Genomic DNA, 57,671 nt, shown 5'->3' with positions numbered 1-57,671 from the left:
TGCTGATAAGGGCTTAAAGGAGCTATTACCAATTGAATTAGCTTATGGACGTATATTAGCAGAGGATTTAGTAGCTGACCATGATGTACCGTCGTTTAATCGTTCGCCGTATGACGGATTTGCTATTCGAGCAGAAGATACTAATTTAGCAAGTTATGAAACGCCAATTGTATTTGAAGTAGTGGGTGAAATTGGTGCAGGATCGCTATTCCATGAGAAAGTAGGTCCATTTCAAGCAGTTCGAATTATGACAGGAGCACAAATTCCGAATGGGTGTGATGCGGTTGTTATGTTAGAGCTGACTCGTCAATATGAGAAGAATGGCAACAATTATATGGAAGTGAAGCGATCATTCAAAACGGGCGACAATATTTCTTTTCAAGGTGAAGATGCTCGTAAAGGAACAGTTCTTGCAAAGAAGGGATCGTACATTAATCCAGGTATTTCAGCTCTTCTTGCTACATTCGGTTATAGTGAAGTACCAGTTGCGAGAAAGCCTGTAATTGGACTGTTAGCGACTGGGAGTGAATTACTGGATGTCAATGATTCATTACAGCCAGGGAAAATCCGAAACAGTAATACGTACATGATATTGTCTCAAATTCGAAGAGCGGGCGGAAGAGTAAAATATTTTGGGAAGTTTAGTGATGATTTTAATACGTGTTTTACAGCTGTGAAAGAAGCGCTTGGCCAAGTAGATATGTTAATTACAACGGGCGGTGTATCAGTAGGAGATTATGATTATTTACCAGCTATTTACGAAAAGTTAGGTGCATCTGTTCTTTTTAATAAAGTTGCAATGCGACCAGGAAGTGTTACGACTGTAGCACAATTAAATGGCAAGTTATTATTTGGTTTATCAGGGAATCCATCAGCTTGTTACGTAGGGTTTGAATTATTCGTAAGACCGTGTATTCGGACGTATATGTTTAGTGAAAAAGTACATTTAAAAAGAGAAAAAGCGTTATTAGGAGAAGATTTTCTAAAACCGAATCCATTTACAAGATTTGTACGAGCAAAATTGCAATATGATGAGGGGAAATTAATCGCTTATCCATCAGGGTTTGATAAATCTAGCTCAGTTTCTTCATTGGCAGAATCCAACGCGTTTATCGTATTGCCGGGCGGGACAAGAGGATATAAAAAAGATATGTTTGTCGATGTTCTTTTATTAGAAGATAACGAAGGTAGTGAATGGCCTTGGACATTTCATAAAGTGAGAGGTGGTTTTAATGGGACAAGTGCTATTTGAGATTGTAGATAAACCGATTTTAGTTGAAGAAGTAACGAATAAAGTCGCAAGAAGGGAAGCAGGTGCGATTACAACATTTATTGGTACGGTGAGAGAATTAACAAAAGGAAAACGAACGCTACATTTAGAGTATGAAGCATATAAACCGATGGCAGTAAAACAACTTATGAGAATTGGTGAAGAAATTAGTGAAAGATGGCTGGATGCAAAAGTAGCAATTACGCACCGTGTAGGGCGACTAGAAATAATGGATATTGCGGTAGTCATTGCAGTTTCATCACCGCATCGTAAAGTAGCTTATGAAGCGAATGAGTACGCGATTGAACGTATAAAACGAATCGTTCCAATTTGGAAAAAAGAATTTTGGGAAGATGGAACGATGTGGGTTGGAGATCAACTTGAAAACACACCTTATCCAGAAGGAAAACCAAAGAAGGAAGAATGAGAAAATGATTACAATTTTACTGTTTGCAAATTTGCGTGAGGAAGTTGGATCGGATCGATTAGTAATTTCAGAAAAGCAAGAAATGACAGTGCAGCAATTAAAAGAATGGCTCAAAGCCAGCTATTGTTTACAATCGCTGGATAAAGTGATGGTGGCTGTTAATGAAGAGTTTGTAATGAATGAAGAGATGATAAAAGCCGGAGATATAGTCGCATTAATCCCACCCGTTAGCGGGGGATAATAAGCTTTTTCACCAGATGAAGTGCCAAGAAAATGTTGTATATAAATTAGAATAAGAGAAGGGATGAGTTCTATGCTTACTCAAGAACAAATAATGAATGCATTAAAACATGTAGAGGATCCAGAGTTACACAAAAGTGTTGTAGAATTAAATATGGTTAGAAATATACAAATGAACGGAACAGAGGTTAAACTTGAAGTAGTACTAACAATCCAAGGTTGTCCGTTAAAAGCAAAAATTCAACAAGATATTGAAGAATCGCTTCACGCAATTGGTGCCTCTAAAGTGGAGGTAACATTTGGTTCTATGACACAAGAAGAACGTGCAGCTTTAACAGAGAAGTTAAAGCGAAATACTAGAACAGAAACTGGTATGCCGAGCATGCTTCGCCCGGATTCAGGAGTACGTTTTATTACTGTAACGAGCGGAAAAGGCGGAGTTGGAAAATCAACGGTGACAATTAATCTTGCAACTGCACTAGCTCGTATGGGCAAAAAAGTGGGGATATTAGATGCAGATATATATGGTTTTAGTATTCCAGCTATGATGGAAACGAATAAGAAACCAACGATGATTGATCAAACGGCAATTCCAGTCATTAGTCACGGTGTTAAAATCATGTCGATGGGATTCTTTACAGAAGGAAATAACCCAGTGATGTGGCGCGGACCGATGCTAAATAAATGGATTCAAAATTTCCTTGCGAATACGCACTGGGGAGAATTAGATTATTTATTACTTGATTTACCACCAGGTACAGGAGATGTTGCGATTGATGTTGCAGCGATGATTCCGCAAGCGAAAGAAATAATTGTTACAACTCCGCACAATATAGCTTCATTCGTTGCTTCAAGAGTTGGTGTAATGGCAAAACATACGAAGCATGAGATTTTAGGTATTGTGGAAAATATGGCTTATTATGAAGAACAAGATGGATCGAAAAATTATCTCTTCGGAAAAGGCGGCGGTGAAATGCTTGCAGAACAATTGCAAACAGAAGTAATTGCCAAAATACCTTTTGCGAAACGTGAAGAAAATAATGGTTCATCTGTATATGATGAAGATTCTCTTGTTGGAGAAGTGTTTACATCGTTAGCTGAGGATATTATTTATAGAGGATAGAGGGGGAAGTTTAGTATGGCATGTAACATTGATCATTCTATTGAAGATGTGATGAATAAGCTTGAAAGTCAAAAGAATTTTTTACCTGAAGGGATCTTTAAAGAGTTAAAGAGTTTTTTGCAAGGTATTCATTCACAGAAATTATTAAATGATGTTTTTCACCTCCTAAAAAAGTATGATTTAGTCAGTGAGGAAGAACGAGAGACGAGAAACGCACAATTGTTGTACATTTTGAATTAAGTACTCTTTGGCTTTAGAATTTTTTCAGAAGGGGTGAATGTGATGGATATGAAAAAGATGATTGAAACGATAGAAGTAACTAGAGTGACTGACGAGGAATTATCGATTTCGAATTTACATCCAAAGCTTGTGAAGTTGTATAGTCAAAAAGATAGTGCAGAGTATACGAAGCTATTAAAATATATTTTATCATTATCCGTACAGCTGAAGCTGAATCTTGTATTGAAATATTTTGGTGTACGTCCCATTGTTGCTGCAGACGAGCGGGTGCAATTTCAAGAGATATTTAAATGCTTAGCTAAGAAAGATGAGAATGGGGAATGGTTTCTAAATTTTGTTTCTTTATATGTAGGGCTAATTGTAGTTCTTCGTTTTGATGAGAAAGTGATTGAGAGCAATTTTTTTGATGATATGGTAGTGGATGAATGTAATGAAATATAAGATTCTACTCATAACATTTTTCTATATTAAATGCTTTAACTGCGATTTTAGTTGGTTATGTAAATATGAAGGTAACTAATTAAGAAAAAGGAATGAAACTAGTTGGATAAAAAGAGTTCTTCAGTTGTTTCCGTCGTTTTTTCGTGTTACTATTAATCGAATTTTTCATAAGGAGAGAAAGCGATGAAATGGATTTATTTTCTTATTATTAACGTTATAGCTTTTAGCCTTATGGGGCTTGATAAACGAAAAGCAAAGAAGAAACAGTGGAGAACGCCAGAAAGTACGTTGTTTTTATCGGCGGCAGCTGGAGGAGCAGTTGGAGCTTGGATCGGCATGTATATGTTTCATCATAAAACTCATAAAAAGAAATTTGTTTTCGGCATACCGTTACTTGTTGTAATAACGGTATGTTTATTATTCGTTGTATGAGAAATGTCGAAAGAAATGCAGATTGATTATTGGTAAAGTGAGCATGTGAGACCGTATAATGGAGAAAAAATGAGAAGAGGAGAAAAAGGAAGATGGGGAGTCAATCAGCAGAGCAAAAAAAAGGGATACTATACGCGGCTGGTGCTTACACGATGTGGGGAATCCTACCGATTTATTGGAAATGGGTTGAGGAAGTTCCAGCAGATGAAATATTAGCACACCGCATCGTTTGGGCATTTGTTTTTATGTTACTCGTATTAGGTGTTACGAAGAGGTTTCGTCAGTTTATTGGGGAATTTGTGAATCTTTTTAAACGACCTAAATTATTAATGTCATTAACAATAGCTTCAGTCTTGATTAGCGGAAACTGGTTTGTTTACATATGGGCCGTTAATCATAATCATGTTATTGAAGCGAGTCTTGGCTATTATATTAATCCGCTTATTAGTATTTTACTTGGTACAGTCGTTTTAAAGGAAAAGTTAAACTTCTGGCAATATGTTGCAGTTGGTTTAGCTGGAGTGGGGGTTATCATTTTAACAGTGCGTTTCGGATCTATTCCGTGGGTTTCTCTTTCACTTGCCTTTTCATTTGGATTATACGGATTAACGAAAAAACTGTTAAACTATGATGCTACAATTGGACTTACGATGGAAACGATGTTAGTGACACCGCTTGCAATCATTTACCTTGTTATGACAGGCGCCCATGGTTTCGGCTCATTTGGATCTATTTCAATGTTATCGACATTACTATTAATAGGAGCAGGTATTGTTACAGCTCTACCACTTTTTTATTTTGCAAAAGGAGCCCAACTTATTCCGCTTTATATGGTAGGTTTTTTACAATATATTGCACCAACAATTAGCTTAATTTTAGGTGTATTCGTATTTGGTGAACATTTCACATCTACTCATATGATTGCATTTTTCTGTATATGGGTTGCATTATTTGTATTCTCGGTAGCGAAGACTAAGTTTTTAGTGCAGAAACAACCGAAATTTATAAAAAATAAATCAGCAAATGTATCATAATGCGTAGTATTTTCTACGCATTTTTCTTTATACTTATATTATATAGAATTTCCATTATAGTCAGTAAGGAGCTGAGAACATGGAAACAATTTTACATAATGATCCGCTTATGGCAGCTGTAATTTCATGGTTTTTAGCACAATTAACGAAAGTAGTCTTCAAATTAGTTAAAACAGGTGAATTTGATTTTGCAAAGTTTTTTGCTTCAGGTGGGATGCCAAGTTCTCATGCTTCAACAGTTACAGCGCTTGCTACAGGAGTTGGAGTAGTGGAAGGTGTGGAAAGCTCGATGTTTGCGGTTGCTACAATTTTTGCCATTATTGTTATGTATGATGCTTCAGGAGTAAGGCTTGCAGTAAGTAAACAAGCAAAAATATTGAATGATTTTTTTCACGGTAGAGAAACAGAATATAAGAAGTTAAATGAACTTGTTGGGCATACACCGTATGAAGTAGTAGTCGGTGCTTTATTAGGGATTATTGTCGGAGTAGGGTATTGTTTATGAGCAGAACATTTTATATGTTCTGCTTTTCTTTGTTTTTATACATATTCAGCTACCTTTTTGAATATCGTTATACGGATTTCGAAAGGGTGGGTGAGCAACTTGTTATTATATGAAAAAGTGCATGAAGAAATAGCGAGAAGAACAACTGCACTTCAAACAATGCAACGGCAAGATGGTACGTGGCGGTTTTGTTTTGAAGGAGCGCCACTAACAGATTGTCATATGATTTTTTTATTAAAATTATTAGGTAAAGATAAAGAGATAGAACCGTTTGTAAAAAGATTAGCATCACTCCAAACAAATGAAGGAACATGGAAATTGTATGAAGATGAAGTGGGTGGTAATTTATCTGCTACAATTCAATCTTATGCTGCCTTACTTGCATCGGAAAAATATACAAAAGAAGATGTGAATATGAAGCGAGCGGAAATGTTTATAAATGAGCGCGGTGGGGTAGCGCGTGCTCATTTTATGACGAAGTTTTTATTAGCGATTCATGGAGAATATGAATATCCTTCTCTCTTTCATTTGCCAACACCAATTATGTTTCTGCAGAATGATTCCCCTCTCAGTATTTTTGAACTGAGTAGCTCAGCACGTATTCATTTAATTCCGATAATGTTGTGTTTAAATAAAAGATTTCGAGTAGGGAAAAAGTTATTGCCAAATTTAAATCACATTGCAGGCGGGGGGGGAGAATGGTTTCGGGAGGATCGGTCTCCAGTTTTTCAAACGTTAGTAAGTGACGTGAAGAAAATTATAACGTATCCACTTTCTTTGCATCATAAAGGATATGAGGAAGTAGAACGTTTTATGAAAGAGCGTATTGATGAAAATGGAACATTATATAGCTACGCAACTGCCTCGTTTTATATGATTTATGCTTTACTTGCATTAGGACATTCTATTCAATCACCAATTATTCAAAAAGCTATAACGGGAATCACATCTTATATATGGAAGATGGAGAGAGGGAGCCATTTGCAAAACTCTCCATCAACTGTATGGGATACAGCTTTACTCAGTTATGCTTTGCAAGAAGCTCAAGTTCCGAAAGCAAGTAAAGTGATTCACAATGCATCAGCATATTTACTAAGAAAACAGCAAACGAAGAAAGTAGATTGGAGTGTACATGCACCGGATCTCTTCCCGGGTGGTTGGGGCTTTTCGGATGTGAATACGACGATTCCAGATGTTGATGATACAACTGCTGCGTTAAGAGCATTGGCGCGAAGTAGAGGGAACGAAAATGTAGACACTGCTTGGAAGCGAGCGGTTAATTGGGTTAAAGGATTGCAAAATAATGATGGTGGTTGGGGGGCTTTTGAAAAAGGGGTAACGAGCCATATATTAGCAAATTTACCAATCGAAAATGCAAGTGATATGATTACAGATCCTTCTACACCAGATATTACAGGAAGAGTATTAGAATTTTTCGGAACGTATACGCAAAATGAATTGCCCGAGAAACAAAAACAAAGTGCGATAAATTGGTTAATGAATGTACAAGAGGAAAATGGATCGTGGTATGGGAAATGGGGAATTTGTTATATATATGGTACGTGGGCAGTGTTGACTGGTTTACGGTCACTAGGAATACCATCTAGCGATCCATCAGTGAAACGAGCAGCTTTATGGCTTGAACATATACAGCATGAAGATGGTGGCTGGGGAGAATCTTGCCAAAGTAGTGTGGAAAAAAGATTTGTTACTTTGCCATTTAGTACACCATCCCAAACAGCATGGGCGTTAGATGCCCTCATTTCTTACTATGATAAAGAAACGCCAGTCATTCGAAAAGGTATTTCATATTTGCTCTCCAACTCTTATATAAATGAAAAATATCCTACTGGAACAGGTTTACCAGGTGGGTTTTATATTCGTTATCATAGTTATGCTCATATATATCCATTGCTTACTTTGGCTCATTATGCAAAAAAATATAGAAAATAAACCGAGAGATGTCTCTCGGTTTATTTTGTTGGGTAGTAGGTCCCTTTTGAAAAGAATAAGGTTGTGATGTACCTTATTTTTCGGTTGATTGGCGCTTTTGACGTGCATCAGCGGCATTTGCACGTGCGTTTGCTTCTAAGTCATTGTGGTCAGCGAGTTCGCGAGAGAACTCAACATCAATGCCATCAGTTGCTTTGCTTTGTTTGAAATTCTTTTTGTTCATTCGACACAATCTCCTTGCGTTTATGCGACGTTGCAAAGTTAGTTTGACACAAATAGACTTTTTTATACAAAGAGGAATTGGAAAGCAAGGAGCCGAAATATACAGTATAAGTAATAGAAATGGGGGATAGGAATGGAGTTTTTAAATGGGAAAACAGCTGTTGTAACAGGAGCTGCACAGGGAATTGGAAAAGAGATTGCAAGGGTTTATGCAAAACTAGGGGCGAAAGTATTAATTAGCGATGTAAATGAAGAAAATCTACAAAAAACGACACGTGAGTTATCAGATGAAGGATATGAAGTGTGCTCATATCGATGTGATGTGAGTAATCAAAATGAAGCAAAGTCGTTAATTGAATATGCGGTTCAAAAATTTGGTACATTACATATTTTGGTGAATAATGCTGGAATTACAAGAGACGCAATGTTACATAAAATGGAGAAGTCTGCTTGGGAACAAGTATTACAAGTGAACTTAACTGGAGTTTTTTATTGTATGCAACCCGCGCTTCTTTACATGAGACAACAAGGGTATGGACGCATTATTAATATATCTTCAATTAGTAGAGAAGGAAACATAGGTCAAGCAAATTATGCGGCTACAAAGGCAGGAGTTGTAGGATTAACGAAAACAGCAGCGAAAGAAGTTGGAAGTTTCGGTATTACTTGTAATGCGATTTGTCCGGGGTTTATGGATACAGATATGACCAAAACGATACCAGATAAAGTGAAAGAAAAGATGGTTGGCGCTATTCCAGTTGGTAGAATTGGAACGCCAGAAGATATTGCGAACGCAGCAGCCTTTTTAGCATCAGAATACGCATCTTATATTACAGGTGAAGTATTAAATGTGAGCGGAGGACTGCAAGTTTAAAGGAATACATAATGAACAGAACCTGACCAGGTAGGTCAGGTTCTTTCTCATTAATTTAAGTTAAGCCAAACGCTCTTTACTTCTGTATAGTTATTTAATGCGTAAGATCCCATTTCACGGCCAAGACCAGATTGTTTAAATCCTCCAAATGGAGATGCTGCATCAAAGACGTTATAACAGTTTACCCATACTGTACCTGCACGTACTTTACTTGCAACATAGTGTGCTGTTTTAACATTTTCTGTCCACACACCAGCCGCTAAGCCGAATTGTGATTTATTTGCACGTTCAATTACTTCATCAATATCGTTAAATGGTATTGCAGAAATAACTGGACCGAAAATTTCTTCTTTTGCGATCGTCATTTCATCATTTACGTCAGCGAATACTGTAGGAGAAACGAAGTAGCCTTGATTGAATGGATTACTTCCTCCGCAAAGGACTTCAGCGCCTTCTTCAATCCCTTTTTCAATGTAGCCCATTACACGTTTTTGTTGTTCTTCGGAAACGAGAGGGCCAATTGTTGTTTCAGGGTTAAGACCGACACCTTGATTTAGTTTTTTAGAATAGAGGACGAGATCAGCCATGACATTATCATACATTTTCTTCGGAACAAATAAGCGTGATCCAGCAGAGCATACTTGTCCTTGGTTAAACATAACACCAGAAAGTGCACCAGGAATCGCGCGAGATAAATCAGCATCTGGCAATATGATATTTGGTGATTTACCGCCTAATTCAAGTGTAACGCGTTTTAATGTTTCGGATGCTTGTCGCATAATTTGTTTACCGACAGGAGTAGAACCGGTAAATGCAATTTTATCAACGAGTGGATGATTAACGAGAGCTTGTCCAGCTGATTCACCGAATCCAGGTACGATATTAATAACACCTTTCGGGAATCCAGCTTCTTCAATTAATTCAGCTAAGTATAGAGCAGATAGTGGAGTTTGTTCTGCAGGTTTTAAAACGATTGTACATCCTGTAGCAAGCGCTGCTCCCATTTTCCACATTGCCATAAGAAGCGGGAAGTTCCAAGGGATAATTTGACCAACGACACCAACAGCTTCATGGCGTGTATAGTTAAAGTAATCACCGGAAACAGGAATTGTTTGACCAACGATTTTCGTAGCCCATCCAGCGTAATAGCGCATATGCTCAATTGCAAGTGGTATGTCTGCTGCCATTGTTTCACGGATTGGCTTTCCGTTATCTAATGTTTCGAGCTGTGCAAGCTCTTCTTTATGTTCTTCCATTAAATCAGCTAACTTGTACATGAGACGGCTTCGCTCAGCGGTGCTCATACGAGACCAAGGACCTTCGTCAAAAGCCATACGAGCTGCGACTACAGCTTTATGAATATCTTCGCGACCAGCTTCAGAAACGACGGCAAGTGTTTCACCAGTTGCTGGGTTAGGTGTTTTAAATGTTTTACCGGAAGCGCTTTCAATGAAAGATCCATTCACATATAACTTTTTTGTACCTTGAAGAAATTTCTCTACCTTTTCATGAAGATTTACAGCTAGTTGACTCATTGTATAACCCCCTTGAAAATATAATGTAAACGCAGTACGAGACGGCGCTTATTCCGAAATCAAGGATGTGGAAACTAGATGGAAAGCCTCTAATTAAAATCATAATTAAGAAATACTGAAAATTCAAATTTCATTTGTGTTACAATTGTAAAAAATATGTAATGTAAGAGAATCTTCTATATGATTATAAAAAATCCTGCTTGTTTTTGCTTTCTAGTAGGAAAAACTAGAAGAACAATGGTACAATAATACATCGTGAGAGGAGGGGTAAAAATGAAAGATTATCATGATGATCCACGCTTTCGAATAGCCCATAGAGAAGCGTTAATTGGTCTTGGACTTGCTATTATTAATTTTATAATATGGTACGGATTTGCTTATGGGCTTGGTAGTAAAAATCCGAATGAATATACATATGTATTAGGTTTTCCCGCATGGTTTTTTTATAGCTGTATCGTTGGATTTATCGTTATGGTTATTTTACTTAGTTTAGTTGTTCGTTTTGTATTTCAAGATATTTCACTCGATGAGGAAGAAAAAAGTGAGGAATAATAGATGAATTGGTATGTAATCATTCCAATGATAATTTCGTTTATCGTTGTATTTTTAATTGGTGTATATGCTTCAAGACGTGTGCAAGCAACTGCTCATAATAAATTTTTACAAGAATATTTTCTTGGTGGGCGTGAGCTAGGCGGTTTATTATTAGCGATGACAATGATTGCTACGTACGGTAGTGCAAGTAGCTTTATTGGTGGCCCTGGTATTGCTTACAATATGGGTCTTGGATGGGTACTGTTATCTGCGATTCAAGTTGTAACAGGCTATATCGTTTTAACGGTTATCGGTAAAAAGTTTGCAATTATCGCTAGGAAGATGGAAGCAATTACTCTTATCGATTATTTAAAAGGGAGATACAATAATAAAGCAGTTGTTATACTTTCTGCGTTATGTATTATTATCTTTTTATTTTCAGCGACAGTAGCCCAGTGGGTCGGTGGTGGACGATTAATCGAGTCACTAACTGGTCTATCGTATACAACAGCACTATTTTTATTTACTTTTTCTGTACTTGTGTACGTATTAATTGGTGGATTTCGTGCAGTTGCTCTATCAGATACATTATTAGGAATCATTATGTTAGTTGGAACGACAATCATTTTAATTGCTACTGTCATTGCTGGTGGTGGAATTGAAAAGATTATGCAGGAACTTGTTCAAATTAATCCAAAGTTAATTACACCATTCGGAGCAGATGGCAGTTTAACGAAATCATATGTTACATCATTTTGGATTTTAATTGGAATTGGCGTTGTCGGCTTACCGCAAATTAGCGTGCGTGCCATGTCTTATAAAAATTCAAAAGCGATGCATCAAGCTTTAATAATTGGAACCGTTGTCGTTGGCACAATTATGATCGGTATGCATTTAACTGGTGTATTTGCAAGAGTAGTACTTCCAGGTATAACGGTACCAGATAAAGTAATGCCGCTACTTGCGATGGAAGTGTTACCTCCTTGGTTAGCTGGAGTTTTCTTAGCTGCACCGATGGCAGCGATTATGTCTACAGTAAACTCTTTATTATTACTTGTAAGCTCGTCAATTATTAAAGATATATATGTAAATTACATAAATAAAGATGCAGCAGACAGTACGATAAAAAAAGGAAGTTTGTGGATTACTGGTATTGTAGGACTACTCGTTTATGCAGCGGCGATTAAACCACCAGATTTTTTAATATGGCTAAATTTATTTTCTTTCGGTGGATTAGAAGCAGCATTCATTTGGCCAATCGTATTAGGGTTATATTGGAGGAAAGGAAATGCTACAGGAGCGCTTGCGTCTATTTTAGTTGGGGTAGGCTCATATATGTGTATTCATCTTTTCTATCCAAATCCGTTCGGTATACATACAGTTGTCTTCCCGATTTGTTTTGCGTTTATCGCTTATGTTATTGGAAGTATGAGTGCTGTAAAAAAAACAGTATAGGTTAGCTGAAGAACGTAGTCCTTATAAGACTGCGTTTTTTCGTATGAATTTGTTCTTTTTTATTCTGTATATCCACGGTTATTCATAAATTAATAACAACTGAGGGGATGGAGTTGAGGTCGATGAAAAAAGTGTTATTTTTAGGAGACCCAGGAATTGATGACTCTTTAGCAATTATGTATGGATTGTTGCATCCTGATATTGATATTGTTGGTGTAGTAACGGGATATGGAAATGTAACACAAGAAAAGGCGACAAGTAATGCCGCATATTTATTGCAAATGGCAGGACGGGAAGATATACCTGTTATTAATGGTGCGAAAATTCCTTTATCCGGAGATATTACGACGTATTATCCAGAAATTCATGGGACAGACGGTTTAGGGCCAATTAAACCTCCAAAAACTTTTTCACCAAATATAAAGCCTTTTTGTACATTTTTTGATCTTCTTGAAAAATATAAAGGAGAATTAATAATAGTCGATGCTGGTAGATCAACAACATTAGCGACAGCATTTATTTTAGAAAAGCCGATGATGAAGTATGTGAAAGAATATTATATAATGGGCGGTGCTTTCTTAATGCCTGGCAATGTAACACCAGTCGCAGAGGCGAATTTTCATGGTGATCCCATTGCGTCACAATTAGTTATGCAAAATGCCAAAAATGTGACATTAGTGCCACTTAACGTTACATCTGAAGCAATTATTACACCGGAAATGGTAAAATATATTACGAAACACTCTAAAACGAGTTTTAATAAGTTAATCGAGCCGATATTTACGTACTATTATAAAGCTTATAGAAAGTTAAATCCGAAAATAAAAGGAAGTCCAGTACATGACGTCGTTACAATGATGGTTGCGGCAAATCCATCCCTTTTAGATTATGTATATCGTCGTGTCGATGTAGATACAGCTGGAATTGCAAAAGGAGAGAGTATTGCTGATTTTCGGCCTCAACCTGATGCAAAAGCATTAAAAAATTGGGTGCGAATTGGTTGGTCGTTACATTATAAAAAGTTTCTTGAGGATTTTGTGAAATTTATGACGTAGACATAATAGGAGCATACAAGTTAAAATAATGGAGATGGTTATGTAAATGACCATCTCCATTATTTTGTTTTTAAATGATAAATAGAGAAGAGTTACACAATAGGAGAGGAATTTTACTTGAAAAAAACTATAGTATGCGCAGTAATTGTGGGTATTTTTGTTTTGCTAATATCGGGTAACTTTTTAGTGAAAAAAGTGTGGAGTTCAAATAATGATGATGCACAGTATATTGCATCTTTTATTGAAGAACATAAAGATGAAAAAAATAGTGCGCTTCTAGTAAAGAGAAATGATAAAGTTGTTTATTCTGTAAACCCAAATGTTGTATTGCCAGTTGCTAGTACGATGAAATTAATTGTGGCGCTTGAATATACGAAACAAGTTACTGAAGGGAAAATTGATTCTTCTAGTTTCGTGTCGATTAATGATGTGAATCGCTATTATGTGCCGAATACAGATGGTGGTGCACAAGATAGATGGCAAAAGTATTTGGAGAAAACGGGCAAGATAACTGAAGGAGCGGTTTCTTTAGAAGAAGTGGCAAAAGGAATGGTTAAGTTTAGTTCGAATGCAAATGCTGAATACTTAATGGAATTGTTAGGATTAGATAACATCAATCGAAATTTACAAAGTTTATCACTTCCTGCACATCAACCACTATTTCCAATCGTTTCATCTTTGTATATCCCGGGATATTTGCATAAAGAATTACATGTTCCAAAATATAAAATAGAGAAAAAGTTAAAAGAAATGTCTCAAGAGCAATATCGTGAATATGCGATGATTATTCATGAACGCTTAAAGAAGAAGGGACCATTATTACAGAAGGAAATTCCGCTTTATTTAGAGGAACGTTACGACAAAATTTGGTCAGATAGATTACCAGCAGCTTCTGCAAATGATTATATGGTATTACTTCAAAAGGCAAACCATAAAGGTGGCTTGACAGAAGCTGAAGAAAAAGTGTGGGCAAATATCGTTGAAACAGACATGAGTGCCAAGAAATACCGTAAAACATTTAGACATGCTGGGCAAAAGAATGGTTATACACCATGGACGGTTACAAAAGCAGTTTACGCTATGGATAAACGTGGAAACTGTACGGAGATTGTGTTTTTGGCAAATAATTTAAATGAAGATGATAGTGCAGAAATACGGAAACATTTAGCAAACTTACATTTCCAAGTGTTGCAAAGTGATAAGTATGATGCGACTTTTATTAAATAAACTCGGTGCAGAGAGCACCGAGTTTATTTTTATGTACAAGCACTTTTTTTCTATCTCTGGGTATGATGGGTAGTAATACTTAGGTGAGAGGGGAAAAGGTGATGAAACAAAGTAAAGAAGAGTTTATAAAGAGTGAAGGCGCTGATTTCCCTGGGAAAACATATGTGGATTGTGTATTACAACATGTATTTCATTTTCAAAGAAATTACTTATTGAAAGATATGTTTCAAGTGCATAAAGCACATATTACGATGCTGACGGAAGAAAATTTAATGAAAAAGGAAGAAGCTAAAGTTATATTACACGCATTAAAAAAGGTAGAGGGAATTCCAGAAGAGCAATTGCTCTATACAGAGCAGCATGAAGATCTCTTTTTTTTAGTCGAACATTTAATTTCTCAAGAAGCGAAATGCGATTTTGTAAGTAATATGCATATTGGTAGAAGTAGAAATGATATGGGCGTAACGATGTATCGCATGAGTTTAAGGCGATATGTATTACGATTAATAGAACATCATTTGTTATTGCAAGAAAGTGTACTGCAACTTGCCGTTGATCATAAGGAAACGATCATGCCAGCTTATACACATACACAACCAGCACAGCCAACAACATTTGGTCATTATACGTTAGCAATTTATGATACGATGCAAAGAGATTTAGAACGAATGAAAAAAACGTACCAGCTTTTAAATCAGTCTCCAATGGGGGCAGCTGCACTCTCTACAACAAGTTTCCCGATTAAACGAGAACGAGTTGCTCATCTACTTGGATTTACAAATGTAATTGAGAACTCATATGATGCTGTTGCCGGAGCGGATTATTTATTAGAAGTTAGCTCGCTACTTATGGTAATGATGACGAATACGAGTAGATGGATTCATGACTTTTTGTTGTTAGCAACGAAAGAATATGACGGTATTACTGTTGCAAAGCCATATGTACAAATTAGTAGTATTATGCCGCAAAAACGAAATCCGGTTTCAATTGAACACGCTCGTGCAATTACGAGTAGTGCTTTAGGAGAAGCATTTACAGTATTTCAAATGATTCATAATACACCATTTGGTGATATTGTCGATACGGAAGATGACTTGCAGCCATATTTATATAAAGGGATTGAAAAGGCGATTCGTGTTTTTTGTATGATGAATGCAGTGATCCTAACGATGAAAGTAGAAGAAGAAACGTTAAAAAGTCGTTCCTATAAACATGCAATAACGATAACGGATTTCGCTGATGTTTTAACGAAAAATTATGAAATTCCATTTCGGCATGCTCATCATGCAGCAAGTGCTATTGCAAATATGTCATTGGAGCAGAAAAAAGAACTACATGAATTACACTTCAAAGATGTAAATATGTATTTGCAAGAACATTTTAAAATAAATTTATTAGAAAAAGAGTGGAAAGAAATTATATCGCCAGAAGCTTTTATTCAAAAAAGAAATGTATACGGTGGACCGAGTAAAAAAGAAATGAAGCGTATGATTAAAAATCGAAAAGAGTCCTTTCGAAAAGAAGAAGATGTATTTGAAAAGGAAAAACAGAGAATTTTACAAGCTGAAAATGCCTTGAATACATTAGCTTTGAATATTATTGAATCGTAAAAGAGGGATTTAATGAATTAATCGCCAATACTTAATTAAAATATAAATAGAGAGAAGAGATTGTCGATGATTCAATTACATGTATATGAAGAGATTTTTCATTTTAAAGAAGATGTTACACCATTTCTAGAAAAGAATGAGCAGGAAAACAATCTCATATTAGGTGTATTACAAATGGTTCAAGAACCGATATTTATGGGGATAGCGAAACAAGGAGAAGACATTGCGGTTGTATTTCTGCAAACAGAAGAGAAGAAACAAATCATTGTTGCAACTTCTGAAATTTCGGGAGTAGCTATTGAGGAACTTGCAAAAGAGTTAACGAAAGTATATCCGGATATTCCTGGATTGATCGGTAATAAGAAAATTGTACAGAAATTAGCGGAAGAGATTGCGGTATTAGAAAATAAGAAAATGAATGTTGCAATGGAGCAAGGTGTGTATGAGTTGAACAGAGTAAAGAAGAAGTGTAATGCGAATGGACTTTTTCGAGCGGTAAATAATGATGAATTACCATTAATAGAACAGTGGATATATCAATTTTGTGAAGATGTAGAGCTTCCTACTACGAAAGAAGAAGCAAAACAAACTGCATATACATTAATAACTACAAATCGACTGTTTGGTTTGGAAGTGGATGGGAAACTCGTTTCTGTAGCTGCAAAAACGAGACCAACTAAAAATAATATAACAGTTAATTTTGTATATACGCCGAAAGAAGCAAGGAAAAAGGGATACGCATCTAAGTGTGTAGCGGCACTTAGTCAACGTATGTTAGATGAAGGGTACAAGACGACTACGTTATATACTGATTTAGCGAATCCGACATCGAATAAAATTTATCAAGAAATTGGTTATGAGCAAATTGCGGAGTCTGTGCTTATATTTTTAGAGAAGTAGAACAAAAAGGCGTGCTATTTTAGCACGCCTTTTTGTTATTCATCGATTCTAATAACCTCGCCTTGAGGGAAGTCCTCAGTTTCTAGTAAGTTACGAATAGCTTTCGCAACATATTCAGGTGATAATAGTTTTCCTTCTTCTTTTAATGCAATGAAGCGGTCCAAATTTATGAAATCTTCTTTATTTGTTTCGCGAATTTGTGATTGCATATTTGTATCAACAACGCCAGGTGCAAAAGCGACGATTTTTACTGGATATTCTTTTTCCACTTCTTCAGTTGCTACGCACTGTGTAAACATATTTACACCAGCTTTCGTTGTACAATAAGCGCCCCAGCCAAAGTAAGGGTTTTTTCCTGCACCAGATGAAATGTTAATAACGCGTTTATCTACTTTCCAGTCTTTCGTATGTTTCATAAATGTAGATGTAAGAATCATAGGTGCAAGTAAATTAATGTGAACGTTCGTAATGAATTGTTCACTTTCAGCTTTTTCAATTGGCTTCATAGGTGCAACTGTACCCGCATTATTAATTAAATGAATAGAGGATACATTGTCTTTTTTAATAGATGAAATGATCTCTTTAAAGTTAGTTTCTAAGTTATGTACATCTTGAAGATCTAGGGAATGAAAAATGCAATTGCTGTTATATTGCTCTGCAAGTTTTGTAAGCTCTTGATTTTCTCTTCTAGAAATAGAGATGACAGTTGTATTTTTTTCTAATAATTGCGTAGCGATTGCCTCACCTAAACCTTGTGAAGTTCCTGTTATGATAACGTAGCGCATAGTTTTATAAACCCCTCTCATATGTGCGGAATTTTGTTGGACAACGTACATTGTATAGTTTGTCTACATTTTATAGTATAGAGCACTTTTTACTATAATTGAAATGAGATGATTGTGTGCCTTTTATAAATAGGTTTACGACAACAGTACCTGGTGCCGTCACGTTTACTGGGAATACGCTGGGACTTAGCCCTACATCACCTGCACCAGGTAATATTTTTGGTACACTTGCTGTGTTTACGACAGTAAATACAGCATTGCAAGTACCAGGGTTCCCAGCAGGGACAACAGATGAATGGCAATTGAATTCTTCAAGTGCAATTTTAAATCTTCCAGCGGGAAGCAGTGTATTATATGCAGAATTAGTTTGGGCTGGTACTTTCCGGACTGATACGGAAGATGTGTTACCATTTTTAAATGATAACATTACATTTACAACGCCAGCAGGGACGTTTTCTGTTACGCCAGATCCTGCTACCGCGCAGCAAGGTTCAGTAGGAAATCAGTTTTATTATGCTCGCTCTGCCAATGTAACAAATCTTGTTAGTGCAGGTGGAGCAGGCACATATACAACGGGTGCTGTGCCAGCTGCAAGAACTTCAGCCGACCCGACAATCAGTCGTTCAGCTGGATGGACGCTTGAGGTTGTGTATCAAAATGCAAGTTTACCACTTCGAAATTTGTCAGTATATGCAGGTCAAGAAATTATCGATGCTTCATCCCCGCCAGTTGATGCTACAATTTCAGGTTTTGCTACGCCGGCAACAGGAGCTGTTACAGGAAGAGTGCTCGTAACTGCTCAAGAAGGTGATTCTAACATTGTTGGAGATCAACTTCGCTTTGGGCCGAATGCAAATGCTACAGTTGCATTATTCGGACCGAGAAATCCTGCGAATAATTTCTTTCAGTCACAAATTTGTAATGATAGTGGAAATTTAGATACGAGCGGCACGTTTGGAGATTTGAATCAGCCGTTAGGGGTAGCTTTGGCCGTCCGAAGACAAGGGTGGGATATTACGAATGTAGATGCCTCCTCATCTTTAGTAAACAGTCAAACATCAGCAACGGTTCGATTTGTTACAAATGGAGATGGATACGCAGCAGCTGGTTTTGGTGTTCAAATTGATGCAACAGGTCCAATTATTAATCCTGTTAAATCAGTTAATAGAACAGTCGCAGGGGTAGGGGATACCCTCACTTATACGATTACGGTCCCAAATACAGGAACAGGAAGTGCAGAAAACGTTGTATTACGTGATAGTATTCCGAACGGAACGACGTTTGTTGCAGGTAGTGTTACGGTAGGGGGAGTAACACAGCCGAATGCAAACCCTTCTAATGGAATTAATTTAGGTACAATCCCAAATAACACGCAAAGAATTGTTACATTTCAAGTTCGAATAATATCATTCCCGAATCCCAATCCTATTTTAAATCGTGCAATGGTGTCATATCAATTTCGTCCTTTCGTTGGTAGTCCTCCTATTACAAGTACGTCTTCTTCAAACACAGTACAAACGACAGTGAATCAAGCAACTATAAGTATGCAGAAATCTGTAGATTTACAGACGGCAACGCTTAATGATGTATTAACGTACACAGTTAATATCACAAATAATGGAAATGTCACTGCGAGCAATGTTATTTTTGTTGATAGTATCCCTGCTGGAACAACATTTGTCGCAAATAGCGTTACGGTAAATGGAGTAGCGCGTCCAGGAGCGAATCCAGCAAGTAGTATTAATCTAGGAAGTATTAATGCTTCGCAAACGACTGTAGTGCGCTTTCAAGTTCGAGTAACATCGAACCCTCTTGTCAATCCAATTCCAAACCGTGCAAGTGCAACATTTACCTTTACTCCAGTGCCTGGTCAACAACCAGTTTCAGGGCAAGCGACAAGTAATACTGTAGTTACGACAATTAATATAGCTGATATAACAACGAGAAAAACAGTGGATAGAGCTTTTGCAACGGTTAACGATGTTCTTACGTACACGGTAACAATTCAAAATACAGGAAATGTACTTGCAACGAACGTTATTTTTCAAGATCCAATACCAATTGGAACGACATTTATAGCAAATAGTGTGACTGTGGATGGGGTTTCACAACCTGGGGTAAATCCAGCGACTGGGTTTACAGTAGCAAATATATCTCCCGGCGGAAGTAGGACAGTGACTTTTCAAGTACGAGTGACATCAACGCCATCAGGAGGCACAATTGCGAATCGCGGAAATGTAACTGCTAATTTCGTCGTTATTCCAAATCAGCCACCAATAACGATTAATAGACAAACGAATACAGTTGTGACACAAGTTAATACAGGCGGTTTAAATGTAATAAAAGAAGTGAATACAACGCAAGCGGCAGTAGGAGACACTTTAACATACACAATTGCCGTTCAAAATACAGGGAATGTTCCGTTAACAAATGTATTTTTCCAAGACCCTATTTCTTCTGCTGTTTCATTTGTTGCAAATTCTGTAACAATTAATGGAGTACAGCAAAGTGGACTAAATCCGAATACAGGATTCTCTCTTCCGAATATTCCTGCGGCTCAAACGGTTGTAGTCACATTTGACGTAGTAATTGTACAGAATCCAGAAAATGAAGATATTTTAAATCAAGCAAATGTAACAGCAAGCTTTCAAGTGAATCCGAATGAACCACCAGTAACAATCAATGTACCGAGTAATGTTGTGAATACGACAGTACAATCAGGAAACTTTGAAGTTGTGAAAGCAGTCAATACGGATGTTGCAACAGTAGGGGATATTTTAGTATATACAATAGAAGTCATAAATGCAGGTAGTGTACCAGCTACGAATGTATTTTTCCAAGATTCAATTCCCCAAGGGACATTATTTATTGAAAATAGTGTAGTTGTGAATGGTGTTTTACAAGAAGGGGCAGATCCAGAACTTGGATTCCCATTAAATAATTTGCCTACTGGCGCCAGTGTTATTGTTACATTTGAAGTATTAATTGATGAAATTCCCCAAGGAAATAATGTTGTAAATAATGCGAATGTAACTGGAGATTTCCTTGTAAATCCAACAGAGCCGCCGATTACTGTAACAGTACCAAGTAATACTGTTATGACGATCGTGAATTCTTCAGGGTTAAATGTAATGAAAAGTGTAAGTGCTACTGAAGCCGGTGTAGGAGATACGTTAACGTATACAGTTCGTATACAAAATAGTGGAACGGTGACAGCGACAAATGTATCATTCCTTGATCCGATTCCAGTTGGAACCACTTTTGTAGCGAATAGTGTAACAATAAACGGGACGCCTCAACCAGGTTTAAACCCGACAACTGGATTTCCACTTGCTAATATTCCAGTAGGAGGAATGGTGACGGTCACTTTTCAAGTAACAATCACGAGTGTACCACCAAATAGAGTTCTTCCGAATAATGCGAATGTCACTGCTGATTTCCAAGTAAGTCCTCTCCAGCCACCAATTACAATTGTAACGATTAGTAATATTGTTGTGACGCGAGTGAATGTAGGATCACTTAATGTAATGAAGAGTGTAAATACACTACAAGCCGGTGTAGGAGATACGTTAACGTATACGATTCTTATTCAAAATACAGGAACTGTTCCTGCAACGAATATTGTTTTTCAAGATCCAATTCCGTCTGGTACTGCCTTTGTAGCAAATAGTGTGACGATAAATGGAGTCGTACAGCAAGGCGCGGATCCTATGCTAGGTTTCCCGGTACCAAATATTCCGGTCGGGCAAACGGCTACGATTACGTTTCAAGTTACAGTGACGAGTGTTCCGAGCGGTGGAAATATAAGAAACCAATCGAACGTTACTGCAAGTTTTCTTATAAATCCAGCAAACCCTCCAATAACGACTGTTACAAATAGTAATTTTGTAGTGACGCAAGTAAACACAGCACAGTTAAATATACAAAAATCTTCATCTGTACAACAAGCAGCACTTGGAGAAACTTACACGTATTCTGTTGTCATTCGAAATAACGGTACAGTAACAGCAACGAATGTCTCTTTCCTTGATCCAATTGCTTTAGAAACAACTTTTGTAGCAAATAGTGTAACGATAAATGGAACGCCACAACCTGGATTTGACCCAAATGTTGGTTTCCCGCTTCCTAATATTGCAGCTGGAACATCATTGACAGTAACGTTCCAAGTTACGGTAGTTGCACCGTCTACACGTGGAGCGGTATTAAATACAGCATCTGCTACAGCCACTTTCTTATTAAATCCTTTACAGCCACCTGTAACAACAACGAATTCAAGTAATACAACGGTAGTTACAATACCGTTACCTCCTCCTGGTGAAGTAACTGCAACAAAAACAGTTGATGTTGCAACTGGGGCCGTTGGGGATGTATTAACGTATACTGTGCTCATTTCAAACGTAGGAATTATCCCTGTTACAGATGTGTTCTTCCAAGATGTCATACCAGAAGGAACGACGTTTGTTGACAATAGTGTAACGATAGGTGGAGTGCAGCAACTTGGTTTAAATCCAGAAATAGGATTTACAGTTACTCCATTATTAATCGCTGGTGGAAGTATTGAGGTCACATTCCAAGTGACGATTACAGAAATTCCAGATAATGAAGTCATATTAAATGATGCAGATGTTACATTTACTTCACAACCAAATCCGCAGGAACCACCGATTACGGAAACGATATTAACAAATTTAGTCGTTACGACAATTAATATAGCCTTTATTTTTCCGTTGAAACTAGTAGATAAAGAAGTAGCGACGGTAGGAGAAATATTAACGTATGATGTATTGATTTTTAATTTCGGAACAGTGCCAGCGACGAATGTTCAATTTATCGATACTACTTCCGCGGGTGTAGCATTTGTACCAGGAAGTGTGAGCATAAACGGGGTACCAGCACCAGGATTAGATCCTTTCATTGGTTTTACAGTTCCAGATATACCTGTCGATGATTTTGTACTTGTCACATATCAGGAAGTGGTTACAAGCATACCAGAAGGTGGAACGATTGTTAATTTTGTAGACGTTACAGCTACATTTGCTGTAAGTGAAACAGAACCGCCTATTACGGAAACAACGACAAGTAATACGACATTAACAGAAATCAATGAGCCTGGTTTGAATGTTTTAAAATCAGTGAGTCAGCCGGTTGTTGCAGTAGGCGATACAATCACATATACAACAGTAGTTCAAAATACAGGAACAGTGCCAGCAACGAATGTTCAATATAGTGATGTATTACCTTCCTCTATAGCATTCGTGCCGAACACTGTAACGATAGACGGTGTGTTACAACCTGGATTCAATCCGAATAATGGATTCCCGCTTCCAGATATAAACCCAGGTGAAAGTGTAGAAGTCATCTTCCAAGTAACCGTTGTTAGTGCGCCATCAAACGGAACAATTGCCAATACGGCAAATGTAACTGGAAGTTTTGTATTAGTACCAGGAGAACCACCAGTTATAGTAACAGAGCCGAGCAATACAACACTTACAACTGTAAATAGAGGGCAATTTAATGTTATTAAACAAGTAAATAGGGTTGCTACTCTCGTTGGAGATATATTAACGTATACGGTTCAAATAACAAATACTGGAACAGTAACAGCTAATGCTGTTCAGTTTGTTGATACCATTTCAGCAGGGGCGTCATTTGTACCAAATAGTGTAACGATAAATGGAGCCTCGCAACCAAACTTAAATCCGATTACTGGATTTGGAGTTGGAGATATCCCAGTTGGTGAAACAGTTATAGTGACGTTTCAAGCGACAGTTACAAACATCCCGTCATCAGGAACAATTACGAACGTTGCAAATATAACAGGAAGCTTTACTTTAGTGCCAGGAGAACCACCAGTTGTAGTAACAGAGCCGAGTAATACGACGATAACTAGAGTGAATAGAGGACGATTCAGCGTTATAAAATCTGTAAATAAAGAAGCGACACGATTAGGAGATACGTTAACGTATAGTGTGCAAGTTACAAATACGGGAACGGTAACAGCAACGAATGTTCAGTTTATCGATGTTCCATCACCTAGTTTAGAATTCGTTCCTGGAAGTGTACAAATAAATGGGATTCCGCAAGTAGGTTTAGATCCATTTGTAGGCTTTGCATTGCCTGATCTTGCAGTAGGGGATAGTGTATTAATTACATTTGAAGTAAATGTAATCGCAGTTCCGCCTTCTAGTAGCATTATGAATACAGCAAGAGTAACGGGTGATTTCGAATTGATTCCAGGAGAACCTCCGTCTACAATTACAAATTCAAGTAATACGACGGTTACGCCGGTAAATAGAGGTAGCTTAGATATGCTAAAAGAAGTAGACCATTCAGTTGTTGGTGTAGGAGAAACGGTAACGTATACTGTTCGTATATTAAATACTGGTACTGCTGATGCAATGAATGTTCAATTTATCGATGTGCTATCTCAGGAAGCTGATTTCGTTCCAAATAGTGTAACGATAAATGGGGTTCCGCAACCGGGGGTAAATCCGCAGATTGGATTTACGATACCTGATATACCAGTTGGTGAGACGGCACTTGTAACATATGAAGCTACGATTACAAGTTTTCCGGATGGTGGTACAGTAGTGAACGTTGCTGGGGCGTTAGCAGAATATATTTTAGTACCAGGGGAGCCGCCAGTTACAGTGATGGATACAAGCAATACAGTTATAGTGACGGTAAATACTGCAATCTTATTTGTTGCAAAAGGAGCAAACTTTGAAGTAGCAATGATAGGGGATGTTGTCACTTACGGAATCGCTGTTATAAATGATAGTACAGTTCCTGTGACCAATATTGTGTTAACAGATATCATTGATCCGAATACGCTATTTATAAATGGTACGGTAACTGTAAATGATGTACCTCTTCCATTTGCTAATCCGAATACTGGTATTCCGTTAGGTGATTTTCAGCCAAATGATGCAGCAATTATTAATTTCCAAGTTGTAATAATAGGAGGGCAAGTAAATAATTTAGTTACAAATACTGCTACAGCGAATGGGCTTGCAACTGTAAATCCGAATGAGCCGCCAGTAGTAGTTGAAGGTGATAGTAATACAGTTGTTATCCCGTTTATTCCTCAAAATGTCTCAACGACAGTCGTAAAAACGGCAGATTTACAGGTAGCAACAATTGGAGATGTCATTACGTTTACGACAGTCATCACAAATACGGGTGATACTGTAATGCAAAATATTCGTTTTCAAGATATGTTAGATAGTAGTGTTCGATTTGTTCCTGGAAGTGTAACGGTTGATAATACGCCAGTGCCGAATGTAAGCCCGGCAGTAGGGTTTCTTATCGGAAGTTTAAATCCTGGTGAAGCAAGGACAGTTTCGTTCCAAGTAGCAGTACAGAGCGCGCCAAATGGTTCAGGAAATTATATAAATCAAGCGAGTATTCGTTTTGAACATCAAGTAGGCACAGTATTGCCACCTGTTACACAAATAGTAGAAAGTAACATAGTTGTCATTCCATTTGTTCCAACGATTGAACAAATTTGCGAAACAAACTTTAATTGCTTAGATAAGATTCCATTTCAATGTTCTCCGTGTAATCATTTGCATGGACATAAAAAATAAAAACAGAAAGAGCATCCTGAAAAATAATTGGATGCTCTTTCTGTTTTAATCATATAGATTCATTTTCGGGCGAGGTGAAAAATTCGTCGATTTTGTCGGAAAGTAGTAATGGAATAGCTCCTTTTATAACAGAAATGTCCCAGTCCCACCATGCAAGATTCTCTAGTTTGTCAATTGTTTCTTGCGGGAAACGATATCGAATAAATTTTGCTGGATTACCAGCCACAATTGCATATGGAGGGACGTCTTTTGTAACAACACTTTTTGCACCAATAATGGCACCGTTACCAATTGTAACACCAGATAAAATGCAGGATTGATAACCAATCCATACATCATTGCCAACTACGATATCACCTTTTGAAGAAGGGTGACCAGTAATATGTGCTCCTTCATCAAAAAGTGCATTAAATGGATAAGTTGTTATCCAGTCTGCGCGATGTTCACCGCCAAGTATGAAAACGACTTCTTCTGCTAATGAACAAAACTTACCTATTTTCAATTTTGTTTCATCGTTCCAAGAAAAAATGGTTGGCCCTACTTTACTATAAGTATAATCACCAATATCATATTTATTATATTCAGGTTTTTGATTTAAATATAACATGCTTCTTCAGCCTCCTTTCTCAATTAAGTGATACGTATGGAATATTATATGCAAGATGTAGTAATGTGAACTGTATTAATAGGTGAAATGAACAAAAGGGAGTGGGATGTATGCGATACGAAATGGGTTTATATAATAAACCGTTTCAGTCAATTCGATCAGGGAAAAAAGTATATGAAGTACGCCTATACGATAAAAAACGTCAACTAATAAACAAAGACGATGAAATCGTATTTACGAATCTTAAGACAACAGAAATGATGACGGTAAAAGTAACGGAAATAAAGCGATACGAGAGCTTTAAAGCTATATATGAACAAATCGATAAAAAATTATTGGATTGTGAAAATGATAGTTTAGAGGAAATGTTAGAAAGTACATACAAAATATATACGAAAGAACAAGAAAAAGAGTGGGGAACAGTTGCGATTCGTATTGAGGTAATAAAATGATAAGAAATCGCGGAGCCGCTATCATTGTACAGGAAGGAAAAATCGCTCTTATAAAACGTATTCGAGAAGAGGAAAGATATTATGTTTTTCCTGGCGGAGGGATTGAGGAAGGTGAAACGCCTGAAGAGGCAACGAAAAGAGAGGTATACGAAGAATTAGGGGTACATATACAAGTGGAGCACCTTATTGCAAAGGTAAAATATAAAGGAAATGAATATTATTATGCTGCCTATATTACAGGCGGAGTGTTCGGAAGCGGAACAGCTGAGGAATTTCAGCTGGAAGGTAGGGGAAATTATATTCCGTTATGGCTACCGATAAACGAGTTGGAAAAGTGAATATAAAACCTTATGAAGTGGTCAGAAATATATTTAATCATTATAAAATATAACGTCTGACAACATACAAAAAAAACCATTGACATAGTCTTCTGATTTAAGTATTGTATTCGAGTATGTTTATAATCAGGAGGTTTATATGAGCAATCAAACTACTACACATCATGTGAAAATGACAACAGCGGATCCATCTGGAATTGGTCTATTTGGATTAGCGATGGTAACACTTGTAGCATCATCTCAAAAGTTAGGCTTAACAGATGGCGTTTCACTTGTATTACCGTGGGCAATCTTTTTAGGAGGATTTGCACAAATCTTTGCTTGCATTCATGATGCAAAGCATAACAATACATTCGGTACAACAGCATTCGGTGCGTACGGTCTATTTTGGCTAGGTGTTGGAATGACTTGGTTAATTCAACTTGGAGTATTTGGCGAAAAATTAGCACAAGCTGCAGATTCAAAACAGCTTGGTGTAGCCTTTATCGGATATTTGATTTTCACAATCTTTATGACAATTGGTGCAATGGAAACACATAAAGTATTATTTATGATTTTCGTCCTTATTGATTTCTTATTTATCGGTCTTTCATTAAGTACTTTAGGTGTTATGCCGCATGCAATGCATAATTTAGCAGCATATTCTGAACTTCTTATTTCATTATTATCTTTCTACGGTTCAGCTGCAGCAGTGTTAAATACACACTTCGGAAAAGTTGTTTTACCAGTAGGAAAGCCTTTTGGTATTTTTAAAAAATAATAAAAAAGCACAGATGATTGTATAGTCATCTGTGCTTTTTTATTTATTCCGCTCTTTGTGGGTTGTCTGAAAAAGCCTGATTGGTGAGGACTCATTAAACTTTCACTTTATCCCGCTATTTGCCGGGCAGTAAGCCCCCCGCCTCAAAATTCAGCGGAAACAAAGAAGTTAGGTGGGGGATGAATACCCTCACTGATTAAAGTTTCACCTTATTTGAAATAAGTAATGTGAAATGTAAATAAAAGTAGAAAAAATAAATTGAAATTGATTATCATTATTAATATAATGAGAATGAGAATCATTTATTGTTAGAGGGGGATGCCAAAGTGGCAAAAATTTTAATAGCTTATGCAAGTATGTCAGGAAATACAGAGAGTATTGCTGATTTAATTAAAGTTAGTTTAGATGCTTTTGATCATGAAGTAGTATTGCAAGAAATGGAAGGCATGGACGCTGAAGAATTATTAGCTTATGATGGAATCATTTTAGGATCTTATACGTGGGGCGATGGTGAATTACCATTTGAAGCGGAAGATTTTCATGATGACTTAGAAAATATAGATTTAGCTGGGAAAAAGGTAGCGGTATTCGGATCGGGTGATACAGCGTATGAACTGTTTTGTGAAGCGGTAACGATATTTGAAGAACGTCTTGTGGAACGCGGTGCAGAGCTTGTACAAGAAGGGCTGAAAATTGAATTAGCTCCAGAAGATGAAGAGGATGTTGAAAAATGCAGTAATTTTGCAATTGCATTTGCTGAGAAGTTCTAAGAATGGGAGTGTCAACGTGGAGACAATGTTAAGTGCAACTGCTATTACAAAGTTAAGAGATGGAAAACTGCTGTTAGCTACTACATATAATGGCTTATTTGTTGAACAAGACGGAGAATGGAAACGAATTTTAAATGGTTTTCAAAAACGAATTAGGGATTTACATAGCGAAGATAATGTAGTTTATGGTGTAGGTGACGAAGGGATTTTTATTCGCAGTATGAATGGTGGAGAGAACTGGACAATTCAGCGTTTTCCAACAAAAGCAACGAGTTGGAATGTATGTAGCAATGTACAAGGAACTGTTGTTGCTCATGGAGAAAAAACGCTGTATCTTTCTAATAATTTCGGTTTGACATGGGAAACTATTCATCCGTTTCTTGAGTATGGCAGTGCGGCACCGTCTATTCGATCATTATTTTTATATAAACATTACTTATTTATTGGTACGAAAATACATGCTAAATATGGTGGTGTTTGGCTCTTTGATTTGAAGACACGTAAATTAAAGAGGATTAAAATTGCGATGAATCAAATGATCTCCGCGTTGACTTTACACAATTCTTATTTAGTAGCGGCAAGTGGATCGTGCAAGGGAGTTAGCGGAAATATTTCTTATTGTAAAATAGATGAAAGTATTGCAAGTGAAAAAATATATTGGCATACATGTCAAAGTGAGCAGAAAGCAAGTAGTTATTTAGACTTAAGTGTAGATCAACATGTTTTATATACAACTTCAACGCAAAATAAGGCGGGGATTAGTAGTGTGTGCCGTGTGCTTCTTGAAGAAGGTATTGTTACAGTATGTGATTCAGTTAAAGGGCACGGATGGCGCATTGTTAATCAAAAAGATGGTTATGTAGTAGCCGGATCAGGTGAATTAAAAGCAATGCAGTGGGAACAAAAAATAATTTAAGAAAAAAACTTTACTTTTATTATATTGATATGATATAGTATATTTAAACCATTTTACTTTTAATAATATAGAGATTTAAATGAGCTGTAACTTCCGAGGAGGATAGCAATGTTAAATCTCCTCAGGGGTTGCAGTTTTTTAATATCTGGCTTATTATTGTAAGGTGGTTGAAAATGAATATGTACATATAGGTACATTGTAGGAGGATTTTTTTCATGCAAAACGGTAAAGTAAAATGGTTTAACTCAGAAAAAGGTTTCGGTTTCATCGAAGTTGAAGGCGGAGAAGACGTATTCGTTCATTTCTCAGCTATCCAAGGCGAAGGCTTCAAAACTTTAGAAGAAGGTCAAGAAGTTACTTTCGAAGTAGAACAAGGTAACCGTGGACCTCAAGCTACTAACGTAAACAAGAAGTAATTTTTGAAAAAAGAAGGGCTCGCCCTTCTTTTTTTTGCATTTTTATAGATGTCCTCCTACTTACATATCATAACAAGACTGAATTTTCATTTATTTATTCGGAGTATTTTTGTATAAAGTACATGAATAAATAAATACTGAAAATAAAGTGTTTGTGTGAAAAGGAATTTAGAAAGAGGTAAATAAATTGAAAAACGCTACACATTTCATTGTGTTTGATATTGAAAGGAATTTCAGACCGTATAAATCAGAAGATCCATCAGAAATAGTTGATATCGGAGCTGTAAAAATAGAAATAGGTACAATGAAGATAATTGAAGAATTTTCGGAGTTAGTAAAACCAAGTGCACGATTAACTCGTCATACAACAAAATTAACCGGTATTACGAAAAAAGATTTAATGGGTGTAGAAAAATTCCCTCAAATTATAGAGAAATTTATTCAGTTCATCGGCGAAGGTTCTATATTTGTTTCATGGGGAAAAGAAGATTATCGCTTTCTATCTCATGATTGTACATTATATGGTGTTGAATGCCCAAGTATAGAAAAAGAAAATAGAATTGATTTGCAAAAATTTGTTTTCCAAGCATATGAGGAATTGTTTGAACATACGCCAAGTTTACACTTTGCGGTAGAACAGCTCGCTTTAACGTGGGAAGGAAAACAGCACCGTGCTTTAGCAGATGCTGAAAATACAGCAAATATACTTCTTAAAGTATATAGCGAGAGAGATATTAATAAGCGATACAAAAGACATGGTGAACTTGAACTTGTAAAAAACGGAAAACTAACAGAAAAAGCGAAAAAAAAGATGCGAAAATGGGTATTTAAAGAACTAAAGAAAAATACAGAACGCCCTTTTGAATGGAGTACATTTGAAAGTAGTGACACGTGGGAAAGTATAACGGAAAGATATTATATAAGTGAAAATACAGTAGAACTCCTGAAAAAACATTTTCGTACAGCAGTGAGAAAAGCGGAACGGCAGATTAGGTATTTGGCTGAGATGGAGGAGAATACAGAGGTTAAATGAATTTCTCCTCCGCCTCTAACTACATACATGTAATAACAGCGTATTGATATTAAATAGGCATCAACTTGTTGTTGTGATTGTGCATTATAATTGCTTTGGGAGTGTTAAGACGTAATAAGAGCTTTAAACCGTATTAATAATATATATATATATATAAAGAGTGTAGTTTAATGGAAACAATCTTTAACATTTTAACTGTTTTAGTTTTTGGGATAATATTTACCACACAATTAGCATTAACTACACTTTCTTTCATAGTAAAGAAGAATTGGAAAAAACTTAATATCTCTTTAAGTTGTGGTGTATTAAAGTTTAAAATAGAAGAGTAAGATTGAGCTTTGTACAAGGGAGGTGTGATAGTGGTAGACTTGGATATTAAAGATGTCACAGTAAAGATGGAATTAAACGGTGTCTTTTGGAATGAGGATCGGATTGCTGAAATGAAGGTGACTACAAAAGAAGAGCATTCTGTTATTCTTCGTCTAGTAGTTGATTTAGAAAGTAAAACTATTAGGGCGACGAGTGCGGAAATAGTGAATGGATTCTGCCCTCTGTGCAAACAGAAAAGGGACGAATGTAGTGAACTTAATGACTTGCAAAACAAAATGGAAATTTTAGAAGAAGCCTACGATTGGGTGAGAGAACATCCGGAATATCGTTTTCAATTATCTTTTTACGAGTACAATAAATTTGAGGTAGTAAAGTGAAATTTGCATCTTAACAACTTATAGAAGGACTTGGTCAAATAGAAATATTGAAGTAGATATTTCTAATGGAAATAAGCTTGTATAACAAGGAAGGGATGTATTTGATTCTGCAACAAATGTCATCTTGCATCAAAAAAATTTGAAAATAAACATGTTTTATTATAAAGCAGAAAAATTGATTCTTAGTAGAATCGGTTTTTAATATAAACAAAAGAGCGCTTATTATAAGCGCCCAGTAACAACAGTTATATGGAAGTATTTATCCCGTAAAAGCCCGATTGGTGAGGGTTAATAATTAGTGGGGGATGAACAAAACCCCACTGATTAAAGTTTCATTTTATTCAATACCGCTCGGATCAAACGAATACTGCTGCTTATTCTCAATCCGCTCAATCACATCCTGCAGCTCATCTGGCTTCAGAAACTCAATCGGAGAGAAGCCTTTTTCAAACGTAAGTGTGTCTGCTTCAATCATAAGTACATATCGGTCATTTACCTTCGCAATATGTATTTGATCCCCGAAATCAGCAAGCAAAGCCTTCACAGAGATATGATCGGCTTTTAGTTTTAATTCCACTTCAGGAGCATGCTCGACGATTTGAGCGGTAGCTTCCATTACTTCTTCGGTTGAAAATTGTTCCATAATTTCCCGCTTCGGACTAGCAGCCCATACTTCCATCGCTTGGTCGAATTGTTCGCGTTCTTCCGTACCTTCTTCAAATACATCTTCAATTTGGTCGTATACCATGTCCATTACTTGTGTTTTCATAATTTCAGGCATAGAGCGTTCATATTCGACGAATTTTAAGAAGTCTTCAAAGTAGCGGGCATGTGATGCTTGGTGTATTTTTAGTTCGCCTACTTCAACCATACCTTCTTCAGGCATGTACGGATATTGGATAGATTTCATATTCTTTGTTGTGATGGCCATTTCAACGTTACGAATCAGTGTGGATTCATCAGAAATAGAAGCAACCTTTGGTTCGAAGTCGCATTTCATTACGAATACGAATGGGTCATCAAAGTATTTGCGTAGTTTTGCCTGAGCAATTAAAAATACACCACCGCGTACAGCGCTTGTGTCAAGATATGTATAAACGAGAGGTTCGCTCATATCTTTAAAATTGTCCTTTGTTTCTGCAAAGCGAATACGATTAAAAAGGTTGTAATGAGGGTTTGAATCAAGTTCGTGCCCTTCTTCTACAATAAAGCGACCAATTTTTGTTGGGGCTTGTTCTGTTTTTGCATGACGTTCTACTTTTCGCTTCGATATTTTTAATAACTCACCATTCAAAAATTCTTTTAAGGAACTATCTTCATATTCTTCAGCGTCTAAAGTTTGAAAATGTTTGTAGCGTTTATCAACTGCTTCACCTTTTCCTTCTACTTGTACAACATAAAAGGAAAGATAATTTATTTCAAAATCCATATTTATCACCTTGTTTCATTTCATTAACTCTTATCAGTATAGAGATGGAAAAAACTTTCGTCAATTTATATAAGGAAGGGGAAGCCCCTTCCTTTATATAATCTTTATTTTCTCGATTAAAATCCGTCTTCTAATGCTGCGAATGGAATGTTTAGTCTGTTTTCTACTGTGCGTAAACGTTGGTTTAAGCGGTTTAGTCTACGTGTATGGCGCTCAACTGTATTTTCTAGTTGACGAACTCTTTGTTCAAGCTCATTTACGCGTCTTTCTAATTGACGATTTCCAGTGCCAGGAAAAGAGATTGGAAGTTGGAATTGTCTATTTTGGTCATATGGATTCGTGTGCTCTGCTTGATCTATATAAGATTGATATTGTGTTTGTAAGTCATACTGTGGTTGTTGGTACGCATATTGATTATATGGATCATATGGATTGTAGGGATACATAATAACATCCTCCATTTCTTTAAAATAGGTTGAATTCACCATAATGTATGTGCAAAAGCGGAGTGGTGGCACGGCAAATACCTATTTATGTTGACGGGATTTCTCTTTATCCCGCTATTTGCTGGGCAATAAGACCCCCATGTCAAAATTCAGCAGAAACAAAGAAGGTCGGGATGCCCGTAAAACCCCCACTGATTACAGTTTCACTTTATAAAAAATAGCTTGAGGGTTTTTGATTTGTATTTCTTTTGCTTAATGGTATATACTGGATAAAAGAGAGAGTTTACATAAAAGTTACAATTCTATCAAACTCAAACTTTTATGTAAATATGTATAGACATTTATAAAAGAAAAGAGTAATTTATATAGAGTGAAAAATAACTTGTAACATTTTATAAACATATTGTAAAATGATTGTAACAAAACATACATAAAAATGAAATAAATACATAATAGTGATGTTGGGGAAAGGGAGAGAGTATATTGTTCCGTAAAGTAAAGGGTATATTGGTTGGGGTGTTATGTGTAGCTATAATGAGTGGCTGTGGTGCAAAAGTAAGTGATGTTGCATTGGTAAGTGATATTGGTGGGCATACTGTAGAGGCTAAAGCAGAAGTGCAGGATACTATTAGTTTAGTTGATGGTCGAACTGGTACTGAAGTGAAAAAATTAGATTTATCTAGTTTAGGCTATTTTGAAGATGAAGCGAAATTTAAAAAGTCTGTAACAAAGGTTGTTGGTGAGGTTGGAAAAAGCGTCGACAAAAAAATGGTTCCTTCACGTATAGCACCTGATGGAAGTTGGCAAGAAGGAAAACCTTCTTATGAATTAATGGAAAAAGAATTAGTAGATAAATTGTTAAATGTTGGTATGTGGGATGCTACGTATCAGTTGCCGATCGTGGAGAAAAAACCAGTCGCAACATTAAGTGATGCGCAAGGAAATGGTACGGTAATTGGTAGATATGAAACGAACTTAGGTGGTTCAACAGGTGGCCGTATTGAGAATATTCGTTTGTCAGCAGCGAGCATAAATGGAGTTGTGTTAGCAAAAGGAGACCGTTTCTCTTTTAATTCATTAATCGGTGATACAACACCAGATAAAGGATATCAATTAGGGAAAGAAATAGTTGATGGTAAATTAGTAGATGGATATGGCGGTGGTGTTTGTCAAACATCTTCAACTTTATACAATGCAGCAGATCAAGCTGGTCTGAAAATGGTGGAGAGAACTACACATTCTAAAACGGTAGGTTATGTTCCACAAGGAAGAGATGCTACAATTGCATATCCATACTTAGATTTAGTATTTGAAAATACGAATGATGCACCTGTGAAGCTTTATATGGGCATTCAGGGTGGAAAGCTAGTTGCTGAAGTACATAAAATGAGATAAGAGTTAAAAAGCCATCTTTTCTAAAAGTTAGAAAAGATGGCTTTTTATTATGAAAATAAAAATGTATGTGAATTCTGACTTTTCTTATTTACATAGGATGATTTTAGTTGTATCCTTCATAGTAACGGTTATATGTAATGGGAAAATATAGGGATAAGGAGATGAAGTTATTCATGGTAAAAATTCATCCGAAAACACGTATTGGTCATGTTGAATTTAAAGTGAAAGATTTAGAGCGTCAAATTGCTTTTTATGAGAATGTTGTAGGATTAGAGGTAATTAAGCGAGAGGGGAATAAAGCATATTTATCTGGAAAAGGTGGAAAGAACGCGTTACTTGTTCTTGAAAGGTTAGAGGACGGGGTACTGCAAGAACCGCGTACGACTGGTATATATCATGTAGCCTTTTTAGTTCCGACTCGTGAAGCTTTTGCTTCTGCGCTATTTGGGGTTCTTCGTAATAAGAATGTAATTGACAGCCCGGATGAGCAAGAAGGGCGTTATACATATTCAAATGAAATTTTACCAATTTCAAGGTTTAATAGTGCAAGTGATCATACATATAGCGAAGCTTTTTATTTGCAAGATTTAGAGGGGAATGGTATTGAAATTTATGCAGACCGTCCGCGTGATCAATGGGGAGAAGGGCCAGGAGGAAGTACACCACTTGATTTAAAAGAATTGGCAACACTCGTTGATTATGAGTTTGATGGTTTGCCTGCTAATACTGTCGTTGGGCACGTACATTTACGAATAGCTGATGTAGAGAAATCACATGAATTTTATGTGGAAACAGTAGGTTTTGAAGTACAACAGCGTGAAGAGGATTGCTTATTTATTTCAGCAGGGGGATATCATCACCATATTGGTGCAAATACGTGGAACGGAGTAAACAATCCACACCCACCAGTACATGCAACTGGGCTAAAGGTGTATACGATTGTACTACCGTATAAAGAAGCGTTAGATGAAGTGAAAGAAAGATTAATAGAAAAACAACATGAAATAAATGAAACTACAAATGGGTTTGTGGTGGTAGATCCAAGTGGTATTACAGTGCAGTTTGAAATAGAAGCAGTGTAAAATAAGCGAGAAAGTGTATAATCACTTTCTCGCTTATTTGTGATCATTCATAGCTCAATCCAATATCTTCTTACTACATTCCCATCTTCCTCAGTGAAATCATCATCACGAAGCCCGCCGTTATGTAAAATCGTTTTTTCAGAAGCGGTATTCACTGCGTCGCAAACGACAAGTACTTTCGTGATGTCTAATTCCTTCGTTTTTTCTAATGATAATGCTAGTAACTTCGTAGCATAACCTTTTCTTCTTTCAGAAGGGCGAATGCCATAACCAATATGACCGCCAGCGTTAAATAAATGTTCGGTTAAACTATGACGTATATTAACAGCTCCCACAATTTTATTTTCATCTGTAACAAGCCAATATGTAGAGTCTGGTACCCAAGTTTCAGGGATATTTATTCCGTTATGCGCATCGAGAAGTTCTTGAACCATAGCTGGGAAGTTGGCAGGATTTTTTGAGATAACCCACGGGATCATTGTTTCACCGCTATCTTTCCATTCGTTATAGAAATCTAAGTATTCTTCTTGTAAATCAGTAGTAGGTGTAAGTAACGAGACGTTCATTGTTAGTAAGCTCCTTTATTTATGTATTTTTTATAAAAAATTATGAAACAAAATGAAAGCGTTTTCTGGAATTTCTCAACCTAATTTTATGCAATCCACCTTTGGTTTTTTAGAAAATTAGTGAAGGTTTAAAATCAGGAGTTATTTATTTTATGTTAATATTTAAAATATTAACATAAAACAGTCGGAGTATTAAGTGTATTTTAGTGGTATTCTTTCATGGTGATAAATGGATGTTTGTGATAATTTTTGTTTTATCTATCTATAATGAATGAAAGGGGGAAGTGCCCGTGAGTGTAGATTTTGATTTTATTATACGAATCGGTGTTGCTGGCTTGTTAGGAGCAATGATTGGTATTGAAAGAGAAATTCGATCGAAAGAAGCTGGATTAAAGACTCATTTCCTCGTAGCGGTAGGAAGTGCGTTAATAATGGTTGTTTCGAAATATGCCTTTTCAGATATTGTGTATGAAGAGCATACGTCTCTAGACCCAAGTCGGATTGCAGCACAAGTCGTTAGTGGAGTTGGTTTTTTAGGTGCAGGCACAATTATTATTCAAAAGCAGGCGGTGAAAGGATTAACGACCGCGGCTGGTTTATGGGCTACTGCCGGTATAGGATTAGCAATTGGAGCGGGAATGTATGTAGTAGGCATTGGAGCGACGATTCTCGTTTTAATTGGTTTAGAAATTGTAAGTCGTATTTTTAAGGTGCAATTTCTATTTCCACAAAATATAACAGTGCAAATGTTTGTAAATAAACATGAAGCGATACAACAAATATTAGAAACACTACAAGTGAAAGGCATCCCAATACTCTCATATGAGGTGGAAGCTTCACAGCAAGGTACAGAAACTGTTTATAAGGTAGGAATGCAGCTGAAAAATATATCGTCAGAAGAAAAGAATGAGTTTATTCAGCATATGCAAACATTACCGGAAGTTACGTTTATAAAGTTAAAATCATAGTGTTGAAAACGAGGATAGATGTAGCAGAAATTTTGCTATTATCTATCTTTTTTGATATAAAATGCACGGAAAGTCAAGCGTTAATTTTACATGGAATGGATACATGTGTGAACGTTACCTTATTTTTTCTCAATACAGGACAAAAAGTGAAAATAGTAAAATAATGGAGCGGGACACTATAAATGTAAGGTAGGGGAGAGCATGAAAGGCTATTCAAAGAAAATGTTAGTAGGGGTAAGTTTTGCTAGTTTAATGTTAGGGAGTTTTCAAGGGGTCAGTTTGGCAGAAGATACTAAGGGAGAGCAAGTTTCTTATCGAAATGTGCTCAAAATGGAGCCAGTCGGTGTACAACTACCAGTACAAGAATTAGCTCATTCATCGAAAGTGCTCGAAAGCGAGTCTTTTGAGAAAAGGTTACAATTTGCCGATTTATCACAAAGACCACCTGAGATGAAAAAAGAAAGTAAGCAATTAGCTGTAGCGAAAACTTATACAATTGCTGAATTAAATCAATTAAGCAATCAGCAGTTAGTAGATTTACTTGTAACAATTGATTGGGAGCAAATTACGGGGCTATTTCAGTTTAATACAGACAGTCTAGCATTCTATCAAAATGATAGTAGGATGCAGGCGATTATTGATAAATTGAAGCAGCAAGGACAAGCCTATACGAAGGATGATTCAAAAGGGATTGAGACATTAGTGGAGGTATTGCGTTCAGGATTTTATTTAGGATTTTATAATTCGGAACTTAGTAAATTAAATGAACGGAGTTATCATGATAAATGCTTACCTGCATTAAAAGCGATAGCTAACAATTCAAATTTCAAGCTGGGTACATTAGAGCAAAATAGAGTGGTATCATCATACGGAAAGTTAATAGGAAACGCTTCGAGTGATGTGGAAACGATAACATCAGCTGCAAAGATTTTTAAACAATATAATGATAATTTTTCTACATTAGTAGATAATCTTTCAGCTGGAAATGCTATTTACGATATTATGCAAGGTGTTGATTACGACATTCAATCGTATTTGTACGATACGAGGAAAGCACCGAAAGATACAGTATGGTATCAGAAAATAGATAGTTATATTAATGAACTAAGTCGTTTTGCATTAATGGGAACGATTACAGCAAAAAACGGTTGGCTTATTAATAATGGCATTTATTATACAGGTAGACTCGGTACATTCCATAGTACAGGAACGAAAGGGTTACAAGTTGTAACAGATGCGATGAAAATTTATCCGTATTTAGGGGAGCAATATTTCGTAGCTGCTGAGCAAATCGCAACGAATTATGGCGGAAAAGATGCAAATGGTAAAGTGGTGAATTTAGATCAAATAAGAGAAGATGGAAAGAAAAAATATTTGCCAAAAACGTATACGTTTGATGATGGGGCAATTGTTTTAAAAGCTGGAGATAAAGTGACAGAAGAAAAAGTAAAACGTTTATATTGGGCGGCAAAAGAAGTGAAGGCACAATTCCATCGTACGGTTGAAAGTGATCAACCTTTAGAAAAAGGAAATCCTGATGATGTACTAACGATGGTTATTTATAATAGCCCAGCAGAATATCAATTTAATCGTCAATTGTACGGTTATGAAACGAATAACGGTGGTCTTTATATAGAAGGAACAGGTACGTTCTTTACTTATGAGCGTACGCCAGAAGAAAGTATTTATAGTTTAGAAGAATTATTCAGACACGAGTTCACGCATTATTTACAAGGTAGATATGAAGTACCAGGGTTATGGGGACAAGGGAAAATATATGAAAATGAAAGATTATCTTGGTTTGAAGAAGGGAATGCTGAATTTTTTGCAGGGGCAACGAGAACGGATAATGTTGTACCGAGAAAGAGTATTATAGGAGGATTATCTTCAAATCCAGCAGAGCGTTATACGGCAGAGCGAACGTTAAATGCAAAGTATGGAACGTGGGATTTCTATAATTATTCCTTTGCTTTACAATCGTATATGTACAATAAGAGATATGATATGTTCGATAAAATACATGATCTTATTAGGAAAAATGATGTAACAGCATATGATGCATATCGCTCTACATTAAGTAAAGATGCGAATTTAAATAAAGAATATCAAGACTATATGCAAATGCTAGTTGATAATCGTGAGAAGTATAATGTGCCATTAGTATCAGACGATTATTTAGCGAATCATGCATCGAAGCCAGTTTCAGATATTGCAGCAGAAATAACAGCGGAAGCAAAATTGAAAAATGTATCAGTGAAGAAAAATAAATCACAGTTCTTTAATACATTCACACTACAAGGAACATATACAGGAACTGCAGCAAAAGGAGAATATGAAGATTGGAAAACAATTACACAAAACGTTAATGATACGTTAAAACGTTTAAGTGTAAAGGAATGGACAGGCTATAAAACAGTAACAGCATACTTCGTAAATTATCGCGTGAATGCATCAGGACAATTTGAATATGATGTTGTGTTCCATGGTATTGATACGGAAGAAGGGGCAGAGAATAAAGCACCAGTTGCGGTTATAAACGGTCCGTATAGTGGAAATGTAAATGAAGCAATTTCATTTACAAGCAACGGATCAAAAGATGAAGATGGGAAAATTATTTCATATAAATGGGAGTTTGGTGATGGAGCAGTAAGTAATGAGCAAAATCCAACTCACGTATATACAAAAGAAGGAGCGTATACGGCTAAATTAACAGTAACAGACGATAAAGGAGCAACTAATACTGCTACAGCGACTGTAACTGTTCAAAAGAAAGAAGATAACAGTGTAGAAAAAGAACCGAATAACTCATTCCAAACAGCAAACAAACTGCAGTTAAATCAAGTTTTACGTGCTAGTTTAGGAAATGGCGATACAAGTGACTTCTTTGAAATTAATGTGGAGAATGCTAAAAACCTTCAAATTAACGTAACGAATGAAAATAATATCGGAATGAACTGGGTACTTTATTCTGAAGCAGATTTAAATAATTATGTTACGTATGCTCAGCAACAAGGGAATAAACTAGTAGGTAGTTACTACACGTATCCAGGGAAGTATTATTTACATGTGTATCAGTATGGTGGTGGAACAGGGAATTATACGGTGGAAGTGAAGTAGTAAAAAGGGAGTTGTCTTTTTCAATGAATGGCACAAGGTCTGTACTTTAATGAAAAAACAACTGCAGGAAATGTCCCTAATGATAATAACAAATTAAGTATCGCGAGATATTATATTTACATTAAACAAATCTAATCAGTAAATGAGATAAAATCGATGAACTAGTATTTCATCACGATGTAAGAAAAGTTATAAATATTAAGTGTTTTTAATTGAATTAAACTAAAGGATCAGAGTATATCTGTAACAATAGATAAGATCTGATCCTTTTATGTAATTAACTAAATAGAAAATTGTTATCACGTTAGCAAGGGATACTAATAGAAAAACGTGTCCCTTTACCTAATTCACTCTCTATCTCTATATCTCCGTTTAATTCTCTAATAATACTATAAGCAATCATAGTACCAAGCCCAGTTCCTTTTTCTGTTGTTGAATAGAATGGCAAAGCAATTCGTTTTATTTGTTGAGATGACATCCCAATTCCTGAATCAATAATATCAATTATGATATTTTCTTTTACTTTTTGTATATTTATTTGTAATAATCCACCATTTTTCATAGCCTCAATTCCGTTTTGGATGATGTTGTTTAGACAGAGTTTGAATTTTTCGGGGTCCCCATTTATATAAAAGGAATCTGTACTATTTTGTTTGATTTCAACTTTGTATGACAGAGCGAGTGGTGAAATAGTATCTTTCACCTGATTTAAAATGTGATTAATATCTATTTTCTCTTTTAGGGTGTTCTGTGGTTTGGTTAAAGATAAATAGTTATTAATAGTAGATTGTATTTGCTGCATTTCAATTAACATGATTTCTAAGTATTGCTCCTGAGATAGCTTAGAGGCATGTTTTTCATTTAATAATTGAGTGAATCCATGTACCGTGGTTAGTGGGTTGTGGATTTCGTGTGCAATTGACGCTGCTAGTTCGCTAGCTATATAAAATTTTTCAGCCCGTTGCAGTTTTTCTTTCATTTTATATTTCTCAATCATTTCCTCTATAAAATAAACTGATAATAATACTGTGAAAATATTAATGACTATATAATTTAATAAAAATTCTATGAGAGTAGAGTCTATTTTACCTCCTGTATTTATTTGAGTTACAATACCGCAAATAGAAAGTGAAGCTGTACATACTAAAATAAGAAGTAAGCTTAATAATATCTTTTTTTCTTTAAAATACATAGGTAATAAGTAACGAAAGAGCATTGTTATACCCAAAATAATAGTGAAGATAATAAATGATGGAAGAACGCCATTTCCTCCTAAGTAAAACCGGTAAGAAAGATATAAAATTCCTATAAAAACAATGTTTTTTGTATTTCCATATAGAAAAACTAATATAATAGGAATAAAACGTAAATCATAAATAAATCCCACATGTAAATGAAAAGGAAAAGTCATACAAAAAATAATAGCAATGGAGGAAAGGATAGAAAATAACATATTATTACATGTTATTTTTTCTTTAAACTCTAGCCAGAGTACGTGATAGCTAAGGATACAAATTATTATAATAAAGGTATTTAATAAAAGAGTAGAAATTCCCATAGTTTTGCATCTCCGATAGTTTGTAAGTAGAATTATGTATGAGTTGGACAAAGATGTTTAGTATTAGTAGACTTTTTATCTAAAAAGGAAGGGTACTTGAAAAGTGCTGTTATATTACTCGTATTAAAATCGATAAGGAAAATAGAAAAAATAATAGATAAAAAATCTATTTAAATTCATGTGCATATGAAATTATAAACTAACTTTTGTATAGGTAAAATTGGGATTGAGTTACTGATAAAATAAGGTTCTTTAAGTATGAATATTCTGTGAAAATGATATGTGTGGTGACTCCTGTTTTGTAGCCTTTGTTATATTAACATGGAATATATCAAATTACAAAGTGAAATTTTAGAAAAATTTTATTAGTACATTTTATCTGAAATAGAAATGCTATTTATTTGAGTATTTTGGTACTTCCTCGTATAAAACTTTGTTAGAAAAAGATTTTAAAATTTATAAGTTTTTTATGAAGTGTAATATTGTAGCTTTATCTATGTGGCTTTCTCAATAACTATTAAGGCAGAAAGTTAAAATATATAGGTTTATAGATATGAATTATTACATAAAAACGCACTTAAAAAAGGATGTATGATGGTAATAGAATACAAACATCAAGGGGGAACTTAAAATGAAGTTAAATAAACTAGTGCTTAGTTGTGGAGTAGTTTCAGCATTAACACTTGGTGTGTTAGGGAATAATACTTATGCTGAAGAAGTACACAAAACGAATGATCCAATTCATGTAGTTGAACATGTTTCTGCAGGCTTATTATTAACCCAAACAATGGATTATAGTGGCGAGGCTGTAACTTCTTTCGTATATGATGGGAGTACTGACTTAAGCTTTTCTATGAAAAATAATGGTCAAAATACAATGGGATATAGTGTAAAAGGTCCAAATACAGAGCTAATTGTTGGTGGTTATATAAAACCTGGAGAACAACAAATTAATGTTACAAATGTACGGAATGCTTTATCTCCATTGCCGAATGGAACATATAAAATTTACGTTTCAAATGATGATGGTTCTAAGGGGCAATTCCAAGTTTCAGTAAGATCTATGAATTAAATTTAAAACGCTTTGTTTTTAAGTTAATTTAATCTTTACTTATTGGAAAGAAGCTAAAGTGAATTGAGAATTACCGATAAAAATGAAAACGAGCACCTTATCTAATTGTGAGAGGGTGTTCGTTTTTTGCTATTAAACAGAAAATAATTATAAATATATTTTGATATTCCCATTGCTAACCTACTAGATTGTGTCAACTAGAGAATGTCTACTATAAAACATATTAAAATAAAGATGATGTAACATTCCGCTAAATTATATGGGGAGATAGAAAAACCACCCTTATATGAGTGGTTTTAGTAATTATTTTTAGGTTATAAATTTAAAATTAGGCTAAGTTATAGAAATAATAAACATTTAATCCGTTGTTATTATTTTGGTTCTGGATAATGATTGTAGTATGAGATTCTAATAAATTCTTGGTAGACATTTGTTAATTTTGCATCTCTAAGAGCATCGTTGAATTTTTGCATACGTACACTCCCTTGAGCGTAGCCTCCACCTGGAGTATAAGGGTTTCTTGCTTCAAAGTCATCCAAAAATACTTTTAATTTTTTATAGTCTTGAGATTGATAGAAAGCCACGGCCTCTTCAGGAGTGACATCAAAGTAAGAGGATGACGTTGAGTTATAAGAAGCTGCTTGAGCAGTAGGTGCCTCTAGCATAGTTGCAGCTCCACCAAACATAGTAAGCGCCATAGAAGATACAATAATTTTTTTAAACATAATAAAACCTCCATGTAGAATATTGGATTAATAGTAACCCTGTAATCATTATAGTTACAATGAAAATGATTATCAAATGCAATATTGCATAATATATTCCGCTATTTTTGGGCAGTAAGACTCCCGCCCAAAAATTCAATGAAAGCAAGGAAGTTAGATGGGAATCGGGAGGATTAAAGTTTCACTTTATTCTTTGAACGAGAAGTCACCTTTATATTTAAATGGAGGAGTGTAATAGATTAGAAGAGGTGTATAAGTTACTCAGGTTAACAAGAAAATGAAGAAGATATTTTTAATAGGGGAAAGCTTAATAACTGGAGTAAAGGAATTGCTATTTATATATTTAACATACATATTTGTCTTTTAAATTGTAGGCGTGTTTTAGAATTTGTATATAGTAAATTCGTTAAAAAACTTGATAAATAATAAAATGTGTAAATTTTTTGACTATTTTATTAAAATTATTTAATATTTGTAATTTATTGTTTTATAATGATAAATGGGTCGATCGTGAATGTTTTAGATATTGCGATATATACTCGGATTAATTTATTCTAGGGAGGTTACAAAATTGGGTAAGAGAGTCATTATAAGAGTTTTTACATTATTATCAGTACTGGCATTATTCCTTAATGTATTTTTACCTAGGGCTAGTGCAGAGGTTATGACGCATGAGAAATATTCAATGGACTGGAGTTATAGTAATAGTCTAGGTAAGTACATTCGCACTGAAATGATTAAAAATTCAAGTGGTCAAATTGCTTATTGCTTAACCCTTGGATTAAAATCACCAAATGGTGAAGATCTTCCTGAAATGGGGAAAACAGATAATGTAGTATATAGAGTCTTATTAAATGGTTTCCCGCAAAAAAGTGCTGAACAGCTGGGAGTAGCTAATAAAAATGAAGCGCATTATGCAACGCAACTTGCGGTTTGGAATGCATTAGGTCAACTCGATGTAAATGAATTAAAACATGAGAATAAAAATGTTGAAAAAGCAGCTAAGGCTATTATTAGTAATGCTAATAATAGTGAAGAGACTCAAGATGTTTTTATGAATGTGATTCCTGCTGAAAAGCAAAAAGCAGAATTAAAGGGTGAATTCTTCGAAACAAATCTATATTCAGTACAAACAAATGCTAAGAGTGGTTCTTATAAGGTAGTAGCGAAAAATGCACCTAATGGAGTTAGAATTGTAAGTGAAAATGGAGAAGTGAAAGATCAGCTTTCAGTTGGAGAAAAATTTCGTATCCAAATTCCTAAGAATACAAAAACGGGTGAATTTAATTTAAGTGTTGCTGCTAATTTAACTAAAGTTCAAGCAATTGCTTACCGTGGTACGGATACTGTTCAGAATGCTACAGTACTATTAGAGAGAAATGAAGAAAAGCTTAGTAGTGATCTTGCAGTAAATTGGGAAGCAGCTGGTTCTTTAAAAATTAAAAAGGTTGGAGAAAATGGAGAAGTTTTAGCTGGTGCAGTATTTGAGGTCTTTAATGTAAATAATGAATCAGTCGGAAAAATCACGACTGGTGCTGATGGTATGGCAGAATTAAACAACTTACCAATTGGTACTTACACATTAAAAGAAATTAAAGCACCAACAGGCTATGTTTCAGATGATAAACCACAAACTATTGAAGTTAAGACAGGAGAAACAGGAGCTGTCCAAATAGTAAATAACAAAGTAAAAGGTAGCATCGAAATTAAAAAGCTTAGTGATTCAGGAAAGATTTTACCAAATGTTGAATTCACAGTCTTCACTGAAGATGGAAAAGAAGTGAAAAAAGTAGTAACAAAAGAAAATGGAATTGCAAACGTTGAAGGTCTTACGTATGGTAAATATTATTTCTTAGAGACAAAAACACCTAATGGATATATTGGAAATAAAACAAAGTATCCTTTTGAAATTAAAGAGCACAATAAAACACTTACTTTTACAGTGGAAAATACCGAAGTGAAAGGTAGTGTAAAATTACTAAAAGTAGATAATGAAGATATTAGTAAAAAATTAGAAGGTGCAGCATTCGAGCTAAAAGATGCAAGTGGAAAAGTAGTTGGGGAATATAAGACAGATAAAAATGGTGAGATTAACGTCAAAGATTTAGCGTATGGTAAATATTCATTTGTAGAAAAGGCTTCTCCAAATGGTTACGTTCTTGTTAAAGAACCGATTATGTTCGAAATAAAGGAACATGGAAAGATTATTGAGCTATTGGCAGTTAATCATCTTATCAAAGGTGATCTAGAAATTACAAAGGTAGATGTAGCTGATGGAAATAACAAGCTTCCAAATGCAGAATTTACGATTTATAACGAAGCAGGAAAAGAAGTAGTAAAAGGAAAAACAGACGATAAAGGAATCGCTAAATTTGAAAAGTTACCATTTGGAAAATACACATATAAAGAAACTGTTGCACCAAAAGGTTATGTATTAAATGAAGAAACGTTCTCTTTTGAAATTAAAGAGAATGGTCAAATCATTAAACACATTGTCAAAGATGAAAAGATTCCTTCAATAGAAACAAAAGCTACTGATAAAACAGATGGTACAAAAGAAATGCACACGTCTAAGTCTGTAACAATCCAAGATAAAGTGGAATACAAAGACCTACAAGTAGGCAAAGAGTATACTTTAAAAGGTAAATTAATGAATAAAGAGACTAATAAACCATTAGTTGTAAATGGTAAAGAAGTAACTGCTGAAACGAAGTTTACACCAAAAGAAGCAAATGGTTCTATTACACTAGATTTCACTTTTGATGCAACTGGTTTAGAAGAAAAAGAAGTAGTAGTATTCGAAGAGTTATTGAAAGACGGAAAAGTTGTTACGACACATGCTGATATCAATGATAAAGGTCAAACAGTTAAGTTCGTTAAGCCATCAGTAAAAACGACAGCAACAAACAAAGCTGATGGTTCTAAAGAGTTAGATGCTTCTAAATCTGTAACAATCCAAGATAAAGTGGAATACAAAGACTTAATCGTGGGTAAAGAGTACGTAGTAAAAGGTAAACTAGTGGATAAAGCAACAAACAAGCCATTATTAGTTGATGGTAAAGAAGTAACAGTAGAATCTAAGTTTACTGCTAAAGAGAAGAATGGTTCTATCACATTAGACTTCACTTTCAATGCTTCTGCATTACAAGGTAAAGAAGTAGTAGTATTTGAAGAACTGTATCAAGATAATATATTAGTAGCTATTCACGCTGAAATTGAAGATAAGGGACAAACAGTGAAATTTAAAGAGGGAAAATCGGAACAACTAAAACCAGAACAGCCAAATTCAGGTAAAAATACGACAACACCAGAGCAACCTAACGAGCAAGTAAAAGAACAACCACAACTTAAGAAAGAAATTCAATCTAAAATTGGATGGTTACCGCAAACAGGTACTAATCTTACAAGTTGGATCTCTATGGCTGCAGGAGCATTACTGTTAATTGTTGGTGGAGTGATTTTCTTAAAACGTAAAAATGCATAGAAATTAAAAAATAAGCACATCTGTTTTTATAACAAGATGTGCTTATTTTTATCATTTTAGCCAAGAAGACTCCTATATTTAAGCGTGAATAGCATTTAAAATAGCAACCATATTTTATAGGTAATTTTGAACAGTTAAAAGAAATATTACAGGAGGGTGAAAAGCAAGGAGTTTTTCATTTCTTCTCCATAAATCATACAATACATTGGATCACTTCTATTGTTTTATTTCCAAAGTTTAAAAAGTTTATTGATTTTTTAGGACCAAATGAAACGAATGATACAAATCATGAATGGATGCCAGAAAACTTAGTGGACAGGATTGTTACTGCATTAACAGATAAACCTAATGTGTAAATTATTCAGTGTTTATGAATTCTATTATTACTATTTAAAGCCTAATTTCTCAATGTATTGTAGAGAAATTAGGCTTTTTTTATCAATTCATTAAAGTTTTTATAATTCAAGGACTCAAGTTAATGATTATATTTTCAAGTATTCGTTTTGAGCTATATAGATATAGTTTTCGTTGCAACTGTTTGTTGAAATATTTTATCATGCTCAACAATAACCATTGTGGGATTAAATTGTTGAATAAGTTCTTCAATCTGCATGCGGGAATAGATATCTATAAAATTTAGTGGTTCGTCCCATATATATATATGAGCTTTTTCACATAAACTTTTAGCGATAAGCAGTTTTTTCTTTTGTCCACCAGAATAATGAGATATATCTTTTTCAAATTGAATTCGGTCAAAGTCCATCTTACTTAGGATGGACTTAAATAAGGTTTCATCAATCTTGTGCTCTTCAATAAAGCCTGATAGCGATCCCTTCAAATGAGAAGTATCTTGTTGGACATAGGAAATGATGAGTCCTGTACCTAAAGTAACTAAGCCTGTATGCTGTATCGGATGTCCTAGAATTAGTTTTAGGATACTACTTTTTCCGCTCCCATTCGTTCCATCAAGTACAATTCGGTCACCTTGTTCAACTATGAAGCTAATCGGCTCATTCACAATTTGATCATTATACTTAACGGACACGTCAACTAAAGTAACCAATTCATTTGATTTAAATTGCAATTGTTCCAATTTTAATGACTCAGTTTTTTCCACATTTTTTAGTAATTTTGATTTTTCCTCAATAGCTTTTTGTTGCCTTGATTCAAGGTTTTTTGCTCTTTTCATCATCTTGGCTGCTTTATGTCCTACAAACCCCTTATCCAACTTAGAGCCTGAATTCCTCGTTCCATTTTTTGAAGCTTCCACGTCATTAGACCAACTTGCTGAACGTTTGGAAGACTGTTTTAATCGCCCTATGTCTTTTTGTAGACGCTCATTTGTAGCCTTCTCGTGTTCTTGCTGTCTATCAAAATTTAACTTCCAAGAAGAATAGTTACCACTTTGAACTTCAATATTTGCTCTATTAATAGATAGGATATGGTCAACGCACCCATCTAAAAAGATTCTGTCATGTGAAATTAAAATAAATCCTTTTTTCTTCCTTAGATAATCGGAGACTATCTTTCGTGCATCTGTATCTAAGTGATTTGTTGGTTCATCAATTAATAGAAATTGACCCGCATTTAAAAACAGTGCAGCAAGCAACACTTTTGTTTGTTCCCCATTTGATAATGTTTTAAATGGTCTGTACATGACCTCAGCATCAACATTTAAATAGGATATCTCACGTAGAAGTTCCCAATCTGCGGCTTGGGGACAAATTTCTTCAAGGATTTCATGAGTGAATTTGTTCTTATCTGAAACAGAGTAGGGGAAGTAATTGAATTCTACTGAAGCAAGGATTTTCCCGCTATACTCATAATTCCCTAACAATAAATTAAAGAATGTCGTTTTACCTCGTCCGTTTCTACCAATAAATCCTAGCTTCCAATCCGTATCTATTTGGAAGTTTACACTTTCAAAAATATTATCAAAGCTACCTGGGTATGAAAAAGTTAAGTCTTGGACCTTTATCATTGACATAATAATTCCTCCTTTATATATCGAAACGTTTCATATAAAGTCGGAGCATCCATCCATTTTTTAATTCCTCTATATAAGTTTGATGGATATTAACGACTTATATAGAGCATTACATGTGTAACAATAGTATCTGAAGTACTCATTTTTCTCGCTCCTTTATTTGTGAAGTACATTTAACAATTAGTAAGTTTCAACTAAGACAAACGGGAATAAAAAAATCCCCCAATTTGTAATCGGAAGGATTAGTCTTTCGTCTATACTTAATAAGTACTTATTAATCATTTGAATCATGACAAATAAAGTATGAACTGAATTTTAAAAATGGATAGACTAACCCTATATTTTGTAGTTTGAAGTTATAAAATTCAACTTAAAATATAAATTAGTTAATCATTATTCATCCATCATTCCTTTCATAATTCTATTTTTAGAGTAACATTCTTTTTAGGGAGATGCAATATTAGCTTCAATTTCATCTAATTCTAAATCATTTATAATTCTTTGAGTAAGGAGATAAAACTTTACCGCCCTTTTTATAAACATCACATTTTTGTTCAATAGGTCATGTCTTTTGTCCGTTAAAAAGGGAGGATATGAAATTGACATCAACTTTTTGTGTAACTATAATAGTTACGGTTGGTTTCGTAAACTAATTTAAATTTCTATTTTAATGATAGTATATTTTCATTCCTTTTTAAGTGTGACAGATAGCAACTATAATCCAATAGAGGAGTAGATTCTATCTCATATGTAAAGAGTAGATAAGTTGTACCCGCCAAATTTACGATGCTCAAATACTTAAAAAATTACATTTTTCAGCTTATCCTTTTTAGAATCCTCAGTATTGATAATTGTAAACATCTACAAAAAGTTAATAAGATTGTTGTGTGTAGAAAGAAATCTTTTAAAAAGGTCATAATATGGATAATAGGTAGCACACATTTTAATTAGTAGGACTTGTGCCACCATCAAGTCATTTTTTAATAAAAGTATAGAAAAATCAAGAAGGTGAATCCATTGCGTAAACATGTATATGTGCAATTTTATGTATTGATATTGGCTTTAATAACTTATATAAGCTTTTGCTTTATATTTTTATTTGTTTTTCCGAATCATTATTTCGTATCAGATTTTAATATCCGACTATCATCTTTAGTCGTTGAAACTACTGTATTTATCTCATTACTGTATTCTATATTATCCCAAAAAATTAAGTTAGGAGTATTCTGGGTTTGCATTACTATTGCAATAGGGTGTTTTTTGATAGGGAATTTCATATCCGCTTTTCAAGTACTTAATGTAGAATTACCAATACAAAATTTTAATATTTCTGATGTATTTCTACTGTTTTTCTTATTTTTCTTTCTCTTTGCGTTCTTTTATAAAATCATGATGGAATGTAACAAATGGGAGAAAGCATATTTACTTTGTGATTTATATATTGTTGTTACTGCTATTTTTACATTAGAGTGGTACCTATTTAATAAACCATCTGCAAATATCTTATTCTTATCAATTGGAGATGTTTTTCTCTCATTTATTTTTCCAATTATAGATTTATTACTTCTATTACTTGGAGTTACACTAATCTTTCGACCTGCTATTTTCAATGCAAAAAGTAAATTGTTTATTTTTATCCTAGTATTAACTGGATTGGCTATTACGGACTACTTGTATTTCTACTTACAGGATGATTTGTCAGAGCGTTCAGTTATATTTTTAAGGTGTTTGTATAGAGTTTTCCTATTATTTATCGCTATTGCTGCTACAATCCCAAAGAATACTTCTTCTAAAAGAAATTATTTTATTATTAATCCGACATTTGGAGAGAAACTTCTTGGTATATTCCCTTATCTTGCAGTTGCAGTCTTAATTGGTTTTACTTTGAAAGAGCAAACTTCTTCAGCTACATTAATTACGGGAAATTGTATTGCTTTTGTATTTGTACTGATTCGTCATACAATCGTACGAATGCAAAACAAAGAGTTAACTAAAACATTAAAAGTGTTTAATAATCAATTAGAACAAACAGTATCTCAAAGAACAAGGGATTTAATAAATAAATCTAATGATTTAGTAAAAAATCAAGAGAGATTTAAGTCATTATATGAGTATCATCCGGATCCTATTTTAACGATTGATTCAAACGGTATCGTATTAAATATAAACCAGGCTGGAAGTATGTTATTAGGAAAAGAAAGTGCTGCATTAATAGGGAAAGAGTGCTTCTCTATTTTTTTAGATGAAGATAAATCTGAATTGGAAGCAGCTATAAAGAAAGGGAAACGATGTAGTTCATCTTCACTACAGTTACGTGTGAAAAATAACAATGAGAAGGATATACTCTTTTGGTATGTCACTATAGTTCCTATTATGATAGAAGGACAAACCTTTGGGAGCTATGTAATGGTAAAAGATATAACAAGGATGAAACAACAACAGGAAGAGATAAATTACCTTGCATTCCATGATACGGTGACGGAGATTGGAAATCGTATATTCTTCCAACAAGAATTAGATAGATCTATTAAGCGTGCACAAAAAACGCAGGATAAGTTTGGGCTCCTGTATATTGATTTAAATCGCTTTAAGACTATTAATGATACATTGGGTCATTCGATTGGTGACAAGGTTTTAAAAGAAGTTGCCAAACGTTTTAGGACATGTCTGTCACCGACTATTCCTCTAGCAAGAATAGGTGGTGATGAGTTTGCGATCATTGTCCATAACCAAACAGAGCAACAGCTATTGGATTTGTGTAAAACTCTATTTCGTATAACTGAAGAACCATTTGTAGTAAATCAGCATAGTTTTTACTTATCTCTTAGTATAGGAATAGCGGTGTATCCATTTGGAGGAATAAATACTACTACACTTTTACAACACGCTGATATCGCTATGTATAGCGCAAAGGAAAAAGGTAACAATGCTGTTTGTATGTATGACGAGACATTATCTCAAAAAGTCACTCGTCGATTACGATTAGAACAGGATTTACCAAATGCAATTGAAAATAATGAGTTGTTTTTATTGTATCAACCACAAATTGATAGTAAGGCAGGTAAGGTTATTGGTGCAGAGGCTTTAATACGTTGGCAACATCCAGAGCTTGGGCTGATTTCTCCTTTTGAGTTTATACCTATCGCAGAAGAAACGGCGCAGATTATTTCAATTGGAAAGTGGACGTTACAGAAAGCGTGTCGACAACTGAAAGAATGGCATTCTGCGGGTTTTTCAAATCTAAAGATGGGGATAAATTTATCAGCTATAGAGTTTGAACAGAAAGATTTTGTTCAAACAATGATATCTACTATAGAAGAGATAGGAGTACCTGCTAATTCGATTGATTTGGAATTAACAGAGCGAATTGCAATGGTAGATGAAAGAGAAACTTTATCAAAGTTAAAAGCATTAAAATCATTTGGTGTACATTTATCAATTGACGATTTTGGTACAGGTTATTCTTCACTAGCGTATCTGCCTCTTTATCCAATTGATACTTTGAAAATTCCAAGAGAATTTGTTAATAGGATTGGAACTTCTACTGATGGAGATGAAATTATACAAACCATTATTTCACTTGCTCATACTTTAAACATGAAAGTGATAGCAGAAGGGGTAGAAACGAAGGAACAATTAACAGTGTTACAACGTAATGTATGTTATCTAATTCAGGGCTATTACTACAGTAAACCTGTAAATGAAGATGAATTTATGGATTTCTTAATTGTAATGCAAAATGAATAAGTGAAAAATTGATATATGTATGAAGTAAAGTGAAAAGACGTTCTATCCATTTGGAGTAGAACGTCTATTTTATGTTTATTTTCAGTAGTTATGCAGTTATGTTTATGTTTCAGCCTTTGAAAGTAAAATAAGTATCTATATTCCTTGTGTTAGGGATAATTTTAAAAATATTTTATTTATAAAAATATGATGTTCATTTGTAGAAGATGGATAATTAATCAAGGGGCAAGAACCTCATTAGATAGGTGTTGGAAAAATAGTCCATATAAGATGCTACACGAGTTGTGTCCAGGGAAATTTAAAGAATGGGAATTCAGGTTCCACATAGACCCTAGTTGATTTATATAGTTGCACAGGTCTAGGTCTAGATAAGGAAAACGTCCATAGCAGGTGATTATTTCTTTGTTATATAGAAAATACACATTAAACGTGTATGTAAACAAAATGAACATTTGGTTAAAAAGAGTATATAAATAGAAAGCACCTAATTATTGGATTCATATTTTAGTCTGAGAGGCACAAATTCGATGCGACGTGAAAAGGATTTGTTGAAATAATGGAAGGCTGATCTGCAAGCTGTTCAAGAAGAGAAGAGGCTGAAGAAGAAGGCTAAGAAAAAGAATAAGAAATATAGCATTCCTGGTAATACAGCTGACTTCATGAATGGAAAGAATATTTTTCGTAGAGAGAATGGGGTATGGAAGCAAAGAAATAAATGATATGAGAATCAATAGTTTTGATTAAATGTATAGGAATTGTTGTAAGCGCTACTGCGGATTGGGTGGCGTTTTGTTTGTTGTTAAGAGAAAGTAAGGTGTGAGGGGATGGGGGTTTATGCCAACCTTCCTTTTGAAAAAAGATTGGCATTGTTGTTGCATACGTAATTTAATAAAACTTGTCTTAAGTGGTATAATTTCCACTATTACTTTTTCTAAAATACTATCTCTAAAATACGAAAATCTCACCGTACGAATTCCAAGAGAGTTATTATAAAGTGTAAGGCTCATTTAAGAGTTAAAAAACCATTTTGTTGAATCTCTTTCCAAAATGGTTTTATTATTAATTTTGTGAAAAGCGGGTATCAAGGTTACAGATTTTAAAGTAAAAGATTATTTATTTGCGTCTGGCAATATCATCTGCTAAACGGATTAATTCCTCCATAGTAATCTTTCTCCGTAACTTATCCTTTATGACTTTCTCCATTTCCTTTGTAACAGTCAATCCCTCAATTGCTAAGGTCGCCTTTGCTGCTTCAAAAGCTTTTTGCAGCTCTTCCTCATTTTTAAACATAATTTGTATCATCTCTTTCAATTTTAATTTATTTTTAATTGTTATTTCTGCCTACTAAACCTAAAAATATATAAAAATTAGTTGAATGGGGGTTGTGCCATTACAACTTTGTGAAAATAAAACGGGATTCAATATTTAATCATTAAAAGGATCAAGTTATATATATAGAATCTAAAACAGAGATATCTAGTACGGAATTATATTATGAGAACAGAGCATATCAAGTTGAAAAGGATGTATCTATGAAATTGCTTTTCCAGTACGTAAAATACAGGGTACTACATGTTTTTTGTCTGGTGGTAAATGTAAGAAGAATAAATCGTTTGTTAATAAGCGGGAATTTCCGGTGATTCATTACTTTCAAATGATAAAACAAGCACCCATTCGAGTGCTTGTTTTATCACGATTTAGAAGTTTCCTCATAACCATGATTTCTATGACTAGGATTTACTCCATCCCTATTTGAGTTTTACTTACTGCTAACTTTTGACCATCTTTTTCAATGAAACTAACGGTGAAATTAGCTCCTGTGCCACCTTTTGCATTTTTACTCCAACTAGCAGTATACGTTTTTACATTTTTACTTGTAGAATCAGATTTGATGTCAGGTTCGCCATATTTAGCAACTAGATCCTCGTATTTATCTCCACCTTCACCAGTTACAGGATCACCAGTTTTAATAGTATCCACATCGGCAACCGTTATCTTCTTTTTATCGTCCTTTTTCGTTTCTTGTTTTTGGTCTTGTTTTGCTTCTTTCTTAGCCTCTTGTTTTGGTTCATCTTTCTTTTCTGTAGAAGCTTTGTTTGACGAATCATCACAAGCAACTAGACTCATCGCTAAAGCACTTCCTAATGCAATGGTACTCAACTTTTTGAACATGTTTAATTCCTCCATTTTGAAAATTGTAAAATTCCACAGATGATTATACCAAATTAAGGTAAATGGTGATGTCGTATTCTGTCGAGATAAGAAAAAAACCATAACGCAAGTTCTACCGTTCACTCTAATTGGTAACGAACCGTTATTTGAAGTGTATTGGAAATACTACTATATATTGTTTTTTTCTAAATGTTACAATATATAAAAGGGAGGTTTTCACATGGGAGATGTAATCGGTGATGTATTAGGAGGACTCTTTATGTCCATCCCTTCAAAAAGGGAAAAAGTCATTCGTAAAAATTTTAAGCTTTTGGAAAAAGAAGTGTGGTTTAAAGAAATAGAGCATAGATATGGTAGTTTAATGGTTTTTAACCATTCTATTAGAGATTTTGTAGCAAATGAGAACCTAGAGGATATCTTAAAGGATGTTGAGAAAACTCATACATTTCTTCATGAATTAGAAAAACTACTGCAGCAAGAAAAGATTTAATTGACGTAGTAGTGAAGGAATGTTTTATCCGTAAAGGATACTTCAAGCGTAGAGGTCTAAGGATATAGGTTTAGATGAAACAAGAAATCAATTATATGAAAAATTGCTTTATTGATTGATATATTCAGCTCTTGGAGAATTATTTCTTGTTTAGTGGATAGAATGATTCAATTTGCATGAACATCGTCAAATAGAGAAAATTAAAAAGGGGAAATTGTTTTGTGAAGTTGGAAGTGAAAATCATTGTCTATTTTTTGAGCCATTTAAAATAGCGTCAAGTTCTTACGTAATATATTAGAAGCTTGGTACTGATCTATACAAAGAAAAGACACCAAAGGCGCCTTTCTCCGTATGTAACCATCTTAAGTTTAATGTTATGGATAAGATTCCTAACCAAAATGATTGTTGCAATTTAATATATTTTGAATACATGGATGTGTGCATTTCTATGACAAATAGATTATGCACTATCATGCAAGTTCGTATATTATTAATAATCATTTTCATCTGAGTTACTATTATAACTAGAATTATAAGAAGGACTATCATACTTAGAGGAATCTTCATTTTTGTAACTAGAAGTGCTGTTATAATTGGAGTTACTATATGAACTTTCGGAACTTGAACTATTAGAAGAGCTATAATAGCTAGGGGAACTGTAGTCGTCATAATAGTTGTTAAAATCATCTTCATCATCCAAATCAGAATTTACAACTTTATTTGTATTTGCTTTCTTTCCAACTGATTGAACTCTATAAGACGCACTCCTTTTTTTATTTTGTTTTCTTTTTCCATTTCCTTTAGATTGCAATGGAGGTGTATACGTTATAGGTATTACTCTAGATAATCCCCTTACAAATAATCGAACAATACATACTAAAATCCACATGCAAATAATAAATACAAAGACATAAAGAGCAATGTTGTAAATCATATTGTTTATTGTATCTATCATCGCACCCTTTGAAATATTAAACATAAAATCAATCACCGCCATTTTTCTATAAGTTTTATATCAAAAACGCAATATTAATCTAAATAGAATTATAAAATATTTTTTCCGTTTTTTGTATAAAAAATATGAATTTGTTACTGCGGATTAGAATTAAGAAAAAGACACCCTGAGGTGCCTTTCAATGACCTTAGTATCATTTTTTAGTGTGAAAAGGCAAATTGTATACAGTTTGATACTCTCGCTGGATTATTTCATTTGTATATAAATTATTTAAAACTTTTTCTCATTTTCATGCATTTGAAATTTAATATTGAGGGATACCGCTACATGCCCATCAACTTAAGAAAAATAAATGTCCCAAAAATTATAAAAGGAACAAATTAATTTACTCCTTTTTTACTTGAATTCCACATGACATTTAGTATCAATGATTCCAAAAGCAACTTTACATGGGAACGGATTTTTTCCTATTGAAGCAGCGCGCATACATAAAAGCACCCAATCATCCAATTCTAAAGGTAAACGGAATACTTGGATACTACTATCATCGTTTTTTACTGTTACGATTGGTGTATTTACCCTATTTGTAGTGAAACCGTCAGTTGTTATCATTGCTACTGCATCATTATTATGAAAACCAGCGCTTAAAACCTCGTAAATTATTCCATCATTCTCATTGATAATCATAGGTATATTTAAATAGGGATAGTTATTTATATCATTATGAATAACTGTTCTTGCTGCATTCTTTTTTATCTGATTCCCTTGCATTTTATACACTCCTTTATAACAATACAAACGTTTAAATCTATTCTATTTTACATCCAGTATATCCGAAAATTGTAGTGTCAACTTATTATAAAAAGCATCCGTACATATGATAGCGCTATTTAGCGGATCTATATCGATGATGGTCATATAGTTAGTAAGTAAATAGCCGCCTTCATAATATGTAATTAGTATTTCTTCTTCGGACAATAAGGAACATAAAAGCATGTTCTTAATCAGTTCCTTTTCTTCAGAGGTTA

48 protein-coding genes and 3 pseudogenes (2 of these 51 running past the window's edge) are annotated in these 57,671 nt (G+C 34.8%); 36 read left to right on the top strand and 15 right to left on the bottom strand.

What is annotated here, in order from left to right; genetic code table 11:
- From DN401_RS23765 to DN401_RS23720, 10 genes are all read left to right on the top strand, one after another.
- Window positions 1–1,252 carry the 3' portion of a molybdopterin molybdotransferase MoeA gene (locus DN401_RS23765; protein ID WP_000442200.1) on the top strand. 56 nt of this gene lie to the left of the window's left edge, so 1,252 of the gene's 1,308 nt are visible here — the last part of the coding sequence; its start codon lies beyond the left edge, outside the window; its stop codon occupies window positions 1,250–1,252.
- A complete protein-coding gene (gene moaE / locus DN401_RS23760) occupies window positions 1,233–1,697 on the top strand; it encodes a molybdopterin synthase catalytic subunit MoaE (RefSeq protein ID WP_000531881.1) in 465 nt (154 codons plus the stop codon). The genes DN401_RS23765 and moaE overlap by 20 nt, the downstream gene beginning before the upstream one ends.
- 4 nt (window positions 1,698–1,701) lie before the next feature.
- Window positions 1,702–1,938, top strand: coding sequence for a molybdopterin converting factor subunit 1 (gene moaD / locus DN401_RS23755; protein WP_000628500.1), 237 nt, complete (start codon window positions 1,702–1,704; stop codon window positions 1,936–1,938).
- Between the two features lie 72 nt (window positions 1,939–2,010).
- On the top strand, window positions 2,011–3,060 hold the full coding sequence (locus tag DN401_RS23750) for a P-loop NTPase (protein WP_000957508.1): 1,050 nt from the start codon (window positions 2,011–2,013) through the stop codon (window positions 3,058–3,060).
- Window positions 3,061–3,075: 15 nt separating this feature from the next.
- Complete coding sequence (locus tag DN401_RS23745; RefSeq protein WP_000752375.1) at window positions 3,076–3,300, top strand: hypothetical protein; 225 nt, start codon at window positions 3,076–3,078, stop codon at window positions 3,298–3,300.
- A 42-nt stretch (window positions 3,301–3,342) separates the two neighbouring features.
- A complete protein-coding gene (locus DN401_RS23740) occupies window positions 3,343–3,741 on the top strand; it encodes a hypothetical protein (protein ID WP_000367300.1) in 399 nt (132 codons plus the stop codon).
- 183 nt (window positions 3,742–3,924) lie between these two features.
- Window positions 3,925–4,173: a DUF1294 domain-containing protein gene (locus tag DN401_RS23735; protein WP_000871349.1), complete on the top strand. Its 249-nt coding sequence runs from the start codon at window positions 3,925–3,927 to the stop codon at window positions 4,171–4,173.
- A gap of 92 nt (window positions 4,174–4,265) precedes the next feature.
- Complete coding sequence (gene rarD / locus DN401_RS23730) at window positions 4,266–5,207, top strand: EamA family transporter RarD (protein WP_149287981.1); 942 nt, start codon at window positions 4,266–4,268, stop codon at window positions 5,205–5,207.
- A 79-nt stretch (window positions 5,208–5,286) separates the two neighbouring features.
- A complete protein-coding gene (locus tag DN401_RS23725) occupies window positions 5,287–5,712 on the top strand; it encodes a divergent PAP2 family protein (protein WP_000447820.1) in 426 nt (141 codons plus the stop codon).
- A gap of 99 nt (window positions 5,713–5,811) precedes the next feature.
- A complete protein-coding gene (locus DN401_RS23720; RefSeq protein WP_149287980.1) occupies window positions 5,812–7,665 on the top strand; it encodes a terpene cyclase/mutase family protein in 1,854 nt (617 codons plus the stop codon).
- Window positions 7,666–7,738: 73 nt separating this feature from the next.
- On the opposite strand, the gene DN401_RS23715 is transcribed toward DN401_RS23720, so the two are convergent.
- Entirely contained in the window at window positions 7,739–7,888 is a 150-nt protein-coding gene (locus DN401_RS23715) for a YfhD family protein (protein ID WP_001035815.1), read from the bottom strand.
- Window positions 7,889–8,020: 132 nt separating this feature from the next.
- Between DN401_RS23715 and fabG the strand changes: the two genes are divergently transcribed.
- On the top strand, window positions 8,021–8,761 hold the full coding sequence (gene fabG / locus DN401_RS23710; protein WP_000395038.1) for a 3-oxoacyl-ACP reductase FabG: 741 nt from the start codon (window positions 8,021–8,023) through the stop codon (window positions 8,759–8,761).
- 50 nt (window positions 8,762–8,811) lie between these two features.
- Here fabG and dhaS read toward each other — a convergent pair whose 3' ends face one another.
- Entirely contained in the window at window positions 8,812–10,296 is a 1,485-nt protein-coding gene (gene dhaS / locus DN401_RS23705; protein ID WP_000080282.1) for an aldehyde dehydrogenase DhaS, read from the bottom strand.
- A 273-nt stretch (window positions 10,297–10,569) separates the two neighbouring features.
- On the opposite strand from dhaS, the gene DN401_RS23700 reads away from it, so the two are divergent.
- From DN401_RS23700 to DN401_RS23675, 6 genes are all read left to right on the top strand, one after another.
- Window positions 10,570–10,848, top strand: a complete 279-nt coding sequence (locus tag DN401_RS23700) for a YhdT family protein (protein WP_000656239.1) — start codon at window positions 10,570–10,572, stop codon at window positions 10,846–10,848.
- A gap of 3 nt (window positions 10,849–10,851) precedes the next feature.
- A complete protein-coding gene (gene panF / locus DN401_RS23695; protein ID WP_001104820.1) occupies window positions 10,852–12,285 on the top strand; it encodes a sodium/pantothenate symporter in 1,434 nt (477 codons plus the stop codon).
- A 122-nt stretch (window positions 12,286–12,407) separates the two neighbouring features.
- Window positions 12,408–13,340: a nucleoside hydrolase gene (locus DN401_RS23690; protein WP_000756458.1), complete on the top strand. Its 933-nt coding sequence runs from the start codon at window positions 12,408–12,410 to the stop codon at window positions 13,338–13,340.
- Window positions 13,341–13,457: 117 nt separating this feature from the next.
- Window positions 13,458–14,567 (top strand): serine hydrolase, encoded by a 1,110-nt coding sequence (locus tag DN401_RS23685; RefSeq protein WP_000751366.1) that lies wholly within the window; start codon window positions 13,458–13,460, stop codon window positions 14,565–14,567.
- Window positions 14,568–14,668: 101 nt separating this feature from the next.
- Complete coding sequence (gene argH, locus DN401_RS23680; protein WP_000813986.1) at window positions 14,669–16,177, top strand: argininosuccinate lyase; 1,509 nt, start codon at window positions 14,669–14,671, stop codon at window positions 16,175–16,177.
- 66 nt (window positions 16,178–16,243) lie between these two features.
- The gene (locus DN401_RS23675) at window positions 16,244–17,077 is read left to right on the top strand and encodes a GNAT family N-acetyltransferase (protein ID WP_149287979.1); all 834 of its coding nucleotides are present in this window, start codon (window positions 16,244–16,246) and stop codon (window positions 17,075–17,077) included.
- Window positions 17,078–17,112: 35 nt separating this feature from the next.
- Here the strand turns inward: DN401_RS23675 and DN401_RS23670 are convergent, their stop codons facing one another.
- Window positions 17,113–17,862: a (S)-benzoin forming benzil reductase gene (locus DN401_RS23670; protein WP_001271070.1), complete on the bottom strand. Its 750-nt coding sequence runs from the start codon at window positions 17,860–17,862 to the stop codon at window positions 17,113–17,115.
- Between the two features lie 116 nt (window positions 17,863–17,978).
- Here DN401_RS23670 and DN401_RS23665 point away from each other — a divergent pair, with 116 nt between their 5' ends.
- Window positions 17,979–25,451 (top strand): DUF7507 domain-containing protein, encoded by a 7,473-nt coding sequence (locus tag DN401_RS23665; protein ID WP_001115934.1) that lies wholly within the window; start codon window positions 17,979–17,981, stop codon window positions 25,449–25,451.
- A 49-nt stretch (window positions 25,452–25,500) separates the two neighbouring features.
- Here the strand turns inward: DN401_RS23665 and DN401_RS23660 are convergent, their stop codons facing one another.
- Entirely contained in the window at window positions 25,501–26,058 is a 558-nt protein-coding gene (locus DN401_RS23660; protein WP_000966303.1) for a CatB-related O-acetyltransferase, read from the bottom strand.
- Between the two features lie 110 nt (window positions 26,059–26,168).
- On the opposite strand from DN401_RS23660, the gene DN401_RS23655 reads away from it, so the two are divergent.
- From DN401_RS23655 to DN401_RS23620, 8 genes and pseudogenes are all read left to right on the top strand, one after another.
- The gene (locus tag DN401_RS23655; RefSeq protein WP_001268367.1) at window positions 26,169–26,510 is read left to right on the top strand and encodes an ASCH domain-containing protein; all 342 of its coding nucleotides are present in this window, start codon (window positions 26,169–26,171) and stop codon (window positions 26,508–26,510) included.
- Window positions 26,507–26,901, top strand: a pseudogene (locus tag DN401_RS23650) (NUDIX hydrolase). The gene DN401_RS23655 and the pseudogene DN401_RS23650 overlap by 4 nt, the downstream one beginning before the upstream one ends.
- Window positions 26,902–26,987: 86 nt before the next feature.
- Complete coding sequence (locus tag DN401_RS23645; protein WP_000070938.1) at window positions 26,988–27,608, top strand: acetate uptake transporter; 621 nt, start codon at window positions 26,988–26,990, stop codon at window positions 27,606–27,608.
- A 326-nt stretch (window positions 27,609–27,934) separates the two neighbouring features.
- The gene (locus DN401_RS23640; protein ID WP_001062752.1) at window positions 27,935–28,378 is read left to right on the top strand and encodes a flavodoxin; all 444 of its coding nucleotides are present in this window, start codon (window positions 27,935–27,937) and stop codon (window positions 28,376–28,378) included.
- A 16-nt stretch (window positions 28,379–28,394) separates the two neighbouring features.
- Window positions 28,395–29,294: a WD40/YVTN/BNR-like repeat-containing protein gene (locus tag DN401_RS23635; RefSeq protein WP_000449496.1), complete on the top strand. Its 900-nt coding sequence runs from the start codon at window positions 28,395–28,397 to the stop codon at window positions 29,292–29,294.
- Window positions 29,295–29,509: 215 nt separating this feature from the next.
- The gene (gene cspB / locus DN401_RS23630) at window positions 29,510–29,710 is read left to right on the top strand and encodes a cold shock-like protein CspB (RefSeq protein ID WP_001179150.1); all 201 of its coding nucleotides are present in this window, start codon (window positions 29,510–29,512) and stop codon (window positions 29,708–29,710) included.
- A 187-nt stretch (window positions 29,711–29,897) separates the two neighbouring features.
- The gene (locus DN401_RS23625) at window positions 29,898–30,743 is read left to right on the top strand and encodes an exonuclease (RefSeq protein WP_000786414.1); all 846 of its coding nucleotides are present in this window, start codon (window positions 29,898–29,900) and stop codon (window positions 30,741–30,743) included.
- 359 nt (window positions 30,744–31,102) lie between these two features.
- The gene (locus DN401_RS23620; RefSeq protein WP_000227983.1) at window positions 31,103–31,450 is read left to right on the top strand and encodes a hypothetical protein; all 348 of its coding nucleotides are present in this window, start codon (window positions 31,103–31,105) and stop codon (window positions 31,448–31,450) included.
- 337 nt (window positions 31,451–31,787) lie between these two features.
- On the opposite strand, the gene DN401_RS23615 is transcribed toward DN401_RS23620, so the two are convergent.
- Window positions 31,788–32,879 carry a DUF3900 domain-containing protein gene (locus tag DN401_RS23615; RefSeq protein WP_000345034.1) on the bottom strand — a complete coding sequence of 364 codons (1,092 nt, stop codon included), beginning with the start codon at window positions 32,877–32,879 and terminating at the stop codon, window positions 31,788–31,790.
- A 116-nt stretch (window positions 32,880–32,995) separates the two neighbouring features.
- Window positions 32,996–33,325: a hypothetical protein gene (locus DN401_RS23610; RefSeq protein ID WP_000283715.1), complete on the bottom strand. Its 330-nt coding sequence runs from the start codon at window positions 33,323–33,325 to the stop codon at window positions 32,996–32,998.
- Between the two features lie 483 nt (window positions 33,326–33,808).
- On the opposite strand from DN401_RS23610, the gene DN401_RS23605 reads away from it, so the two are divergent.
- Both DN401_RS23605 and DN401_RS23600 read left to right on the top strand, forming a co-directional pair.
- Entirely contained in the window at window positions 33,809–34,720 is a 912-nt protein-coding gene (locus DN401_RS23605) for a VanW family protein (protein ID WP_000488973.1), read from the top strand.
- A 137-nt stretch (window positions 34,721–34,857) separates the two neighbouring features.
- Window positions 34,858–35,802 carry a VOC family protein gene (locus tag DN401_RS23600; protein WP_121868208.1) on the top strand — a complete coding sequence of 315 codons (945 nt, stop codon included), beginning with the start codon at window positions 34,858–34,860 and terminating at the stop codon, window positions 35,800–35,802.
- A 47-nt stretch (window positions 35,803–35,849) separates the two neighbouring features.
- Here the strand turns inward: DN401_RS23600 and DN401_RS23595 are convergent, their stop codons facing one another.
- Window positions 35,850–36,368, bottom strand: coding sequence for a GNAT family N-acetyltransferase (locus DN401_RS23595; protein ID WP_001103118.1), 519 nt, complete (start codon window positions 36,366–36,368; stop codon window positions 35,850–35,852).
- Between the two features lie 290 nt (window positions 36,369–36,658).
- Between DN401_RS23595 and DN401_RS23590 the strand changes: the two genes are divergently transcribed.
- Window positions 36,659–37,336 carry an MgtC/SapB family protein gene (locus DN401_RS23590; RefSeq protein ID WP_000109728.1) on the top strand — a complete coding sequence of 226 codons (678 nt, stop codon included), beginning with the start codon at window positions 36,659–36,661 and terminating at the stop codon, window positions 37,334–37,336.
- A gap of 201 nt (window positions 37,337–37,537) precedes the next feature.
- Window positions 37,538–40,453 carry a collagenase ColA gene (gene colA / locus DN401_RS23585; RefSeq protein ID WP_149287978.1) on the top strand — a complete coding sequence of 972 codons (2,916 nt, stop codon included), beginning with the start codon at window positions 37,538–37,540 and terminating at the stop codon, window positions 40,451–40,453.
- Between the two features lie 304 nt (window positions 40,454–40,757).
- Here colA and DN401_RS23580 read toward each other — a convergent pair whose 3' ends face one another.
- Complete coding sequence (locus DN401_RS23580; protein ID WP_000513034.1) at window positions 40,758–42,011, bottom strand: sensor histidine kinase; 1,254 nt, start codon at window positions 42,009–42,011, stop codon at window positions 40,758–40,760.
- A gap of 631 nt (window positions 42,012–42,642) precedes the next feature.
- Between DN401_RS23580 and DN401_RS23575 the strand changes: the two genes are divergently transcribed.
- A complete protein-coding gene (locus DN401_RS23575; RefSeq protein WP_149287977.1) occupies window positions 42,643–43,083 on the top strand; it encodes a hypothetical protein in 441 nt (146 codons plus the stop codon).
- A gap of 371 nt (window positions 43,084–43,454) precedes the next feature.
- Here the strand turns inward: DN401_RS23575 and DN401_RS23570 are convergent, their stop codons facing one another.
- Window positions 43,455–43,808, bottom strand: a complete 354-nt coding sequence (locus DN401_RS23570; RefSeq protein ID WP_000473483.1) for a hypothetical protein — start codon at window positions 43,806–43,808, stop codon at window positions 43,455–43,457.
- Window positions 43,809–44,379: 571 nt separating this feature from the next.
- Between DN401_RS23570 and DN401_RS23565 the strand changes: the two genes are divergently transcribed.
- Both DN401_RS23565 and DN401_RS23560 read left to right on the top strand, forming a co-directional pair.
- Complete coding sequence (locus DN401_RS23565; protein WP_149287976.1) at window positions 44,380–47,292, top strand: VaFE repeat-containing surface-anchored protein; 2,913 nt, start codon at window positions 44,380–44,382, stop codon at window positions 47,290–47,292.
- A 104-nt stretch (window positions 47,293–47,396) separates the two neighbouring features.
- Window positions 47,397–47,648 (top strand): annotated as a pseudogene (locus DN401_RS23560) (TetR/AcrR family transcriptional regulator); the annotation flags it as partial.
- Window positions 47,649–47,800: 152 nt separating this feature from the next.
- Here the strand turns inward: DN401_RS23560 and DN401_RS23555 are convergent.
- The gene (locus DN401_RS23555; protein ID WP_000061798.1) at window positions 47,801–49,279 is read right to left on the bottom strand and encodes an Lsa family ABC-F type ribosomal protection protein; all 1,479 of its coding nucleotides are present in this window, start codon (window positions 49,277–49,279) and stop codon (window positions 47,801–47,803) included.
- 1,017 nt (window positions 49,280–50,296) lie between these two features.
- On the opposite strand from DN401_RS23555, the gene DN401_RS23550 reads away from it, so the two are divergent.
- Window positions 50,297–53,026, top strand: coding sequence for a sensor domain-containing protein (locus DN401_RS23550; protein WP_001225602.1), 2,730 nt, complete (start codon window positions 50,297–50,299; stop codon window positions 53,024–53,026).
- A gap of 201 nt (window positions 53,027–53,227) precedes the next feature.
- Window positions 53,228–53,338: pseudogene (locus DN401_RS30600) on the top strand (DUF4046 domain-containing protein); the annotation flags it as partial.
- A gap of 801 nt (window positions 53,339–54,139) precedes the next feature.
- On the opposite strand, the gene DN401_RS29945 reads toward DN401_RS30600, so the two are convergent.
- Entirely contained in the window at window positions 54,140–54,316 is a 177-nt protein-coding gene (locus DN401_RS29945) for a hypothetical protein (protein WP_000475744.1), read from the bottom strand.
- Between the two features lie 447 nt (window positions 54,317–54,763).
- Window positions 54,764–55,198 carry a hypothetical protein gene (locus DN401_RS23540; protein ID WP_000473787.1) on the bottom strand — a complete coding sequence of 145 codons (435 nt, stop codon included), beginning with the start codon at window positions 55,196–55,198 and terminating at the stop codon, window positions 54,764–54,766.
- 220 nt (window positions 55,199–55,418) lie between these two features.
- Between DN401_RS23540 and DN401_RS23535 the strand changes: the two genes are divergently transcribed.
- The gene (locus DN401_RS23535; protein ID WP_000503057.1) at window positions 55,419–55,688 is read left to right on the top strand and encodes a hypothetical protein; all 270 of its coding nucleotides are present in this window, start codon (window positions 55,419–55,421) and stop codon (window positions 55,686–55,688) included.
- A 490-nt stretch (window positions 55,689–56,178) separates the two neighbouring features.
- Here DN401_RS23535 and DN401_RS23530 read toward each other — a convergent pair whose 3' ends face one another.
- The 3 genes from DN401_RS23530 to DN401_RS23520 all read right to left on the bottom strand — a co-directional run.
- Window positions 56,179–56,667, bottom strand: a complete 489-nt coding sequence (locus DN401_RS23530; RefSeq protein WP_002204721.1) for a hypothetical protein — start codon at window positions 56,665–56,667, stop codon at window positions 56,179–56,181.
- 372 nt (window positions 56,668–57,039) lie between these two features.
- Window positions 57,040–57,414 (bottom strand): hypothetical protein, encoded by a 375-nt coding sequence (locus DN401_RS23525; RefSeq protein ID WP_149287975.1) that lies wholly within the window; start codon window positions 57,412–57,414, stop codon window positions 57,040–57,042.
- Window positions 57,415–57,456: 42 nt separating this feature from the next.
- Window positions 57,457–57,671, bottom strand: the 3' portion of a protein-coding gene (locus DN401_RS23520; protein ID WP_001057826.1) for a YolD-like family protein. 106 nt of this gene lie beyond the right edge of the window; only the last 215 of its 321 coding nucleotides appear in the window; its start codon lies beyond the right edge, outside the window — the gene reads right to left on this strand; it ends in the stop codon at window positions 57,457–57,459.

The organism is Bacillus sp. BF2-3 (assembly GCF_008368795.1).
Lineage (GTDB): Bacteria > Bacillota > Bacilli > Bacillales > Bacillaceae_G > Bacillus_A > Bacillus_A cereus.
Note: the sequence above shows the minus strand (reverse complement) of the source record. Positions and strands in the feature narration are given on the sequence as shown.

What these genes read in the sequence shown, in the direction of transcription:
- fabG (WP_000395038.1), top strand. Translation starts at nt 8,021, where the DNA reads ATGGAGTTTTTAAATGGGAAAACAGCTGTTGTAACAGGAGCTGCACAG.
- DN401_RS23740 (WP_000367300.1), top strand. Translation starts at nt 3,343, where the DNA reads ATGGATATGAAAAAGATGATTGAAACGATAGAAGTAACTAGAGTGACT.
- DN401_RS23725 (WP_000447820.1), top strand. Translation starts at nt 5,287, where the DNA reads ATGGAAACAATTTTACATAATGATCCGCTTATGGCAGCTGTAATTTCA.
- DN401_RS23530 (WP_002204721.1), bottom strand. Translation starts at nt 56,667, where the DNA reads ATGTTTAATATTTCAAAGGGTGCGATGATAGATACAATAAACAATATG.
- DN401_RS23535 (WP_000503057.1), top strand. Translation starts at nt 55,419, where the DNA reads ATGGGAGATGTAATCGGTGATGTATTAGGAGGACTCTTTATGTCCATC.
- DN401_RS23700 (WP_000656239.1), top strand. Translation starts at nt 10,570, where the DNA reads ATGAAAGATTATCATGATGATCCACGCTTTCGAATAGCCCATAGAGAA.
- DN401_RS23675 (WP_149287979.1), top strand. Translation starts at nt 16,244, where the DNA reads ATGATTCAATTACATGTATATGAAGAGATTTTTCATTTTAAAGAAGAT.
- DN401_RS23655 (WP_001268367.1), top strand. Translation starts at nt 26,169, where the DNA reads ATGCGATACGAAATGGGTTTATATAATAAACCGTTTCAGTCAATTCGA.
- DN401_RS23540 (WP_000473787.1), bottom strand. Translation starts at nt 55,198, where the DNA reads ATGTTCAAAAAGTTGAGTACCATTGCATTAGGAAGTGCTTTAGCGATG.
- DN401_RS23525 (WP_149287975.1), bottom strand. Translation starts at nt 57,414, where the DNA reads ATGCAAGGGAATCAGATAAAAAAGAATGCAGCAAGAACAGTTATTCAT.
- DN401_RS23570 (WP_000473483.1), bottom strand. Translation starts at nt 43,808, where the DNA reads ATGTTTAAAAAAATTATTGTATCTTCTATGGCGCTTACTATGTTTGGT.
- argH (WP_000813986.1), top strand. Translation starts at nt 14,669, where the DNA reads ATGAAACAAAGTAAAGAAGAGTTTATAAAGAGTGAAGGCGCTGATTTC.
- DN401_RS23735 (WP_000871349.1), top strand. Translation starts at nt 3,925, where the DNA reads ATGAAATGGATTTATTTTCTTATTATTAACGTTATAGCTTTTAGCCTT.
- DN401_RS23600 (WP_121868208.1), top strand. Translation starts at nt 34,858, where the DNA reads ATGGGAAAATATAGGGATAAGGAGATGAAGTTATTCATGGTAAAAATT.
- DN401_RS23595 (WP_001103118.1), bottom strand. Translation starts at nt 36,368, where the DNA reads ATGAACGTCTCGTTACTTACACCTACTACTGATTTACAAGAAGAATAC.
- DN401_RS23660 (WP_000966303.1), bottom strand. Translation starts at nt 26,058, where the DNA reads ATGTTATATTTAAATCAAAAACCTGAATATAATAAATATGATATTGGT.
- DN401_RS23715 (WP_001035815.1), bottom strand. Translation starts at nt 7,888, where the DNA reads ATGAACAAAAAGAATTTCAAACAAAGCAAAGCAACTGATGGCATTGAT.
- DN401_RS23575 (WP_149287977.1), top strand. Translation starts at nt 42,643, where the DNA reads ATGAAGTTAAATAAACTAGTGCTTAGTTGTGGAGTAGTTTCAGCATTA.
- DN401_RS23745 (WP_000752375.1), top strand. Translation starts at nt 3,076, where the DNA reads ATGGCATGTAACATTGATCATTCTATTGAAGATGTGATGAATAAGCTT.
- DN401_RS23690 (WP_000756458.1), top strand. Translation starts at nt 12,408, where the DNA reads ATGAAAAAAGTGTTATTTTTAGGAGACCCAGGAATTGATGACTCTTTA.
- moaE (WP_000531881.1), top strand. Translation starts at nt 1,233, where the DNA reads ATGGGACAAGTGCTATTTGAGATTGTAGATAAACCGATTTTAGTTGAA.
- DN401_RS23580 (WP_000513034.1), bottom strand. Translation starts at nt 42,011, where the DNA reads ATGGGAATTTCTACTCTTTTATTAAATACCTTTATTATAATAATTTGT.
- DN401_RS23555 (WP_000061798.1), bottom strand. Translation starts at nt 49,279, where the DNA reads ATGTCAATGATAAAGGTCCAAGACTTAACTTTTTCATACCCAGGTAGC.
- rarD (WP_149287981.1), top strand. Translation starts at nt 4,266, where the DNA reads ATGGGGAGTCAATCAGCAGAGCAAAAAAAAGGGATACTATACGCGGCT.
- panF (WP_001104820.1), top strand. Translation starts at nt 10,852, where the DNA reads ATGAATTGGTATGTAATCATTCCAATGATAATTTCGTTTATCGTTGTA.
- DN401_RS29945 (WP_000475744.1), bottom strand. Translation starts at nt 54,316, where the DNA reads ATGTTTAAAAATGAGGAAGAGCTGCAAAAAGCTTTTGAAGCAGCAAAG.
- DN401_RS23610 (WP_000283715.1), bottom strand. Translation starts at nt 33,325, where the DNA reads ATGTATCCCTACAATCCATATGATCCATATAATCAATATGCGTACCAA.
- dhaS (WP_000080282.1), bottom strand. Translation starts at nt 10,296, where the DNA reads ATGAGTCAACTAGCTGTAAATCTTCATGAAAAGGTAGAGAAATTTCTT.
- DN401_RS23645 (WP_000070938.1), top strand. Translation starts at nt 26,988, where the DNA reads ATGAGCAATCAAACTACTACACATCATGTGAAAATGACAACAGCGGAT.
- DN401_RS23670 (WP_001271070.1), bottom strand. Translation starts at nt 17,862, where the DNA reads ATGCGCTACGTTATCATAACAGGAACTTCACAAGGTTTAGGTGAGGCA.
- DN401_RS23615 (WP_000345034.1), bottom strand. Translation starts at nt 32,879, where the DNA reads ATGGATTTTGAAATAAATTATCTTTCCTTTTATGTTGTACAAGTAGAA.
- colA (WP_149287978.1), top strand. Translation starts at nt 37,538, where the DNA reads ATGAAAGGCTATTCAAAGAAAATGTTAGTAGGGGTAAGTTTTGCTAGT.
- cspB (WP_001179150.1), top strand. Translation starts at nt 29,510, where the DNA reads ATGCAAAACGGTAAAGTAAAATGGTTTAACTCAGAAAAAGGTTTCGGT.
- DN401_RS23750 (WP_000957508.1), top strand. Translation starts at nt 2,011, where the DNA reads ATGCTTACTCAAGAACAAATAATGAATGCATTAAAACATGTAGAGGAT.
- moaD (WP_000628500.1), top strand. Translation starts at nt 1,702, where the DNA reads ATGATTACAATTTTACTGTTTGCAAATTTGCGTGAGGAAGTTGGATCG.